Raw genomic sequence first — 57671 nt, forward strand, 5'->3', positions numbered from 1 at the left:
AAAGGAACCCGTGCCGAGGTGGTCAAAAAGCTGGAAGCGGAACTGTTCGAACTCTATAAGGACCCCAATCTGGCGGTGAAGCCGCCGCAATTGGAAAAACGGGGCGGGGCCTACTACAGTGATGCGGCCTGCAACCTGATCAACTCCATCTACAACGATAAACGCGACATCCAGCCGGTAAACGTGAGAAACAACGGAGCGATCGCCGGCATCCCGGATGATTCCGCGGTCGAGGTCAATTGCGTGATCACAAAAGAGGGTCCGGTACCGATTACAGTGGGAGAGTTACCCGTTGCGGTCAACGGTCTCGTCCAACAAATCAAATCTTTTGAACGGGTTGCTTGTGAAGCCGCTGTTACGGGAGATTATCGCACGGCGCTGGTGGCCATGACGATCAACCCGCTCGTTCCGTCTGACACGATCGCGAAGCAAATCCTGGATGAGATGTTGGAAGCGCATAAACCCTATTTGCCCCAATTTTTCCAGGAGGCTCAGGTTTCCTGATCATTCCGTCCCCGGGAATTTCCCCGGGGACTTTTATAAAGAGCGAGCAGAAAAACCCAGCCCTTTGGGGTTGGGATGAAAGCGAACGTCGAACGCGGGGGCCTCAGCTAGCAAGTCCGACATTGTTCCAATGCCCTGCTAATCAATTCGACGGTAGTATCCCGTGTCATACAAGAAAAAGACTGTAACACCCATCAGCAGAACAGAAGTGACACGATGGATGGAATCGATGAGATTTCCATGCTCATCCATGAAGAAATGCCCGTTTACGCAAACAAGGGGGGGCTCGATGTTCATACAGGAAAGTATGTCGATGTTCCCCGTTTCTTCTTTCAAAGGAAAAACAAGGGCGTAGGCATTGATTTCCTGGATGTGGAGGGACATCCCATTCAGGGTTCGGATTTTATGCGTTGTTTGGGGTTATTCCAGGTTGCGGCTCAAGTTGATCCAGTATAGATGATTGGTATCGGGATATGATAAGATGGAAATCGTTTGCGGCGGATTTCACGTGTGCACTGGCGATTTTCCGGTTGTTTACGGCTCCTGAAAAAAAGTGCTTGACTTTCTTATGGACCTGTTATAAACTAATCTTCGTCAGCGGTTGAGACAACTTCAAAATATGGGGCTGTAGCTCAGCTGGGAGAGCGCTACACTGGCAGTGTAGAGGTCGGCGGTTCGAGCCCGCTCAGCTCCACCAAAACGAATCCCCCGACATGTCGGGGGATTTTCACTTTTGCAGGAAAACCAAACTGGATAACAATCTATAGCTGAATCGAGTATTTTTTGTTTGAGCTGCTTCTCTCGTTTTCGGTTCACCAAATGAAAACCCCTCGAGTCGATCGAGGGTTTTTGATTTTGCACCATTTATTCCTGTGGTTTTTTTGCGGGCAAATCATTGGCTTCTGTACCCCAACGAATATATTCCTGATACAACCACTTTTTCAACCGTTCCAAGCATAAACCCCACCAATTTTTGACAAAAGTCATCTGAATCCCCCTTTTGTTTTGTCGGGACTATTTTTTGCTTTTTTCGTTCATATGGAGAAGTCCATATTTTTCCGTTTGCATCGTGTTTGCGGATAGGATGGCTTTCAGGGAAATGAAAAAACTGTAAATGGATTTTCCCGCGAATTGTACATACTGGTTGATGGAGATTTTGTTCACGGGAGGACGGAGAAGTGTCTGTCGGGGTGTCTGTTGAGAACTATGAGGACAGGTTATGTACATGGGATGGGGTTCACCTTCGATATCGGACGTGGCTTCCTCATCGCCCCCGCGCTGTCGCCGTATTGGTACACGGTGCGGGTGAGCACTTGGGATTGTACGAACATTTGGGGGAAAGGTTCATTCGGGATGGATTCGGTTTGGTTTTGTATGATTTGCGGGGATTTGGCTGTTCCGAAGGAAGATGCGGTCATGTAACTCATTTTCATGAATACCTGAATGATCTGGACCAACTGATTCATGTTTTCAGAAAAAAACTGGGGAATCGACACATTTACCTGATCGGACACAGCTTGGGCGGGTTGATCGTAGCGCGGTATGTCCAACACCGGTCAGATCATGTCGACGGCATTGTTTTATCCGCTCCTGCTTTGGGGTTACGGATTCACGTCCCGATTTTTGCGAAGCGGTTGATCTCCATCATCAGCCGGGTAGCACCTTCATTCAGCGTCAATCCATATGGTTTGATGAAAAAAGCGCAACGCATCCCAAGGCTGAAGTCGATTGTGGGAGAGTATGTTCAAACCAAGTTGGTGGACCCGCTGATTCCACTCAAGTATTCTTTCCGCTGGATTCAGCAGCTGCTTGTCCAAACTGAAGAAGCGTTGCAAAACGTGGCCAGCATCTCCGTACCCACCCTGTGCATCTGTGGGCAAAATGATAACTTGATCCCTGCGGATATGGTTCGCCTGTTTTTTGACTCATTGACTGTAAAGGAAAAAGAATGGCTCCTTCTCCCCAATTTCGGGCACCGCATCCTTCACTCCGAACAATCCGCTTCGGCCGTTGACGCTTTGATCGACTGGCTGCAACGTCAGGAACAAGCAGCTTTTCAGGGTTGAACAGGTCCTGATGGTACACAAATGGGAAGATAAAACCTCAGTACGGTTGTGGTCACCGGGAAAAACGGATTTTTTTGTCACAAGTGAAAGGCCGAATGTTTAAACACCACAAAATGGTGTTTGAGGGTATTGACAAACTCCGCGGTGCGCCGCTCCGTAGCGGCAGCCAGAGTCGCTCAACGAGAAATTCGGACCCGATCCGATACCGAAAAAGAGGTGGCCGTTTTCCCACGAGCGACCTTTTAGCTGGCGAAACAGGAGGGAGATGTAAACGGTACACCCGGAATAGGGGTGGTTTAACACTTTGTCAGCAGTCTCGAACACCACAAAAGTGGTGTTTTTATTGTGGGTAATTGGTGTACCGATCGCAAAGTGATCTCTGATACGATCCACCAGTGAACGTCTTCTTCGAATGGATGACGCGAAACCTACGATGCGAGCAAAACTCATGAAACGAAAATCACTTGTGGATGGAGGTTTGCCACACCGGATGAAGCGAGAAGCCCGCGGCGTTGCTTCAGCCGTTTGGGGCAAATCACCATTTCCTCTGACAATATGTTAGGCGGGGACCAACAACGGGATTGCCCCGTCTTTTTATCTTATACCTACTTTAATGAAAAGCGCACTGGAAAAGTATACACCGACGCTATTGCCTCTCGTAAAACGGGGGCTGAATTTTATGGCGATGTTATCATTATTGCTCGATTTATCAGGCAAGAAGTAAAATTCCGTTTCAAATTTTTCTCTCGGGGAATAAAGGTGATGAGGCTGTGGCCATGGAGTCCCGCTTCATCGAGAGAGGATACGGGTCGAAAGGTGAGTGACGGAGGCGACAAAAACAAAGGAGGAAAAGCTTGGTGTCAAAGAAACACTTTTTTATTGTTGGCGTATTGCTGGTATTCATCATGTCAGCGACGGCATGTGGGCTTCATTTTGGCTTGCATGGTGGGGACACGCTCAAGCGCGCCAAAGAAGAGGGGGTTGTCACGATCGGTTTTGCCAATGAGAAACCTTATGCTTATAAGGATGAAACGGGAAAAGTGACGGGAGAAGCCGTCGAGGTGGCACGTTCTGTTTTTAAAAAGATGGGGATTCACAAAATCGAGCCGGTTTTGGTGGACTTTGGGTCATTGATTCCCGGATTGAAATCGGGTCGTTTTGATGTCATTACCGCGGGGATGTACATCACCCCGACTCGTTGCAAAGAAGTGGTGTTTGCCGATCCTGAATACAAAATCGGGGAAGCAATCGCAGTGAAAAAAGGAAACCCGAAGAAACTTCACAGTTATGAGGACATCGCCGCCCATCCGCAAGTGAAGGTCGCGGTGATGAAGGGGGCGGTTGAGGTCAGCTATTTGAAGAAATCGGGTGTGAAGGAGAATCAGATGATCATTGTTCCTGATCAGCCTTCCGCGATCTCCGCATTGGAATCCGGGCGGGTGGATGCGATCACGATGACAGGTCCTTCTTTACGGGCGATGATGGAATCCACCGGTGCCCGAGATATCGAGGAGGTAAAGGACTTTCAACAGCCGATCGTGGACGGAAAAAGTGTCCTCGGATATGGAGCGGCTGCCTTCCGAAAAGAAGATAAACAATTTCGGGATGCATTCAGTCGAGAATTGGCGGAAATGAAAAAGTCGGGTGCATTATTGAATGTTCTCAAACTGTTCGGATTCACCGAAGAGAACTTGCCTGACAAAAAGGCGGATGAACTGTGCAAACCGTAAGAGTCCCACTGTATTTAGATCCCGTCCATGGGCAGGGATGAGCTGAGACCCCTGATTTATCACGAGGCACACGATTGTTTGAATCGCAACGGGAAAGGATGTGATTCCGATCGGGGTCTGCGAAAAAATATTGCCTTCTTTGCTGCAAGGGCTTGGAATCACGGTTCAGCTGACGATCTATTCGGCGATATTGGCCTTTTTCGTCTCCTTTTTGGCAGGGTTTGGACGTCTGTCGCGGTTTTATCCGCTCCGAGCGGTGTGCACTGTTTTTGTTGAAGTTTTTCGCGGAACCTCTTTGCTCGTTCAATTGTTTTGGCTTTATTTTGTCCTGCCGCAGCTCGGCATCTGGTTGTCGGCGGATTTGGCGGGTTTGCTCGCTCTCGGTCTTAACGCCGGGGCGTATGGATCAGAAATCGTCCGCAGCTCGATATTGGCCGTCCCCAAGGGGCAGATCGAAGCGGCTGTTGCGCTGAACATGACACCGGGGCAGAGGATGCGGAGTGTGATCCTGCCGCAGGCTTTCCGCATCATGTTGCCATCTTTCGGTAATCTTTTCATCGAATTGTTGAAAGGAACCTCTTTGGTTTCCTTGATTACGATTTCTGATATGACATTTCAGGCGACAACCTTGCGGACCAATATGAATCAGCATACCCCTGAAATATTCGGTCTGTTGCTCATCTTGTATTTTCTCGTCGCCTATCCGCTGACGTTGGGCGTGCGTTGGTTGGAGCGCAGACTTTCAACGGGGAGGTCTTAACGTGGGATGGTCTTGGACGTTTACTTTGCAAATTTTACCGCAACTGCTCGATGCCGTGAAGATTACGATTGGTGCGACGATCGTCTCCTATTTGATTGCACTTGTCGGCGGTCTGTTGATCGCCTTTGCACGACGGTCTGAGGTCAAGCTTTTGTCATGGGTGACCGGCGGTTTTATCGAATTTGTGCGCAGCACACCGCCATTGGTTCAGTTGTTCTTCATTTTTTATGTGGCACCTCATTTTGGATTGAGGTTGTCTCCTTTCACGGCTGGTGTACTGGGATTGGGCATTCACTATAGCACCTATCTGTCGGAGGTATACAGGGCAGGTATTGACGCGGTCCCGCGCGGGCAATGGGAAGCTGCCGTCGCCCTCAACTTTTCAAAAACGCAAACGTGGATGCGGATTATTCTCCCGCAGGCCGTCCGGCCGATTGTTCCCGTATTGGGCAACTATTTGATCGTGATGTTTAAAGAAACGCCGCTTTTATCGGCAATCACGCTGATCGAGTTGCTGGGTCAAGCGCAAATTATCGGCTCCAATTCATTCCGCTATTTGGAACCCATTACGCTTGTCGGGGTGTTTTTCCTCATATTGAGTTACCTTTCCTCACTCCTGGTACGCCGCTTGGAATCTTGGCTCCAACTCAATCAAAAAGGATTGATAAACTGAAGGGGTTTTGAGGTGATGCATGTGAAATCGGATCGCATAAACCCAATTGTTCGTTACCGCAAGGTCAGCAAGTTCTATGGCAAAACTCAAGTGTTGCACGAAATCGATTTTGATTTGGCTCCTGCAGAAAAAGTAGCGGTAATCGGGCCGAGCGGGTCCGGCAAGACGACGTTTGCCCGTGTTTTGATGACGTTGGAAAGGCCGACGTCGGGTACGATTGAAGTTGACGGTGAGTTGCTCTGGCACAAAAAAAAGGGCGGGAAGCTTGTTCCGGCTGATGAAAAACATTTGCATCAAGTGCGCGGCAAAATCGGAATGGTGTTTCAGCAGTTTAATCTGTTTCCGCACATGAACATTTTGCGAAATGTGACGGAGGCACCGATCAAGGTATTGGGATTGTCCAAGGAAGAAGCGATCGAGCAGGCCAAAACCATGTTGGATAAAGTAGGGTTGCTGGATAAGATCGACGCATATCCGTCACAATTATCCGGCGGTCAGCAGCAGCGGGTGGCGATTGCGCGTGCGTTGGTCATGCAACCCAAGATCATGTTGTTTGATGAGGTGACGTCTGCGTTGGACCCTGAGCTTGTCGGGGAGGTTCTCGGGGTTATCAAGGAGATTGCAGCGGAGGGCAAGATGGCGATGTTGATCATTACACATGAAATGGGTTTTGCCCGGGAAGTGGCGGATCGGGTTGTTTTCTTTGATGAAGGACGAATTATGGAAGAAGGACCGCCGGAAAAGATTTTTGGTGACAGTCCGAAGAGTCCACGTTTACGTAAGTTTTTGGGCAGTTTTTGTCAGCAGACGATAGAGTCGATGTCCAATTGGAGATGAATGGCAGTGGAACGAAGCGAGAAAGGGAGAATAGATCAATTCATCCGATCTGAACATAGGAGAAAGAGTATACGAGGGGATCAACGGAATTTATAGAGGATGAATCATTATGGTAAATATGGTATTATAAGACAAAGTAAAAATATTAACAATTGATTGTAGGAAACAGTTTATATTGACAATTAAAGACGCCTTATTTCATTTCGATGGAAACGGGGGAACCAAGCGATTGGGGTGAATTCCGGATTGACACCGGAATAGATGTGAAGCATTTCTCATCCATCTTGCCCGCCAGCCTTGTCGGCTGAAGCAGTGAGATCCAAGGGATTTGCCAATTTTGCGCCGGACTGACTTTTCCTGTGCACGAGAAGGCGGATCTGAGTCTTTGACCGCGTACGGATTGCACAAGCACGGACCGGTACAGACTTTTTCCTTGGAATGATGGTTCCTGGGAGAAAGTTTGCACCGGTCTTGTACTTTTTTAATCGGCGATGACGCGCTGTGCGGGACATTTTGGCATGGCGTTGAGCCGTCGGTACCGGGGAGGAGGTGATGAATCTGGAAACCGGGTTGATGAACAAAGTGGCGCTTCGCCAACCACAGGTAGCGGATGGAATCGGGATCTGGAGCCTGGTTCGGGACACCGGAGTGTTGGACGTCAATTCCCCTTACAGTTACCTGATGCTGTGCAAGTTCTTTTCGGATACTTGTGTGGTTGCCGAACAGGAGGGACAAATCGTCGGTTTTTTGTCCGCTTTTCGACCACCGGCAGACCAGCAAACCCTGTTTGTGTGGCAGGTGGCCGTGGCCGAGTCTCAACGGGGCAACGGGTTGGGAAAGGCGCTTCTGAAAGCGTTGATCCGTCGGGACGCTTGCAAAAATGTCCGTTATCTTGAAGCAACCGTTTCTCCGTCGAATCTTGCATCCCAGGCTTTATTCCGGGGATTGGCACGGGATTTTGCAACGTGCTGTGAAGTTTCGGAGTGTTTTCCCGCCCATCTGTTCCCGGGGGGAACTCATGAATCGGAAATGACGTTTCGGATCGGACCGTTTCGGTATCAAACTTAACTGGGGGGATTTGGTGAAAGTTGCGGAGGAATTACATTCACCGTTGAAGGTTTTTGAAGCTTTGGAATCGGAGGTCCGCAGTTACTGCCGGAGTTTTCCGACTGTCTTTGCAAAAGCGAGCGGCTATCAGCTGTGGGATCGGGACGGCCGGGAATATGTCGACTTTTTTGCCGGTGCCGGCGCGTTAAACTACGGCCACAACAATCAACGAATCAAGGCCAAGCTGATCGACTATTTGATGGAAGATGGCATTACGCACAGCCTTGATATGGCGACAGAAGCAAAAGAAAAGCTGCTGGAACGGTTCCATGAGGTCATTTTAAAGCCGCGAAATCTTCACTATAAAGTGATGTTTCCGGGACCGACAGGCACCAATTCGGTGGAAAGTGCGCTGAAGCTGGCCCGCAAAGTAACCGGGCGGGACACAATCATGAGTTTCACCAACGCGTTTCACGGCATGACAATCGGTTCGCTGTCGATTACCGGGAACGAATCCAAGCGAAAAGGCGCGGGCATTCCATTGACGAATTCGATCTCCATGCCGTTTGACGGCTATTTTGGCAGTGAGGCCGACACGGTCAGCTATATTGAGCGTTTTCTCGAAGATAATGGCAGCGGCATTTCTCTCCCTGCAGCCATTATCCTTGAGACCGTTCAGGGTGAAGGCGGCATCAATGTGGCCAGTTTTGAGTGGCTCCGCAACATGGAAGAACTGTGCCGGCGCTGGAACATTCTGTTGATTGTCGATGATGTGCAGGTGGGATGTGGACGGACGGGGCCATTTTTCAGCTTTGAACCGGCCGGGATCTATCCCGACATCGTCTGTCTGTCCAAATCAATCGGGGGATATGGCATCCCGTTGGCGATGACCTTGATCAAACCTGAGTATGATCTGTGGGAACCGGGCGAGCATAACGGTACTTTTCGCGGCCATAACCTGGGGTTTGTCGCTGCGACCGAAGCACTCAGTTACTGGGAAGACGACCAGTTCAGCCGAGAAATCCTGGAGAAGGGAGAGAAAGTCAGACTCTTCCTGGAAATGCTTGCACAACAGTATCCCGAGATGGCAGGGGAAGTGCGGGGAAGAGGGCTTATCCAGGGAATTGAAATCGGAGTGGACGGGTTGGCCGAAAAGATTTGCGCGGCCGCGTTTGAACGGGGTTTGATTATGGAAACATCCGGTCCCAACAGTGAAGTCGTCAAAATCATGCCTCCTTTGACCATTGATGAACAGGGGCTTGAAAAGGGACTGACCGTTCTGGAGGAAAGCTTTGAGCGGTGCAAACAGATGATGTGAAAAAGGAGACAGGTAATCATGATCGTCAAACATCTGAATGACATCATCGGAACGAAAGATGACGTGGACACTGAGACGTGGAACAGCCGCCGTCTGCTTTTGAAAAAGGACGGGATGGGCTTTTCGTTGCACGACACGATTATCAAGGCGGGAACAGAAACCACGATTTGGTACAAGCACCATGTGGAAGCGGTGTACTGCATCGAGGGAGAAGGAGAAATTGAGGTCGTGAAAGACGGCACCGTTTACCCGATTCAGCCCGGAACTTTGTATGCGCTGGACGGTCATGAAAAGCACTATTTGCGTGCAAAGTCCGATATGCGGATGGTTTGTGTGTTTCATCCGCCGTTGACAGGGCGAGAGGTACATGATGAAGAAGGGGTGTATCCCATCATTGAAGAGGAGTCACGGGAGAATCGCCCGAATCCACACCCTGACGAAAGGGCACAAAGGGTGGAACCACAAACCGTTCGGGGGGAATTGGGGAAATGAGCAACTTACAGGGCGGGGTGATGGATCTCTATCCTTCGCGAGTGGATGACAAACCGGTGATTTTGGAACGGAAAGATCCAGTCATTTATACCAAAGATCCCGCAGCAGGTCCGCTTGATGCCGAACAGCTGGAATTTTATCAGAAAAACGGATACCTGTTCTTCGAACGTTTCTTTTCTGAGGAAGAAGTGCGGGAATTGCGCAATGAGCTGAGACGGCTCTGGGATGCGAACCGGGATTCGGATGCGGAGGAAGTGATTCGTGAGCCGGAAAGCCGGGAAATTCGATCGATCTTTGCTGTTCACCGCAACAGCGATACTTTTAAACGGTTATCGCAAAATCAGCGGCTGACAGACATCGTCAAACAAATTCTCGGCAGTGATGTCTACATCCATCAGTCCCGAATCAATTACAAAAAGGGTTTTGCGGGAAAAGAGTTTTACTGGCACTCTGACTTCGAGACCTGGCATGTGGAGGATGGCATGCCGCGTATGCGGGCGTTGAGCTGTTCCATCTCGTTGGAAGACAATTATCACTTTAACGGGCCGTTGATGGTGATTCCGGGCTCCCATCAATATTTTCTCTCTTGTGTGGGCCGTACGCCGGAAAATCATTATCGGCAGTCGCTTCGGAGACAGGAGTACGGCGTTCCGGACCAGGACAGTTTGACCTGGTTGGTGAATCAGCACGGGATTGACGCATTGACAGGCCCGGCCGGTTCGGTCGTGCTGTTCGACTGTAACATCATGCACGGGTCCAACGGCAATATCACCCCTTTGCCGCGGAGCAATGTGTTCTTTGTTTACAACAGTGTGGAAAACCGGTTGGTGGAACCGTTCTCCGGGCAATCACCCCGGCCGGAGTTTATAGCAAGCAGAGAGCGGTAACCGGGAAATGCCTGTGTTAAACGCTTGATTGAGTGACTCCCCTATTACCCCAATTGCTACCTTGGCAGACATCGAGGTCTTGTTTTTGAAGAGGTGTGCCCGCAGTATATTTAAAAGCCGCCGTTCGAACGGCGGCTTTTTTAGGTGATGGATCACATCATTACCAATTCTTCTTCTCCATGTACCGGTAAATCGGGAGCTTTTTCCCCGCTTCTGAACGGATGAACCCAAAGGTGACGTAGCTGTCAGTGGACTCCGGTTCCATTGCCAGGGCAGCCAGGTTGGCCGCTGGCTGGTCCATCGGGATTACCCAGCTCCCTGCGGGGAAGTGGACTGTTTCTATGGTTGTGTCTGTTGTCACATGATACTGCGGGTGACCTTCGTATGATTTGTTGGAAGTCTCCTTCGACCGAACCGTGTAGCTTTCCACGGACAAGACGATCTCTTTCTTCAGCCGTATCATTTTGACTCCGGCATTCCGCAGTCGTTCCACGGCTTCTTCCTGATCCGGGAACAAAAGATAGGCGGTGGGGCGCTCCCGGGTGAGGCCGGGCTTTCCTTTGGTGTGGCTGAACCAGCGAACAGCGATCTCCTTCACCTTGCCCTCGGCGATGTCCACCACCGGCAGGGTGCTGTTGGGGATTTCTGTCGCCTGGCTTACCACCACGATCTCATCGTCATCCCCGACGGTGCGTCCCTTGTCGACGATCTCTTTCCGGGCTTTATCCACGAGACGTTTAATTTCGTCAGCCCGTTGAGCGGTGGTTTCCAGCAGGCTTTCATGGGTGGTCACTTGGGCGGCCACCCGTCGGGGGAAGTTTTCCCGTCCGATTCCAATGCCCCGGGTTTCCACCAAGAAGGAGAGGGAGGGTTTCAGGGCGAAACTGTTGCGGCCGATGCGGGGTTCCGGTCCACCCTCGGTCAGCTCCAATTTTCCGTTCTTTTTTGCTGCCGTGTAGTAATCGCCACTGGAGAATCCCTTTTCCGCCAAGGCTTTCTTGGCCTTCTCGGACATATTATCGGCGAAGGTTCGGATCGGTTTCGGGATATTCAGGTTCTTGCCCGAGAGGATGAGAAGGTCGTGATACTTGAGGGAGCCTTCTTTGCCAATGTCCTTCAGCAGATCGGGTTCGGGGTTGTATTCGTGGGCGTCGATCGCCACTTCAGGTTGCACCCGGTTGAAAAGGGAGTGAATCGCCCGCACTTCCAGCGTGTCGAACTTCAGGTGATCCCGGTTGCCATCAAGGTCGTTCGTCATCTGTCGTTTAAAGGCGTAGGAACCGTCGGGATTGACCCTGGGTACGATGACCACATTGATCTTATCCAGCAGCTTCTTGCCGTAGGGACCAGCCAGCTTCTCGGCCATCACCAACACCGCTTCCCCGGCGGCCGGTTCATTGCCGTGGATCTGTCCCTGCAGCCAGACAGTGGGCTTCTTTTTGACGCCTCCCTTCCGGAAAAAGAGGGCAGGTATCTCCCTTCCCTCCTGGGAGTGTCCGATCACCTCCATTTTCACCCATGGGCTTTTCGATTCCAAACCACGGAGGAAAGCCATCATCTCTTCTTGACTGGTAAACCGTTCCTTCCCTGAGGTGAAAGCGGGGGTGTCAAACCGTTCTTCCGGATCGGGATACAGTTTCAGGACCTTGTCGGGTTGGGAATAACTCTTCCCGTAATATGGCGTCGACGTCTCCGCCTGAGCCACGGCCAGGGACGATAAGGCCAGTACAGCCGCAACGGCCAGGGACAACCACTTCTGAAGCGTCATCAACAAACCCCTCCCAGCTTCTTGCTACTAAAAAAGTCTATTTTTACAATAATTCATTTTTTTGTATGCATTATCCTGTCGTTATACTAAAGATTTTCACGGATGCAAAACCTTTATGTGTGGGAATCAGCCAGATTTTCCCCGGCAGTTTCGACCGGCGGACGTCATATAAAACCGAGAAGAGTCTTTGATCGTATATAAAAAATGAGGAGCACACAGATGTACTCCTCTCCGGGCAATCTGCCCGGTGATAATATGCACCCACCTGTACATGAAACATCCGATGTAAAAACATCTATTCCAGCAGGAAGGTATTTCGTCGATTGGTTTTTGGAATGGTTTATCCCCAGTATTAATTTAATTGTCCCATGTTTCGATGAAGTGTATTGGGGATAAAGAATATGAATGACTCAATTACCAGATGTGCAACCGGCAAAATCCTGCGTAATAGCAAGAAGACGTGATCAGGAAGGATTTACCGTTATCACGTGGAAGTTATTGTTTTAGAGGAGGAGTCCAGGTGCGGGTCGCGTTCCTTTCCTTCGTCATTTGGCGAGGAAAGGAGGTGATGCGTATGACGGAAACGATCGCTTTGCTATCACTATTGTTTCAGGTGATCGGTACGATCAACTTAGTGGTGCAAGTTATCGTTCACGTCGTCACATCACGAAAAAAGTGACCCGTGGGCTGCCGAACCTAGGGGTCACTTTTTCGTGAAACTCAGTGTGTAGAACGCGGCCCATATCGAGGGCTCCTTCTCGCTTACTCATATTATACACACTTTTTACCAAAAAAATCAAACTGAATTTGGATTGCAACGTTGAAGCTCTCAATTCGATTGTGACTTCCCCCCACGGCTTCAGCCGTGGATGCCCGAGCACTCATTTGTCGTCGATCAGGAATGGCGCAAAAACCCCTGGGGATCGACGACAATGTTTCTTTTGTTTGTGCATGAATTTATGATTATTGAGCATTATCACGATCAATAAAGTTGGGGATTTTGCTATAATGAAGAGGCAATGATCGTGTATCGGAGGAGTTTATGAACTACCTATGAGGAATTGAAACATGTACAAAGCGCGTCCTGTTCAAGTTTATGAACCATCTATCAAGGAATTGAAACAGGTATTCGCCGTATGGCATGTTGGTTTCATAGGTGGTTTACGAACTACCTACGAGGAATTGAAACTCATCACCCACACCTCATTTGACGTCGAACCGGAACGGTGTTGGGGAGAGGGGAAATCCTCTTTTTTTGTGTCTTGTTTTGACTCAACTTCAGTATAAAGTTAAGTCTTGCAGGTATTCATCCATTCGTGAGGGTGAAATTAGAGAACTGCTAACAAGAGGTAGGGTGAGCGGATATACAGGACATCATATCATCAGTTTTGAGTAAGTGGAGCAATGTAATGACCAAGAGTGGTTTTACAGTCGGTCCAACAGATGAACATGTAATCAATGAGATAAAAAGATCACTGCATCTTAGTGAGAAACTCTTAAGTTGGTATAGAAAATGTGCACCGAGAATAGAGGAGTTGGATTTTGGAGGTAATCCCATTCATTTGTATGAACCGGAAGAGCTGGTTGATTTACAAATAAATTTTAGCCACGATTTGTATTGTATGAAGAAGAATCCTGACTGGAAAGAGGATTGGATTGTAATCGCTGATAAAGGTTTGGACCCTTTCATTTTTGATCAGAAAACAGAGAAGATTTATCATGCATTGCATGGGCAGGGACATATCCGTTTAAGAGAAATTGCACCTTGTTTGGAGGATTTTATTGAGACTTTGAGTATACTTACCGAGATTTGTTATCTCAAGTATCATGGTCAGTTTCTGAATGATGGCTGGGAATTCGACAAAAAGATCTTGCAGGAAATTGAGGGAAAGTTGAGTACTTTCCTGCCCAAGGAATGTGTGAAAAATTGGGTAATGATTTTGGAGTGAAGTATGAACTGAATAGGGGACCCAATCGCAATCCTAATATTAACTGAGAGATGGCGTTTCCAATGTCAGTAACACCACACCTTTCCGGGGCAACTTTTTTCCAAAAAACATTGTAATCGGCATTCCAATAAGCGCAGGATCAAAAAACGCAGAGAAGATACGCTTTGTTGCGAAATTCGGGAAGCGTCGGCCAAAAGTAGATGAAATGGTTTCGATTGTTTATCCAAACTCGTTGCAAATTTGGCCTGCTTCTATCCAGCTCCTCAATAATGGATTCGTTTACGGCGGTTAGCCGCTTTTCCCGGATGGAGCGCTCGGTTGAGCAATGGATCATCTTCATTGGTAAGAATCTACCGCTCCTATTTTTCTCCGTTTATGGTACGTCGGATTAAAGTAAAAGGGTAGGCATCCTATTGATGTCCTACCCTTAGGTGTTTTGATATCAGTGGGAATAGAGTTAATTCAATTGGCTATCTGGCTTTCAAATAGTGATGGGCACATGGATGATGCGATTCTGAACACTGTTGGTGGTTGATTGGTTATGGGGCTTTTTGGCAGTTCAAACACTTCACACAGGGTCATAAAACCAAATCGAAACAAGATCAACCACATATCTTTTCTTGATGACAGGCCGCCTTTAGGCGGCTTTCTTTTATGAAACGACATTCTAATAGAGTTGGAAGATTTCGATACTTCATATCATAGGTAGTTCATAAAGTTGTAGACGACGCGTTTCGGTGTCACGTCGGAATCTTTGGGTTTCAATACCTCTAGGTATCTTAGAAACTCGTAGGGTGGTCAAACATCGCTGGAACAGTTGGTTAGTTTCAATACTTCATAGGGATCTCAGAAACGTTTTGGCCGCGTATACATTTGGTTCATCATGTGGTGTTTCAATACCTTATAGGGTAGCTCAGAAACGATATGCCGATGAGTAGGACGTGCGAAAATCATATGGGCTTCAATTCCTCATAGGTAGTTTATAAACCCCTCAGATGCACGTTAATTGCCTCTTCATTATAGCAGAATTTCCATCTTTATTGATCGATAACACCCGATAACCATAAATTCATGCACAAACAAAAGAATGATTGTCGTCGATCCCCAGGGGTTTTTGCACCACTCCTGATCGACGACAAAAGAAACTCTACACACAAGAGGAACGGTTGTTATGTTTATCAGGAGTACTGTTATGAAAGGCGGGATTGCTTTCAGAGATCAATAGCATTTTGAAGGATGAAGCTGCTCTGCGTTAGGCTTGGTATATTCTTTTTGATTCGTTGGATATCATGAAATGCACATAAACATCCGATGCAAATCTACATGTTTACTTCTACTCAAGCCGGATAATGGCATCAATCGGTTTTTTTCCAGCTATTGATTTATTTGTCCCATGTTTCGATGAAGTGTGTTGAGGATAAGGAATATGAATTACTTCAATTACCAGATGTGCAACCGGCAAAATCCTGTGTAAGACAAGAAGACATGATAAAGCCATTTGTGTATATTTATCAGACGATCCGCGAAATCCACTTCCAATGGGAGCATTAGCAACGCCCCCGTGCTGATCATCACAATGAGTTGTCCGATGGAACCTGTTCAGATACGACTTGTCTTCACCGGAAAACAAATGAAGCCGATCGTTTATATCTTTTGATATAATAACATGTCGGGAGGAGGATAGAACGTGGGAAAAATAATGAATTATCTAACTGAGATAATGAATATGAAACAAAAAGCATTGGATGTCATTGATCGAAGCGGGCTTCCCGCAGATGTTTGCTCTGTTTTGAAAAAAGATCTTAGGTATTCCATTCAAATCAAAACCGAACGTGTGAAAAACGGTGAAAGTCTTCCGATTGGCCAAACGAAATTTGGAGGGGTTCCGCATTTACCTGATCATATCGAGTGGCCGATGTATCATGATCAATACATTCCGTTCTTCTGTCAGCTTAATTTAGCAGAAATTGCGCCTTGGGATTTTGAAAATCGGTTGCCCAAAAAGGGCTTGTTATATTTCTTTGATACCCAAGAACCCGGTGAAGGGTATAACGTCATTTACTATGATGGGGATATCCAAAACCTGAAACCCCGTTATCTGAAAGATGAATCTATGATATTTGAATGGGGCGAACCTTACCATGAGTGTAAAGTTTCTTTCGCTCCGGCATGGATGTTAGCAACATATCCTTCCGCCGAATTTGATCTCGCATTGGAAAGACATGGTATTGATGACTCGCTTGATGTATATTGGAAAGCAACGGATGAACTGGATCATTTAACCCCGGATTTTGAACATCGAATTTTTGGCTATCCGTACATGGGTTATTCCGGTACTGATGACAGAGAAACACTGCTGCTGGAAGTAAGTTCGAATGATGAGATGGATTTGACCATTTGGGATGCTGGATTGGCTCAATATTTTATGCCTGTTACGGACCAAAAACCTTTCTGTGAGTTTGATAAGGTAGAACGAGGTATTTACTCCTCATAAGAGGTTAAATAAGGGACCAGGGTACATGCCCATCAGGCTTAGAAAAAAGTGATCCCAAAACGAAAAGGGGCAATGTTACAGATCCGTAATCACTTTGATTGGTTGATTAGAGGAAGGAGCCCGCCGTTGAAAATCGGAGTACTCAAAAATATGCTGGAAAAACGTGGGGTTTTGCAAAAACTTTCTCCCTTAACCGGTCAAGAGATTGAGGGGATTCGTAGAAATTTTCCTGGTATTCCGGAGGACTATCTGTCTTTTTTGGCAGAGTGTGGATATGGAGAGTTGGGAGTGTTTCTCTATAGTGGCCCGATAAAAGCAAACGAGATGTATGATTATGAAGAGTTGAAAGAAGAAGATCCCATCGAGTATGAAAAGTGGGAGCAAACATGGTTGATTGGAGACTATGGAATGGGGGATGCTTTCGGATACTGCATTCAAAATGGAAAGTATCATCTCGTAGATGTAGATCATGTCTCCTTGGAGATACAGGAACGATCGACCGATTTCTGTACGTTTCTGACTTCTTTCGTATCCTCAGACAATGCAGACGCAAAATGATCGGGAATGAAACAAAATAACGCTGATCGAAGTAAGAAGACTTTCCCACAAGATGGAGTTAGCTACCAGATAAAAATGATGATTACGTCGGAACACACGAACAGGCCGACAAAGTATGTATCCTCCGTCGCTTCATTCTTGGGAAATTCTCTTGATGAAGAAACGGAAAACCGGATTCTTCGGTTCGACAGACACGATTGATTTGATGATATATTTTTCTGGTGATCATAGAGAACGGGTTAAGATTACGCTGGCATCTCATTTGGATATGGATGAGCTCACATTGTACGAGCGCGAGATAAGAGTGGATAAATATATATCAGAAAATATGAAGAGGGCGCGTATGTGATGGAGGAAGTACTCCTTCAGCCACCCATTTTCAATGGTGGATCAGGTGATGCGGTTTTTCCGCAAGATTGTCTGTCGTCGATCAGGAATGGTGCAAAAACCCCTGGGGATCGACAACAATCATTCTTCTGTTTGGGCATGAATTTATGGTTATTGGGCATTATCGATCGATAAAGATGGGAATTCTGCTATAATTAAAAGGCAATGATCGTGTATCGGAGGGGTTTTTGAACTACCTATAAGGAATTGAAACTCCAAGAACCGAACGTCGTCGGCCACAACCTCCGTGACGTTTATGAACTACCTATAAGGAATTGTAGAACCGGAAAAATGTTGAGGGAGAGGGGTACCCTCTCTTTTTTGTGTGGATGTTTTGACTCGAGTCAGTATAACTCTGGATCAGGTTGATAGGCGGGGAGAAAAAATAGATGCCTAAAAAGGTAAATTTCTGGAGCTGAGAGGGTGATAGAAACAGAAAAAGCCCAGCAATACACTGGGCAAGTAAAATTCACACGTGGTGTTTATTTCCTTTTGCTATCTTAAACATTGTAACATGCAGTGTCTGTATCCTACTGAAGCGGTGTCTCCGGGGAGGTTTACCGTTTTTCCAGCGTCATATGTTTGGATAGGAGCTTTGTCTCAAATAAGAGAAAATTGCCATCCGCTTGGTCTGACTTGTCACCGCTCACCGTTCACCGAGAAAACATTCCAGCCTCACGGTTTTACTTGCCCCTAGGAACGGGCTTCTCTTGCAATCTCTTCCCAGGTGATACCTTTTTTTCGCTGAAGATTGCTGATCACTTCCTCATCAAAGTTCAGGAGACAAACAGTGAAATCCTCTATCCGGAGAAGTGGTTTCTCGTTTTTCAAAAGCTCAAAGCTCCATAGTAACGGTCGATACCCTTCGGATGGATCATCCAAATACTTGTAGAACAAATTTCTGTTTTTTTGGTTGATGGGTCCGTCCACCTGAATACTGTTCTCCATCCCTTCCCACGGTCGAATGGTGACTTCAGACAGGCTTGCAAACTCATTTTTTCCCGTCATCAGGGGATTGTTCGGATCATATTCATTTTGAGCGCCCGGAAAAAAAACACGGAACCTCGTACACTCCTCCAAGTAGAAGTCAAAGATTTGAATCCAGTTTTCATAACTTGGGATATGGGAAATGACCAAACGATCGCTCATTCAGTTTCACCCGGCTTTTCAATGGAGTTAGTTAACAGTCGGGAGATCTTGAATCTTGTTCAAGTCTAATTGAAAATGCTTTTTCAGATATTTTTCAAATTTATCTTTCTTTTTACAATCTTTATGATTGGCGTGGCTCTCGTCGAAAGGTATGACTGGAACAGAATCGCCTGGCACGATGAGATCAGCAACGATGATCGCAATAACCCCCCCTACGTTCACGAGGAGTTTTCAACTCTCAAGTTCAACTATACTTGCGACCGTCCGTTAGGAGTAGAAGGAGCGAAAACCGATTTTGGTGGGGATGGAGTTAATTCAAGTGGCAGTTAGCTATCAATGGAACATTAAGGAGTATCGACGTGGATGATGTGACCCTGAATACTGTAGGTACATTGATTGGTTATGGATCTTTTCGGCTGTTCAAACACTTTACACAGGATCAAAATACGAAACTGAAACAAGATCAACCACATAGGACAGGCCGCCTTAGGCGGCTTTCTTTTATACCTCGTACCTTATAGGTAGCTTAGAAACGTGGGAACAACAGGGAGAAAGTAGCGTACATTAACAAATTTTAATGCCTAATATAGGTAGCTCAGAAACTCGACAATTTCCGAAAACAGTGGAGGAAGAAGAGTCTGTTTCAATACCTTATAGGTAGCTCAGAAACCCCTCCGATGCACTATAATTGCCTCTTCATTATAACAGATTCCCCATCTTTATTGATCAACGATGCTCGAAAAACATAAAATCATGCACAAATAAAAGAATCGTTGTTGTCGATCCCCGAGGGTTTTTGCACCACTCCTGATCGACGACAAAAGAGACTCCCAAAACAAAAGGAACGGTTGCTATGTTCATCAGGGATTCCGTTATTATAATTTTATGAAATGAGGGAGATGAAATTGCTGTAAGCAATCGATGGCACCCGGAAGGGATGAAATGCTCCGTGTTAAAAAATTGTATATAAAAAATAACGGGACGCTCAAGCTCCCGTTAATTCAAAAAATCTTATCCGCTTCTTGGGTCTCCCATGGTTGGAGAAACATCAGCAATAGTTGATGGGTTTTTGGGGATGGAAGAGAATGTTAGCCCTAAACTTAGTAGTAGGGCTATGGTGAGGATTATTTTACAAAATCTCATGGTAACCTTCCTCCTCACTACGCTCTTCTAGAGTGGCTGCTACTTCATACATATTTTGCAAGTAGTTGACGAATTCCTCTTTGTTTTGGTCTTTTTTCAAACTCGTGAGGCGGAAGAGAGCTTTGTACTCAAGAACTTTATTACGATGGTTTCTGGTCAGCTTCAAAGCCTGACTATAAAATTTATTTGCTCCTTCCATTCTTTCCTGTTTTTTTAGATAATCTCCCATTACTAATAATGCGAAAAATCGAGGGATAACAGTAGCCTTTTCACTTAAATTTACCGCCTTATTGAGTATTTCTTCAGCTTTTTGTGACGCTTGTTTGTTGATATAGACCAAGCCCAGCATTGTATATGCAGGGACCAGCACGTTGATGGAGGAATAGTTTTCTAAGTTTAATGCGGTTAGGAGACAAGTCTCGGCTTTGTCCCAGTCTTTTTGATACAAATAGATGCTGCCCAATATTGCCCAAAAATTAAATAGGACATCTACTTTTCCATTGAGTCTGGCCTTCTCAATTCCCTCTTTTGCAAATTTGATTGCTTGATCATACACTTTCATCCGCTTTAATAAATTTGACTGAAGTTCATAAAGATGAAGAGCGGGGGAGGTGTCCATTCGATCAATATGCTCCCACATATTTTGCACAATTTGCATTGCTTCCCCCAGACGTCCCATCTTCTCGAGGTAGGTGGCTTGGTTTAAGGCGATGGTAAATTTGAGCTGAGGACGCTCACCCTTTTCTTCATAGGCATCTGCGGCTGACTCAGTGTAATGGAGGGCTTGGTTTAGATCACCTTGATGATAGTAACAAATTCCCAGTTCGTTAAAACTGAGTGCTTCAAAGTTTTTCTTTTTGTTTAGTCCTCTGCTGGAAAGTCGGATGGCGTTAAACAGAGAACGTTCCGCTTTTGAAAACTGGGATTGTTGAATCAGACATCTTCCCCTTATGTAGTGTACATAGGGAGCGTACGGGTGGTCATCCTCTACTTCAATCGTATTCAGCACTTGCATAATCTTGTGTGTGTCGACATATCCGATTTGGGACTCCAGTGAAAGTAATCGGAGATATAAATGCTCTGCTTTCTCATCTTCCCCCGCCAACAACTCCGGAATTTGGTCCAATGACAGCCCCAGCTTCTTCAACAGATACATCACTTTCTCTGCATTCACATGCGGGACCCCACGCTCGATGTTACTGACGGTTGCCGGAGAGATGTTTTCGTCAGCGAGATCTTCCAAACGCAACCCCTTTCCTTTTCTTACTTTTCGGATAATAGAACCGATTTGAATGAGATCAAGTTCTGGCATCATTTTCTCCTCCTGTCATTTTCCTCTATATCCTGACGTGTTTATCATACTATGAATGGACATTGATTGGAATATGTAATTTAGACTAATTTATTTAATTTCAGTGTGATCGGATGTAAAATCATAAAAAATGAGCCGAATTACGATTGGTCCGTCGTAATGATTCAATCGGGCAGGCACAATTTTAGTTGGGAAAGTGTGGAGTGAACGGGACAAGACAAATCCGTTAATTCATTCATGTGGAGAGAACCATTTTGTGATCAATCAATCTTGGACCTGTGGGAAACCTGTATAATTGTCAAAGATGCAACTCCGCCAGGACGATCCTACAAAAGGATCATGATACACACAATGACCTCTTTTTTTGTCCCTAACGGATCATGGGCACAAAACACACGCGGTTGATTCCACTTTTTCAAAGGTATACACTCAGGGTGATCGCGATCGAGTCTTTCGGGCCATGTGTTGTCCGAGCTGGATTGCCTTTTTTGATACCCGTATCACTGGGATCATTCTACCGGGGTGTGTCTGGTCATTTGATCATGTTCCCGGGTGAGCGATTGCCCCGGTTTGGCCGAGCGAAGGCCCGGAAAGAACGCAGGGATGGTTTCGCGGGCAATCCCACCAGGCGTGTCAGGTCATTCCGTAAGGGAGCAATGTTTTCCCAGGCGAGCGACTGACCAAGCCCTGACTGAGCGAAGACACGGGAAGCGCAGGATGGAAATCGCGGGCCATTTCCGCAAAGCGAAGCGTACTTTGCCCGCGACCTGCGCTGACCGGGTCGGAGCGGTCATCATCTGCATCCCTGCAGGGCGCAGGTGGAGTGAGCCGGGAAAGCAATGTGGACAACACCAGACACACTCTAGGCAAAGCGTACTTTGCCTGCCCGTGTCCCGCGCTCGGGATCGGAGTGATCATGATCTTCTTCCTTGCAAGGTGCAGATGAAACGAACCGGGAAAACAATGTGGACTGTATTCACCAGACACGCCCTGATACATCTGGGAGGTGGAGCATTTGTCGATCCAATCGCTTTCTGATGCGGCAATCCTGTACAACGGGGTGAAGATGCCGTGGTTGGGACTGGGCGTCTGGCGGGCGCAAGAAGGCGGGGAAGTGGAGAACGCGGTGAAGACGGCGATTCGGATTGGTTACCGCAGTATTGACACGGCGGCGATGTACGGCAATGAGGCGGGCGTGGGCCGAGCCGTCCGGGAGTCGGGTGTGCGGCGCGAGGAGTTGTTTATCACCACCAAGGTGTGGAACACCGATCAAGGGTATGATTCGACATTGGCCGCGTTTGAGGCCAGCCTCCAGCGGCTGGGGATAGACTACGTCGATCTCTACCTGATTCACTGGCCGGTGGCGGGCAAGTACAAGGAGACGTGGAAAGCGCTGGAGAAGATTTACCGTGATGGGCGCGCACGGGCGATTGGGGTGAGCAACTTCCAAGTTCACCATTTGGAGGATTTGATGGCGGATGCCGAGATCAAGCCAATGGTCAATCAGGTGGAGTTTCATCCGTATCTGACCCAGGTGGAACTGCGCGAATACTGTTCTCAACACGGCATTCAGGTGGAAGCATGGCGTCCGCTGATGAAGGGCGAAGTGGCCAATGTGCCGGAAATCCGCGAGTTGGCCGTCAAATACGGCAAGACACCTGCGCAGATCGTACTTCGTTGGAACCTGCAACACGGGGTGGTCACGATTCCTAAGTCGGTAAGTGAGTCCCGCATCCGTGAAAACGCGAATCTGTTTGATTTTGAACTGTCCCAGGAGGACATGGCCAAGCTGGATGGACTGAACCGGAATCAACGCTTCGGTCCCGACCCGGACAATTTTGATTTCTAGAGCGTGTGAGGTAAATCCGTGAGAGATAAAGCTTTCCCGGGTGAGCGATTGCCCCGGTTTGGCCGAGAAAGGCCCGGAAAGAACGCATGGATGGTTTCGCGGGCAATCCCACTAGGCGTGTCTGGTCATTCCGTAAGGGAGTAATGTTTTCCCAGACGAGCGACTGACCAAGCCCTGACTGAGCGAAGACTCGGAAGCGCAGGATGGAAATCGCGGGCCATTTCCTCAAAGCGAAGCGTACTTTGCCCGCAACCTGCGCTGACCGGGTCGGAGCGGTCATCATCTGCATCCCTGCAGGGCGCAGGTGGAACGAACCGGGAAAGCACCGTGAACAACACCAGACACACTCTAGGCAAAGCGTACTTTTCCTGCCCGCATCCTGCGCTCCGGATCGGCCATGATCGACTTTCTGAGAGGGTGCAGGTGGAGCGAACCGGGAAAGCGATAGGGGAAATGTTGATCAGCCCATGCATGCACTGGGTTATCCCAGACGGGGTTGGTTGGGCGAGCCGTTGGCCTGATCTGGAGCCAACGGCGTTTTATTTTTGATTGAAAATTGATATTTCCCTGTGTTGTGTAATGCAAATATCAAAATGTAAAAATCATACCGACCAGGCGCGGTTTTGATAGCGTTTACAATCATTGCAACCCATCAGGTGTAAAGGTTTTTGTATGATTCGTTTATGTTTTATTAAAGGGGTTGATTGTCGTCTGGGGATGATTTACAAACAGAATGTGGATGGAATGGTCTTCCATCTCAGACGGAAAGAAACAATCGAATCGTGGAGGAGAGAACCGTGGGAGAAAATCGGTTTGGTGTTTCCATCGGGGTGGTGGGTGGCGGTGCCGCCTGCGTTTCATTGGTTCATTACCTGGTGGACAAAGGGGTTCCCGGTTCATTTGATGTGACCGTTTTTGAAGCAAACCGACCTGTCGGCCCCGGACTGGCGTACCAGCAGGATACCGATATATTGCGGATGAACCGGATGGCTCGGACCATGTCCGTTTTGGCGGAAGATCCGGAGCATTTCTGGAAGTGGTTGTCTTCCCACCCGTATTATGCCCCGTTGTATGAGGGAACAGACGATTACCTGCCGCGCAGTTTATTCGGCGCCTATTTGCAAGACGTATTTGAACAAACCCGTCGGGTGGGGCTGAAAAAGTCCATATCTGTGGAAGTGGTCAAAAAGGAAGTCATTCACCTGTACAAACGGGATCGGTACCGCTTGATGACCCGTGACGGGGAAACCCATGAGTTTGACATTGTTATCCTCTGCATCGGCCATCCCTCGTCCATTGATCATTTCAATCTTCGCGGAAACGATCGTTATGTGCATCACCCCTATCCGTTGTCCCCTGCAATCTCCGTAATCTTCCGAAATGACCGTGTAGCCGTTCTGGGTTCCAGCTTGACGGCCGTGGACGTTGCCATCGCTTTGCAAAAACAGGGTCATGCCGGCGAAATCCATCTGCTGTCGCGAACGGGCGAGCTGCCTTCCGTCAGAAGTGAATTTGCGCCTTGTCAGTTGAGATATCTGACACGGGAAGCCATGGTCGGTATCCTTCAAAAACGGGGTGTTATCCGATTGCGGGATATCATCCGTCTCTTTCGCAGGGAGCTTCGTCCATACGGGGAAGATTGGCGCGATGTACTTTTTCCGCACTCCCGGAAACGCTCCCCGGTAGAATGGTTGAAACGGGAATTGGATGCCGCCCGGAACAAGCGGAGATGGCAATCGGTATTGGCGGCAGCCAATGAGATCATCGAGGAGTTTTGGCTGTATCTGGATGAGGCGGACAAAAACCGGTTCATGCGGGATTATCACCGGTTGTTCATGGCGCGCAGGAACCCCATGCCTGTTCGGAATGCGGTAAAAATCCACCAAATGATGCAACAGCGTCAGCTGACCGTCAAAGGCGGGTTGAAACACATGGACGCATTGAGTGACGGCACTTTTTTCGCCCAGTTCGACGGGGGAGAGATCAAGCGGTACGACTGGGTGATCAATGCGACCGGTTCAAGCCGAAATCTGGAGCTGGCCAGTTGTTCCGGTTTGTTGTTGTCCTTGCTGCACAACGGCTATGCCCGCCGGCATGCTCACGGCGGGATCGACGTCGATTTCCAAACGGGGGCCGTCGTGGATCAGCAAGGGCGGGCGGATCTTCGACTGCGGGCCGTGGGACACATCACATGCGGCACTTACTACTATACCGGTTCGCTTGAGCTGATCGCCAAACGGGCGGAGCAGATGGCGGCGGAAATTGTCGATCTGTTGGCGCGCTCGGGAAAAATCGCAGAACTCGTGTAGGAAAGGGAAAACATCATGAACCGAACGAAAACTCGTCCCCAACCGCTGATGTTGATGTTGTTGATCGCGCTGGTTTGTCTGCCCCAGGCGTCAATCGGTTTGTATACGCCGTCGTTGCCCAAGATGACGGCTTTCTTTCATACGACCCAGTCTCAGGTTCAGCTGACGATCAGCCTGTACGCCGTGGGTTACGCCGTTTCGGTGCTGGTCTGCGGCATCTTGTCGGACCGATTCGGGAGAAAGCCGATTCTGATCGTCGGCATGACGATGTATACGGTGGCCACGGGCGTGGCGCTGTTTGCCCAATCGATCGTGACCTTGATCGTCTGCCGATTTTTCCAGGCGCTCGGTGGCTGTTGCGGTACGGTGATCGCTCGCCTGATCACCAAGGATGTGTACCAAGATCATGACCAGATCCGCGTGCTGACCTGCCTGTCGACGGCAATTGCCGTGACACCCGCGGTTGCCCCGGTGGTGGGGGGAGCGTTGGAAACTTTGTACGGTTGGCATCTCTCCTTCGCTGTGTTGTTGGTTCTCTCCGTCTGTATGTTGGTCGTGATGTGCTTCGGTTTTTCGGAGACACATTTGAATCGTAACCATCAGATCAACCTGCGAACCGTTTTTCGATCCTACGGTTATCTCCTGACCAACCGTTACTTTTTGGCATACTGTTTGGCCCTCAGTCTGGCTTGGTGCGCCTATTTTTCTTTTATCAGCTATTCCCCGCATGTTTTGCAGCATTTGTTGGGGGTAAGCCCTGTTTTTTACGGTGTGTGCTTTGCTTTGGTGGTTGTCGGCTATATCACCGGTACCACGTTGACCCGAAAATTGTCGGGAAAATGGGGACTGGACAGGATGATTCTGTATGGCAGCATTTTGAGCGTGGTTGCTTCCCTGTTTCTGTTCGTGGTCAACACCTTTGTCGGATTGTCTGTCGCCGGCATTGTGCTGCCCATGATGGTGGTGATGATCGGGGTGGGGGCGATTTTTCCGGCTTGCCATGCAGCCGTCATGCGACCGTTTCCTGCGATTGTCGGTACGGCATCCGGTTTGTTTTTTTTCATACAGATGATCTCCGGTGCTTTGTGCAGTTTCATCGTGGATCAATTTGAAGGTCGAACCCAGTTGCCCATGGTATCGGCGATTTTGCTCTCCAGCTGTTTGTTGTTTGTCAGTTTTTATTGGTTGGGTTGGAGAAAACAGGATTCGGAGGTTCGTACGGCCGCATGAAAACGCTCCACGGCATCGCAGTGGAAGTTTGATGTGGAAAAAAGGCCCGGTTCCCTGTCTGGGAGCCGGGGTATTTTTGTACGGTATTTTGGAGGGACAGAAGGAGCAACGATCGACCAAGCTGACAAGCTGATTTTTTCTTTGGAGAGGAAAATCGTTTTTGACATTCCGCTTGCGTCCCTGGAAAGCGGACGTACGGGAGGGACCGGTTCGTCCCAGCCCGATTTGACTTCAGCGTTCGTCACGGTAAAAAAGATCAGCTCCAGATCTCCCCATCGCTCGAATTCATTTTGTCGGGATAACGCTTGAATCACCATTTTATACTGTCCGGGTTCCAGTTCGCTGAAGTTGTGTTGAAACCGCTTCGTTTCTCCTTTGGTCAGCTTCCCTTTGAATAATGGTGTTTTCTCCCATTCTTCCATCGTTGCATCAACCGGATTACGCAGTCGGTTCAATTGATAAGTGAGCGTTACATCCTTGTCTGTTTGTTTGGTTAGCAAGAGGTTGACCGTCACGGTACCGGCGGCTTTCTTGTTATGTACTTTGACATTTTCCAATTTTGCCGTTATGCGGATGTTCTCCGGAGGATGGGGGTGAATTTCCCGTGGAGATCCTGCGAGAAATGCAAGTCCGTATATCAACGGAATCATGATGGAAAAAAGAATGATCATCAACTTTTTCATATGATTCCTCCTGTAAATGTCAAATCCGCTCTTTTCCGTCATGATAAAGTGGTTCAAATCCATTGTAAATCATCAGCTCATTTTCACCGGCTCTTTCCTCGAAAAACAGGAAGTGGGAACCTGTGGGTGGAAATATATTGAAAGAAGAGGATCAAGGTGAAAGGGAGCGGAGATGTGCCGATGAACAAGCGCGATTGGTTGGCCGTTTTCTGCGGATCGGCGATGTTCATGCTGATCATTGCAGGGATATTTCTTTTGGTGATCGGGTTGGTTCCTGCGTTGGTCCTGCATGAGCAGACGGTGGCAGGCGGTATGAAGGAAGCATCCGAGGATATGGTGCAGTTGTTGTGGAATTCACCGGGAAGCGTCGTCTGGCAGATCGGCACTTTGCACGTGGTAATCGGGGTCGTGGGTTTATGGTGGGTTCGCCGGGTCCTGGGTGTTGATCGGCAGCAGGACAGGGACCAGAAGATGTGAACGGAAGTACATGCGATGGGTTCGATCACCACATGGGGAACCAAGATCGGAAAGCCACGGGTTATGTTGGGCGGTCGGTCAGGCTGAAAAGGAAGAAAGGAAATCCCCCGAACATGATGTCCGGGGGACGAGACATCAAACCCGCGGAATTTGTCAAAACGACTTGAGGACGTTTTCCGGTTTTCCCTGTCAGCTCTGCGTGCCATGGGGAGTCACTTTTCGCTCCAGCAAACGGAACATCAGATCGAATGCCATGGCCAACAATGCGGCGGGAATGGCGCCGGCCAAGATGAGATTGTTGTCATTCATGCTCATGCCACGGACGATCAGATCACCCAATCCACCGCCGCCGATAAAGGCGGCCAGTGCTGCCAAGCCGACGGTGAATACGGATGCGGTGCGGATTCCGGCCATGATAATCGGGAGCGAAAGCGGTAATTCCACCATCCACAGGATCTGCCGGGAGGTCATGCCCATCCCTTTGCCCGCATCGATGACGGAGCGATCGACTCCGAGGATGCCGGTGTAGGTGTTCCGGATGATGGGCAGGAGCGCGTACAGGGTCAAGGCGACGATGGCCGGAGTTTTTCCGATCCCGAACAACGGAAGCATGAAGGCCAGCAGCGCAAGACCCGGAACCGTCTGAATCAGTGCGGCCAACCCGATAATCGGTTCCGCGATCCACCGGTAGCGGGTAAGGATGATACCCAGCGGTACCGCAACCAGGATGGCGATCAGCATCGCCACACCGGACAGGTAAAGATGATCAATGAAGGCCACCCAGATGTCCGTTTTCCGACTGATGATCGTTTCCCACAGGCTCATGTTGTCACGCTCCCTTCCGATTGATGATGTGTCCAGTCGGCCAGTCCGCGCATCATACTGCTGCGGGTGACGACGCCGATCAGCCGTTTCCCCTCCACTACGGGTATGGCGTTTTGTTTACCGTCCCGGAACACTTCGGCCACCTCGTTCACCGGGGTGTCGATCGTGAGGATGGGAATCTCCGTTTCCATGATGTCTGCTACCGTGCAATCTTCCTGTTCGTAGTGCTGATCCACCCGTTCCAGGGTGACGCTGCCCAGCAGTTGTCGTTGGTTGTCAATGACGAACAAGCTGTCCACTTTTTTCTCTTTCATGATGCGGAACGCTTCGGCCAATCCCCGTTTGGGCGAAACGGTAACCGGAGACTGATGCATCAGGTCCCGTGCCGTCGGAACGACCGACCCTCCGTTCAACCGTTCCTCACCGATAAATCCGCGTACGAAGTCGTTGGCCGGTCGACGCAGGATGCGGTCGGGGCTGTCCACTTGCACCAGCTTGCCGTTATTCATGATGGCGATCCGACTGGCGATCCGGATCGCTTCGTCCATGTCGTGGGTGACGAACACGATGGTTTTGCGGATCGACTCCTGCAGGTTCACCAATTCCTCCTGCAATTGTTCCCGACTGATCGGGTCGAGCGCGCTGAACGGCTCATCCATCAGGATAATGTCCGGCTCACCCGCCAGTGCCCGGATGACGCCGACGCGTTGTTGTTGCCCCCCGCTCAGCTCCGACGGGTACCGGTCCTTGTATGTTTCAGGGTCCAGACCGACCAAGTCCAGCAATTCGTTTACCCGTTTTTCGTAACGATCGGGATGCCATTTTTTCAGCTTGGGCACCAAGGCGATATTTTCTTCGATGGTCATGTGGGGAAACAGGCCGATCTCTTGGATCACGTACCCGATATTGCGTCTGAGTTCAACCGGGTCGATCCGGGAGATGTCCTCCCCGTCGATCGTGATCGTACCGCTCGTCGGTTCGATCAGCCGGTTGATCATGCGCATGGTCGTCGTTTTCCCGCATCCGCTGGGGCCAATCAGGACGAGTAATTCCCCTTTTTGGATTTCCAGATTCAGATTGTCGATGGCAACCGTTCCATCCTTGTATCGTTTGCTTACATGTTCAAAACGAATCATGTTTTCCTCTCCTTTCCAATTCCCTCTCCTTTCCAGGCGATTCGCACCGTCATCCCCATTTCAGCGGATGCCTGTACGATCAACGGGGAATCAGTCCCTTGGATTTCAGAAAATCCCGTGCCGCCTCCTGCGGCGTTTTTCGTTTGCTGTTCACTTCGTCGTTCATTTTCATCATGTCGGGAATGGTGATTTTGCCGGCCAAGCCGTTCAATGTTTTTTCCAGGCCCGGGTTGGCGCGCAACACTGCTTGACGCACTACCGGCGCCGCGTCGTAAGGAGGAAAATATTTCATGTCGTCCTCGAGAATCTTCAAGTTCATCTGCTTGATCCGCGGATCGGTGGTGAAAGCGGTGATCACGTCGACATTCCCGTTGGCAACCGCTTTGTACATCAGATCCTCATTCAGCGTCACCTTTTTGCCGAAGGACAGACCGTACATTTTGGTCATACCGTCATACCCGTCTTTGCGCTCGAAAAAAGTGGCCGGTGCACCGAAGGAGAGTTGGGGGGCCAACCGTTTCAGGTCGCTTACTTTGGTGATGTGCAGTTGTTTTGCTTTGTCCGCCCGCAGCGCCAAGGCATACGTGTTGTAAAAGCCCAACGGTTTCAGCCAGATGCTGCCGAATTGGGTTTCGTAACCTGATTTGGTTTGCCGGTAGATATACTGGGGAGTCATTCCCGGCTTGTAAGGCTTTTTGAGGATCGCCTGGTAGCCAGTGCCGGTATACTCTACAATCGCGTCGATTTCCCCTTGCTTGAGGGCTTGGACCAGGATCGCTTCCGTGCCCAAACCTTCGCGTACTTGTACGTTCATATCGGTGTGGGCTTTCAAATATTCGCCCAAGATGTGGGCCAAGATCCATTGCTCCGTCCAGTTTTTCCCCGAGATGACGATTTCGCCGGGTTCGGCGGTCTTCCCGTCCTTGCAGGCGGTGAGACTGATCAACAGAATGAGACAAATGGATAACAGCCAACTTCTTTTGAACATCCAATCCCCTCCATAGATACTACCTTTCAAAACGTTCCCTTTATCCGACGGGGATAAACGGCTTTTTTTCAACTATGCTTGTAAATTTTTTCCGAACAAGCGAAAAGATGCTTTTCATAAGTCCTCATTTTTCTTGTTTTATGCGATAATAGAAAGCAAATCCGACTGGAACGGATCACATGGGAAGGAGAACTTTGATGGGGAAAAAGAACCGAACGAAGAAAAAGCAGACCGTGTCATATCAGGCAAAAAGGAAGAAAAAGGACATGCGGATGTTGACGATGGTAACGGTGGGACTGGTTGTGCTGATATTGGCCATCTTCGGCATTGCGCAACTGGCCGCTGACGGTCAAAAAGAGGAGATCAACCGGTTGGCGCAGGGTCAACCCGTCCTGGGCGATCCGAAAGCACCGGTGACACTGATCGAGTTCGGGGATTTCAAGTGCCCGGTGTGCAAACGGTTTGAGGAGACCGTCTTTCCTTTGCTGAAAAAGGAATATATCGACACCGGCAAGGTAAAAATGGCCTTTCTCAACATGCAGTTCATCGGGCCGGATTCCGTGACGGCCGGCATTGCGGGTGAGTCGATTTACCGTCAAAATCCACAGGCGTTCTGGCAGTTCTATGACGCGATCTACCGGAATCAACAGGACGAATATGTCATCTGGGCCACGCCGGAGTTTCTGGTGCAATTGGCCAAGCAGCACGTTTCCGGTATTGACGTGAAACGTCTGGAACAGGACATCCGCACCCGGAAATACGAGGCCGATGTACAGCGGGATATGGACAGCGGAAAGAAACTGGGCATCAATTCGGTTCCGACGATCTACGTCAACGGGAAAAAAGTGGACAATCCGCTGGACTACAATCAATTGAAACAAGCGTTGGATCAAGCGCTTCAGGAATCGGGCAAGAAAGGATAATCCGGTATGATGGGGTGGATTCGGCAATACGGAATGTATTTCGCATGGGTGGTGTCATTGGTTGCGACGGGGGGCAGTTTGTATTTCAGCGAGATCGCGATGTTTGAACCGTGCAAGTTGTGCTGGTTCCAGCGGATTTTTATGTATCCGTTGACGGTGTTGCTGGGAATCGCCAGTTATCGGGATGACCGGGGGATCATTTCCTACACGCTTCCGCTCAGTGTGATCGGCGGTTCCATTTCGCTTTATCATTATCTGCTGCAAAAGGTACCGGCGATGAAGTCGTTCACTCCCTGCACGCGCGGGGTGCCGTGCACGGGCGAATACATCAACTGGTTCGGATTTGTCACCATTCCCTTTTTGGCACTGACGGCGTTTGTATTGATCACTTGGTTCCTGATGGCGGCCCGGAAGGGAGCAACGGACGAGGCTGTTGAAACGGTGACGGAACGGGATGCATAACGGTTGCGATCGGTTGACCGTTGCTCAGGCGGTGGCAACGATCTGCCGGCGGCAGAACGGGACGAAGGAGCGTGTGGGCACCTGAGAAGTAAAAACGGGCGGCCCGGTCGGACAAACACGGAGAAAAGTTTCTTTCAAAGCGCATATAGTATGGTGAAAGAGAGGATGGAGGAGGGTGTGTCTGGTTAGTCAGGGAGGCATCCTTTCCGGGTTGACGGCAGAACGAAGCGTCGGAGGAACCCCATTGCGAGCATCCCTGAGCGAAGCGCACTTGGCTTGGTTCTTTCGCCCAACGGTTCGAAGCGGACATGATCCGTTTTTCGGGAGGTTCTGGGGAGAAAGCCGGGAAAACAATGCGGACCATATGGACCAGACACGCTCGAGTCGGAGCGGGAGGAAAAAGGTTCACCCGAATCAAAGATCTGAAATCAATTGACAGGTGCCCCGTTCTTTTTGTATATTTATCTCCAAATCCTTTTCGTTCGTCTGTTCCGAAAAAATCACATAATCCGATTAGCGGAACTCTTATCCAGAGTGGCGGAGGGACTGGCCCGATGAAGCCCGGCAACCTATTTGAGAGGGATTGCCTTTCAAATGTGGTGCCAATTCCTGCAGAGGGTATCTCTGGGAGATGAGAGTTTGCGCGTTTACGACGCCAACCTTTCATCCGATCAGAGATGAAAGGTTTTTTATTTGATGGAAGGAAAGAGGATGATGGCCATGGGTATTCAACCGTTGGCAGAACGGATGAGAGAAAAAATCCTGATTCTGGACGGCGCGATGGGAACGATGCTGCAAAATGCCCGTTTGACGGCGGAGGATTTTGGTGGTGAAGAGTATGAGGGATGTAACGAAATACTCAACCTGACACGCCCCGACCTGATCCAATCCATTCATGAAGCGTATCTGGAAGCGGGAGCAGACATTGTGGAGACCAACACGTTCGGTGCCACGTCGGTGGTGCTGGCCGAGTACGGACTGGAAAACCGTGTGGAAGAGATCAACCGCGCAGCGGTGGCCTGCGCCCGCAAAGCCGTTGACAAATGGAAGCGGGACGGTTCTCCCCGGTATGTGGCCGGGGCGATGGGACCGACAACCAAGACGCTCTCGGTGACGGGCGGTGTCACGTTCGACCAACTGGTGGATGCGTATTACGAACAGGCGCGTGCACTGTTGTTGGGCGGCGTGGATGCGTTGCTGCTGGAGACATCCCAGGACACGCTGAATGTGAAAGCGGGCGGAATCGGAATCCGGCGGGCATTTGCGGAGTTGGGAACCGAAGTGCCGATTCTGATTTCCGGCACGATCGAACCGATGGGCACGATGTTGGCCGGGCAAAATGTGGAGGCCTTTTACGTGTCCATCTCCCATCTCCGCCCCTTGTCCGTGGGGTTGAACTGTGCGACCGGCCCGGAATTTATGCGTGACCACTTGCGGACGCTGGCTTCGATGGCCGGTTGTGGGGTAAGCTGTTATCCCAACGCCGGTCTTCCGGACGAAGAGGGAAGGTATCATGAAACGCCGGAGGGACTGGCCGCCAAGTTGGCTGCCTTTGCCGAAGCCGGGTGGCTCAATATGGCGGGCGGATGTTGCGGTACGACACCGGATCACATCCGTGCGCTGGCGGAGGCGCTGAAGGACAAACGCCCCCGTCCCGTACCGGAACGGCGCATCCCGGCGGTATCCGGCATCGAACCCGTTTATGTGGAAGCGGACAATCGACCGATTCTCGTCGGTGAGCGGACCAACGTGATCGGGTCGCGCAAATTCCGAAACCTGATCCAGGAAGGGGAATATGAAGCCGCTGCGGAAATCGCCCGAAAACAGGTGAAAAACGGCGCTCAGGTGATTGACGTGTGCCTGGCTGATCCCGACAGGGACGAACTGGAGGATATGCGGCGGTTTTTGACCTATGCCGTCAAGGTGATCAAAGCGCCGCTGATGATCGACTCCACATCGCCCGAGGTAATGGAGGAGGCGTTGAAGTTTTCGCAGGGCAAAGCCATTCTCAATTCGATCAACCTGGAAGACGGGGAAGAGCGCTTTGAAAGGGTGGTGCCCCTGATTCACCGCTACGGCGCGGCGGTCGTCGTGGGCACGATCGACGAACGGGGCATGGCCGTCGACCGCGAACGGAAGTGGGAGGTGGCTGAACGCTCCTACCGCTTGTTGACGGAAAAGTACGGCATTCCGGAAGAGGACATCATTTTCGACCCGCTGGTTTTCCCCGTCGGGACGGGTGATGAAGCGTACATCGGATCGGCCAAGGAAACCGTGGAGGGCATTCGTCTCATCAAGGAACGTTTGCCGCGTTGCCAGACGATCCTGGGCATCTCCAACGTGTCGTTCGGATTGCCGCCGGCGGGACGGGAAGTGTTAAACGCCGTCTTTTTGTATCACTGTACCAAGACGGGATTGGACTACGCCATCGTCAATACCGAAAAACTGGAGCGTTATGCGTCCATCCCGCAGGAAGAAGTCCGTTTGGCGGAGCGGTTGCTGTTTGAGACCAACCATGAAAACTATGAGGCAGTGTTGGCCGAGTTTGTCCAGTTTTACCGCGCCAAAAAAACGGAGACGAAGTCATCGGGAGAAACGTTGCCGTTGGAAGAGCGGCTGGCGCAATATATCGTGGAGGGAACCAAGGACGGATTGATCGATGATCTCAAGCTGGCGCTGGAGAAGTACAGCCCGCTGGAGATCATCAACGGTCCGCTGATGGCCGGGATGGACGAAGTGGGACGGTTGTTCAACGACAATCAACTGATCGTGGCCGAAGTGCTGCAAAGTGCCGAAGTGATGAAGGCGGCTGTCGCGTTTCTGGAGCCGTTTATGGAGAAAACAGAGTCGAACATCAAAGGCAAGATTCTGTTGGCCACGGTCAAGGGAGATGTGCACGACATCGGCAAAAACCTGGTGGAAATCATCCTGTCCAACAACGGATTTGAAGTGGTCAACCTGGGGATCAAGGTGCCGCCGGAGCAACTGATTGCCGCCTGCCGCAAGGAACAGCCGGACGCCATCGGTTTGTCCGGGCTGTTGGTCAAATCGGCACAACAGATGGTCATTACCGCACAGGATTTGAAAACGGCAGGAATCAACGTTCCCTTGTTGGTGGGAGGGGCTGCTTTGACCCGAAAGTTCACGGAAACCCGTATCCGCCCCGAATACGACGGGCTGGTTCTGTACGCCAAAGATGCGATGGACGGATTGGAATTGGCCAACCGGCTGACTGACCCCGACAAACGGAAACAGTTGGAGCGTCAGTGGCAGGAGCAGCTCACGGCGGCGACCGCTGTGGAGGTTCGACCGAGCGAAGAAACGGTGTCAGAGGCACCGCGACGGTCTGATGTTTCCCGCGAAGCACCGGTATTTATCCCGCCGGATTTCGAACGGCACGTTTTGCGGAACTATCCGCTGTCCCACCTGCGTCCGTACATCAACGAACAGATGCTCTTGGGCAAACATCTGGGACTCAAAGGCAATGTGGAGCAGCTGTTGGCAAGCGGCGACGAAAAAGCGTTGCGGTTGAGGGAAGAGGTGGACCGTCTGCTGGCGGAGGCGCGGGAAAACGGGATTTTGCAGGCGCACGGGATGTATCGGTTTTTCCCCGCACAGGCGGATGGAGATGCCGTGCTCGTGTTTGACCCGAATGACACGAACCGTGTGTTGCAACGGTTTGATTTCCCCCGCCAGAAGAAGCCGCCCTACCTGTGTCTGGCCGATTTCCTGCGGCCGAAAGAGTCCGGCGTGATGGATGTGGTCGGGTTTCTGGTCGTGACGGCGGGCGCGGGTGTCCGGGAGCTGGCCGAGGAGTGGAAGCAACGGGGCGATTATTTCCGTTCCCACCTCCTGCAGGCGACGGCGTTGGAATTGGCGGAGGCGTTTGCGGAGCGGCTGCATCAGGTGATGCGCGACGTGTGGGGATTCCCCGATCCGCCGGAAATGACGATGAAGGAACGCTTCGGCGCCCGTTATCAGGGGATTCGCGTCTCGTTCGGTTATCCCGCGTGTCCCCGTCTGGAAGATCAGGAAAAGTTGTTTGCTTTGATGGAACCGGAGGACATCGGTGTTCACCTGACGGACGGGTGGATGATGGAACCGGAGGCATCAGTGTCCGCGATGGTGTTCGCCCATCCGGAAGCACGATATTTCAATGCGGAATAAGGGGGGAGAAAGGTGTCCGGACGAGATTTGCGCCAGTGTTTGCAAAACGGTTTGCTCGTCGGCGACGGGGCGATGGCCACGTACCTGTACCAACAGGGCATACCGGTGGGAATTTGTTATGAGGAGCTGTCACTGACGCAGCCGGATGTGATCCGTTCGGTCCATCGCGCCTATTATGAAGCAGGTGCGCGCCTGATCGAAACCAATACGTACGGTGCCAACCGGGAGCGATTGGAGCGCTACGGACTGGAGGGGAAAGTGACGCGGATCAACCGTGAGGCGGTGTCGGTGGCCCGTTCGTCCGTCGGTGACGATGCGTTTGTCGTCGGATCGATCGGATCGATTTTGGCCGGGAGAGTGCCGCATTACGACACGGAAGAGTACCGCGACATGTATGAGGAACAGGCCACGGCGCTGTTGCACGCCGGGGTGGACGGGATCGTGTTGGAGACGTTTCTCGATTTGGAAGAGCTTCTTTTGGCCGTGGAGGTGATCCGTCCGCTGACGGACCGGCCGGTCATCGCCCAGTTGGCTTTGATGGAAGTGGCGCGGACACGGGATGCCTATACGTTGGATGAGGCATTCGCCCATTTGGCCAAAAGCGGGGTGGACGGTGTCGGATTCAACTGCCGATTGGGGCCGACCGAATTGTTGCGCGCGTTGGAACAGACCGTGATTCCCTCTCACGTGTGGATTTCGGTTTTCCCCAACGCGGGACGGTTGGGATTGGTTGACGGAAATTATGAATATCAGACATCGCCTGCCTATTTCGGTGAGTCCGCATTGCGGTTGCGTGAGCAGGGGGTGCGCATCATCGGCGGTTGTTGCGGCACTACGCCGGCGCACATTCGGGCAATGGCCGAATCGCTTCGGGATTTGTCCCCTCTGCCGCGGGTGAACCCGAAAAACAAGACAGAAACGTCCGCCCGCCGCGTGCCGATCCATTTGCGCCAACGAACCAAACCGACGATCGTCGAGCGGGTGCAGCGGGAATACACCGTCATCGTGGAGCTGGACCCGCCCAAGGATCTGGAAATTTCCTCGTTCCTGGAAGGAGCCGCACGCCTCCATGCGGCGGGAGCGGCAGCGATCACCATGGCGGACAATTCATTGGCCACCACGCGGATGAGCAACATGGCGCTGGGGGCGATCGTCAAATCGCAATTGGGCATTGACCCGTTGGTTCACATCACTTGCCGGGACCGCAACCTGATTGGGCAACAATCCCACGTGATGGGGCTGCATGCGCTGGGGATCGACCAAGTGCTGGTCATCACGGGGGACCCGACGCGGATCGGTGATTTGCCCGGGGCCAGTTCCATCTACGACGTCACGTCGTTTGAGTTGATCCGTATGCTCAAACAGCTCAACGAAGGTATTTCCTTCTCCGGCAAACCGCTGAAGCAACGGGCACAATTCGTGGTCGGTGCCGCGTTCAACCCGCACGTGCGCCATTTGGATGCGGCCGTTCGCCGACTGGAGAAAAAAGTGGAGGCCGGAGCCGATTTCATCATGACCCAGCCCGTATACGACGCCGATGGAATCCGCCAGATCGCCCAGGCAACCGCCCATTTGGACATCCCGGTGTTTATCGGTATCATGCCGTTGACCGGTTACCGCAATGCGCTCTTTTTACACAATGAGGTACCCGGGATTAAAATTCCGGCGGACGTGTTGGAGCGGATGAAAGACCTGAAAGGGGAAGAGGGAAGAAAAATGGGCGTGGCGATCGCCCGGGAGCTGTTGGATGTGGCGATGGCCCATTTCCGCGGTATTTATCTGATCACGCCGTTCGCTTATTGGCAAATGACGGAGGAGCTGACCCACTACGTACTCCGGTCGAAGCAGAACGCATGGGTTCAGAGTGTCGGCGGGCAGGGATGATGTCCTTAAGGTTTGCGATCCCTCTTTTGGGGAGTACCTTAAATGTACACCAAGGTGTTTGATTGTCAAAAGAATCCCGGCAACCTGTACGCTTAGGAAGCCGGGATTTGTTTTTTCAATTTTTGAATGAAGGATTGCCGGTACCTTTATCATAACTCAACCATGGGCGCGGCCTTTAAACTTGGTGAAAGAGGAGAGAGAGAAACAGCTTACCCGAAATCGCCTTTTCAATCTCTCCTTTCTGTAAGGTCCGGTTTTATGTATTTCAATGAGGAATTCATTTGTTCACGGTTCTTTTCCTTGCCGGATTGATCGGCTTAGGCTATATTGAAACGTGTTTCGACAATTCCCATATTATCCGTAAGGAGTGGGTCCATGTTCAATCACCGTACCGTGAAGTTGACGGTTGGGCGGTCATGGATGATCTGGAGTTTGTGTCTGTGTTTGCTCCTCACCGGCTGTCTGTCGCAAAAGGCGGTCTCTGCTTCGCAATCGCCGGTGACGGTGTATCACGAGATGGGGGAGACAACGTTGAAATCACCGCCCAAACGGGTGGTGCTGACGGATCCCTATCTGTTGGAAATCACGTCGGCCATGGGGATTCATCCGATCGGCGTGGCCAGGGAGAATGAAAAACAAACAAACATTCCAAGCTATTTGAAAGGACGTGTACAGCCCGACTTCAAGTGGGTCGGTACCAAACAGCAACCGGATTTGAACGCCATTCTCAAATTGAAACCCGATCTGATCATCGCCGATGTCAATCAAAAGCAATGGTATCCTCAATTGTCATCCATGGCGCCGACCCTGGTGGTTCGGGGATCAGGAGCGGATCATTGGCAGAAGGTGGCCAATCTCCTGGGCGTGGTGTTCCAAAAAACGGGACAAGCTCAGGCATTGCTGAAGCGGAATCAGCAGACGGCCGATCGTGTCCGCGCATTGTCATCCCGGTATCAGGGAATGAAAGTATTACCGGTGGAATTGATGGGTTCCCACCGCGTGCGGGTGTACACGAAAATGTCGGATTTGGCCGTTTTGTTGGACGATGTGGGATTGAGCGTTTCCTTTTCCAGGAAAAAACAACCGTACGTGGATCTGGACGGTGCCAAATTAGCGGGCCTTCCCGCAGATACGTTGATCGTCGTGCGCCAGGCATCGGATTCACCGGGGCAAATCAAAAAGGACCCGGTTCTGCGGAAACTTCCGGCAGTCAAAGCCGGGCGGGTGGTGGAAGTGACGGCGGAATGGGCGTTGCAGCGGAATGGACCACTTTCCGACGAAAAACTGATGAACGAACTGTACGGACAATTGTCCAAAGGTCTGAGCTGGAAAAATCCAGAACCCACTCATCATATGCAACCGGCCAAGCCCGCACCGTCGAAAGTGGAATAAACGGCATGCAGATCAGGTGAAGGAGCTTGGGGATGAAGTACGATGTGATCGTGATTGGCGGTGGCCCGGCCGGATTGATGGCAAGTGCGTCAGCCGGTATGCACGGTGCCAAAGTGCTGCTGCTGGAGAAGGGTGAAAAACTGGGGAGAAAGCTGGCCATATCCGGTGGCGGCCGGTGTAATGTCACCAACATCAAGGAAATCGATGAACTGATCCGGAACATCCCGGGAAACGGCCGCTTTCTCTACAGCGTGTTTTCCATTTTCAACAACCGGGATTTGGTTCGTTTTTTTGAACAAGCGGGTGTCCCGTTGAAGGAAGAGGACAATGGGCGCATGTTTCCCGTATCCGACAGCGCGCAATCGGTGGTGCGCGCGTTGGTGAAAAGGGTGAAATCGGTGGGAACCGATATTCGCCTTAACATGCCGGTTCAGCGTGTTTTGTATGAAAACGGGAAAGTCAAGGGTGTCTTATGCCGAAACGGCGACGTGTGGGAGGCACCGGCCGTCGTCGTGGCGGTGGGAGGAAAAGCGGTTCCCCAGACCGGTTCCACCGGGGACGGTTATGCTTGGGCGGAAGAAGCGGGACATACCATCACCGAACTGTTCCCGACAGAGGTGCCGCTGACGTCGTCCGATCCCTTGATTCAAAACAGAGTGTTGCAAGGCCTTTCCTTGCGCGATGTTGTTGTTACCGTCTACAGTCCCAAGGGAAAAAAGCTGGTCCAACATCGCGGGGACATGATTTTTACCCATTTCGGTCTTTCAGGTCCGGCGGCATTGAGATGCAGTCAGTTTGTCGTCAAAGCACTGAAAAAATCAGGTGCATCTTCGACACCGCTGGCCATTGACCTCTTTCCCGATGATTCACAGGGGCAACTGGAACAACGATGGTGGGAAGTAAGGCAACAACATCCCAAAAAAGCGGTGCGCAACGCATTGCGAGCATTTCTGCCTGAACGGCTGATCCCGGTTTTGATGGAACGGGCTCATCTTCCCGAAGATCTGACCGTATCCCATCTCTCCCGCGAGTGGCTTCATCGCCTTTGTCGGGAGTCCAAACACTTGACAGTCATGATTGACGGGACATTGCCGCTGGAAAAAGCGTTTGTGACCGGTGGCGGTGTTCATGTGAAGGAGATCGACCCCAAAACCATGCAGTCCAAAATCATGCGCGGATTGTATTTTTGTGGCGAAATCCTGGACATTCACGGCTATACGGGCGGTTACAACATTACCGCTGCCTCTTGCACCGGTTTTGTGGCCGGCAAGAGTGCGGCTGAACTGGCCCTCGCACAACCTTTGCGGGAACGAAACGCGCTTTGAGTAAGAAGCGGCTTTTTTCCTGCACTGTAACGGAATCCGTCAAAGATACGCCAATCTTTCACAAAATAGGGATGTCCAAAACAACGCACGGACGGTAAAATAAAGGCGAATCAGTCTGTGGAATCAACGCAACTTCATGATTCGCGGGAACGACCGACCGGGCGGTCGGAGGCGTTGAGGAGGGATTCCAGTGTTGAAGCAAGAAGTTGCGACGACGGTCATTATCACATTTTTGATTATCATTATTTTGGTGTTGACGGCTCTGTATATACGCGAACGTGGTAAGAACAGCAAATGAAGATCAGATGGATAAGCTCCATATCCAAAGCCGGATCTTGGCCTTGCACCCTGACCGAAAGGTCGTGGGAGTCGGGGCGGATGCGGCTTTCTTTTCGCAAAATAAAAAGCCTCCCAACATCGGGGAGGAAAGGAGATGGCTGTTGTGTTGTGAGGTTTGATCCATCAAGGTGAAATCTCAGGTGGCGCCGCCCCATGTGCGGGAAGAACTGTCCCATCTTCGGGAAGAACTGTCCCATCTTCGGGAGGAACTGTCCCATTTGCGGGAAGAACTGTCCCAGCGATGATGACCCCAGTAATGTCTCATCCAGTGCCTCATCATCCTCTTTTCCATCTTGTGGCACATTCTCATGTGGCGATACCAATAGCGCATCATCGCCGGGTCTACATAGTGGTGGTGCATATGATGGTAGGGATCGTACGGCATATGATGCGGATGACAAGGCCATTTGTGATGGGGCCATCTGGGTTTGTGAGGTTTGTGGGGTTTGGGGTATTTGTGGGAATCTTTCGGCGGCGGCGCCGGCGGCATCGGATATGTCGGTTTTTCACCCATATGATTTCACTCCTTGCGTCTTTTTTTGTGCACATCACAATGTATCGTATGAATGTCCAGCCGCGGATGTACCGGGTGTAAATGCCCAACTTTGCGGTCAAACACGTCCAGTGCATCGGAGGATGGGTCGCTTGGTTCCACCACCGAAAAAGGATATAATAGAGGCGGCCCTGACTGGATAAACAGGGCAGGAGGGAATGGGTTTATGGAAGTGAGAAAAATCACCCCGCGAGGGTATTGTTACGGTGTGGTTGATGCCATGGTTTTGGCACGGCAGGCGGCAAAAAACCTGGATTTGCCGCGGCCGATTTACATCTTGGGCATGATCGTGCACAACCGTCATGTGGTGAAGGCGTTTGAAGAGGAAGGCATCATCACATTGGACGGGGCCAATCGGTTGGAACTTTTGGAGAAAGTGGACAAAGGAACCGTCATTTTCACCGCTCACGGTGTATCTCCGGAAGTGCGGCGACGGGCACGAGAAAAAGGTCTCACGATTGTGGACGCCACTTGTCCGGATGTGACCCGCACGCATGAATTGATCAAGGAAAAAGTGGCGGAAGGCTATGAAGTGGTTTATATCGGCAAAAGCGGCCATCCTGAGCCGGAGGGAGCGATGGGGGTGGCCAAGGGTCACGTGCATCTGGTGGAAACGGAAGAGGACGTGGAAAAGTTGGATCTCAAAACGGACAAGGTGCTGGTGACCAACCAAACCACCATGAGCCAGTGGGACACAGCGCATCTGATGAACAAAGTGCGGGAGAAATATCCGACTGCCGAGATCCACAACGAGATCTGCCTGGCCACCCAAGAGCGGCAGGAAGCGGTAGCCGAGCAAGCCAAGGGAACGGATCTGGTCATTGTGGTCGGAGATCCCCGCAGTAACAATTCCAACCGTTTGGCGCAGGTGGCGAAGGAAATCGCCGGTGTTGACGCGGTTCGCGTCAGTGATGTGACGGAAATTCAGCCGGAGTGGTTGTTTGGCAAAAAGTTGGTCGGAGTGACGGCGGGGGCTTCGACACCCACGCCGATTACGCGCGAAGTGATTCAGTATCTGGAGCAGTTCGACGAAAACGATCCGTCTACTTGGAAACCGAAACGGACGGTCAACATGAAAAAGCTGTTGCCCCCCGTACGGGAGAAAAAAGTGCGGTGAAACGGTCAACCGGGGTAATCCCCGGTTGACTTTTCGTGCGGAACTTTCTGATAATTCAACCCGAGACACCCATATGTTTGCGAGCGGTTACATACGCGTGTCGGAATACCGGGTCAGGATGTAATCGTAGCATTCGTTCATGCTTCCGCGAAATTCCACCCGATGATCTTTTTTCATTGGATTGTACCATTGGAAATAATCATCTTCCTTCAGGATGGAAGGCGGATATTTTTCAGAATCCCGGATGACGTAATACATGGCTGACACCTCCTGATTCCTATTATGTTCAAAAAACTTACAACATAATCATTTTGGGTAGCGACAGGCATCAGGTGTCAAAACCGCGAAGACCCTTCACGTCAGAGTCGAGAACCGTTATCATGGAAAGGAAATCATTTTTCTCAGACATCGATTGTATGACAGACTGCCCCTCCGCTCCGGGGGGACATCGGTTGACCCTGTAGTGAAGGAGCTGAAAGGATGCGATGCAGCAGTTGCGAACACGCTGTAGCGGTCAGCGGCAAAGTGCTTGTCTGGGTGATCGGTTTGGAGGTTGGAGGCCTGTTGGAAATCGGGCTTCTTAACTTTCCCTTGCTGCCGACCGGCCTGAGGGAAGGTGTTGCCGCGGGGATCGGATTGGTTGTGGGTGGAATTCTGTTTCTTAAATTGATCAATCAACCTTGTGTTTCTTGTCCGGTCAATGGTAGATAAGGTATGCCGAATCATCTGTTTGTTCTCGATCAGCGGTCATCTTCTTCGGGAATGCGGATGAGACTGATTGGAATCGCGACGGTTTCCCATCTGCCTTCCCATTTGCCCCATGCCATGACGCCATTGATTTTTTCGACGTGGAAACGGTTGGGATGATCCTCCACCTCGTACACGTCACCGGTCCGGATGCGCTTAGCGTCCGTCAAATAGGAGCGGGCCAATGCCCGGCGTTGACGCAGAACTTCGGCTTCACTCGTCATGCCGAAACGGCGGGCGCGTGCTTCTTCCAATTGCAGGCGCTCGATTTCCAAACGAAGCTCTTCTTCGCTCATTTGACTGAACAGTTTCATATCGTTCAATCTCCTTGTCGAATCTGGTCCGGTTGATGAAATGATGATAACAGATTTCCTTTTCCCTGTCACTGCCGGGTGACCGGATCAATTGCCGTCACGTTCCGCTTGTCTCTGTGATACAATAAAAATCGAATATTGGATGGAGTGAGCAAGGTTGGCGGTGATTCTGTTATTTATCGACGGAGTCGGTTTGGGGGAGGAGTCCGATCACAATCCATGGTATGTTCGGCCGACTCCGCATATCGACCGGTTGCTGGGCGGTCGTTCATTGGTCAGGGGAGCTGTCGGACAGATCGGTTCGGACATGGTGTTGCTGGAAACGGACGCTACTTTGGGTGTGCCCGGGTTACCGCAGAGTGCGACGGGTCAGGCCACGATCTTCACCGGACGGAATGCGCCGAAAGCGATGGGGGCCCATCAGAGCGGCCTTCCTTTTCAACGTCTGCGAAAATGGGTGCAGGCAGACAATATTTATCTGCAGATGGAGCGGCGGGGATGGCGTGCGACCTTTCTCAATTGTTACACGCCGGAGTACTTTCAACGTCCGGCCACCCGCAGGGGATGGGTGTCCGTCTCCACTGCCGCCCTGTTGAGTTCCCGCGAGCCCGTTCGTATGTTATCCGAATTGCTGGCCGGGAAAGGAGTATATCATGATTTGACCCGGTGGACGTTGGCCCGAAAAATTCCCGATGTACCCGTGATTGAACCGGAAACAGCCGTCGATCATCTGCTGGATGTGGCACGGCAATACGATCTGGTCATTCATGAGTATTTTTTGTCCGATCTGGCTGGTCACAAACAGGACGAGGAGTTGATGCGAACCGTCATTGACCATTATGACCGATGGCTCGGTGCATTGGTCGACCGCAAACAAACGGATGATGTGATTGTACTGGTAAGCGATCATGGTAACAGTGAGGATATTCGTGTGAGCACCCATACGGACAACCCGGTTCCCACATGGATCATTGGCGATGCTCATACGTGGCGGGAGATACCGCATCAGAAATGGGACTTGACATGCATTGTACCTCTTTTGTTGCGTTTGGTGGAAAAAAGACATATCACCACATCATGAGGGGGAATCGGAATGACGCGGCGATACATACCGCAAGTGCGCTCGGCCGTCTTGCCGGACGATGGGGCATGGACCGAGTTGAATGGTGAGGATGTACTGATTTTGTCCGTTCCGGAATGGCAGGGTCAATTGGAAGCATCGAGCCGAGGATACGAATATGTTTGGTTGTATGATCGTCAATCCAAAGCGTATATTTTCTGCATCCGGATGTCCAACGGCGAAGAGCGGGCGATCGCGTTTCCTCGTGAGCATGCGGGAACCTTGCTTCAGGACGGACGGGCATATGAGCCGTTTACGATTTTGGTGACCGATCAGCCGTTGGATGAAATCGGGGAACAGTCGAAATTTCTGCTGTTCCGGGATGTCAAACTGAAGCGGCATCCGGATGCAGGCTGGTAAAGCATATGAGGCTTCAATCCATCGAATGGACTTTGGGCGAAAGCAAAACGGGCGTGCGAGGGGATAAAGCTTCACCCTGCAAAAGCTGTATGGATGGGACATGCTCTGGAGCCGTATCCGGGGCGTGTTTGCTAAATTCCGCAAGAGGGAAATGTTTTCCCTGATAAGCGACGAGACCCAAGCCCTGACGAGCGGAGAACCGGATCAGCGCAAGGATCGAATCAGGGCGATTTCCTCTGAAAGAAGCAACTTTGCCCGCGTCCTTCGCTCCCCGGTTCGGAGCTGCTGTTTCCTTGCAGGTCGCCGGTGGAGCGAGCCGGGAAAGCAATGCAGACAATATTGGACAATATTGATCAAATCGCTTTGAATATGGAGGCGGATTCACGGTCGTATGCCGTTGTCACCGTCCTTCATTTTTTTTGCCGTGCCGATACCGAAGTATGTATCGGTGCATCACCCATTCCACCGCGCCCATTATCAGACCGATGATGACGGCAGAGGACAAAGAGATCCACCAATAGGGCAACTCAATCGATCCGACGATGATGACGGTCATCATAAAAATGGTTCCTGCCACGGTGGAAGGACCGTTCCCCAACCGGGGCAAAATCCATCGGTCGGCAAAATGGCCGACGACCGCAAAAAATAAAGCCAGAATGAACGGAACAGCGGCATGTTGGTAGTGTACACCGGGCAGCAAATAAAGGGCCGATTCCAGAATGGCGGCGTAAATGATGAATTTGATGAATCCGTTCATCTGTTTCCTCCAATTGGCGACGGTTGAATCCTCCATTCGGGGTTAATCGATGCAACCGGGGGAATCCTATCAATGGAAGGGAATGAAGGAGGGAGCCGCCGTGTATTTGACTGACAAGGAGCGCCCCATCATTATCCGGGCGTTGGAAAAAGTGCTGGAAACGGAACCTGCTTATGCACGCGCTGATGAATACAAAAAGTTGCTGGATCGCCTCAAAGCGGAGGATCTGGCTCATTATGAGGCATCTCTGGGTGAAATTCACAGTCATGACTATTATGTGGATGAAGTGTGAGGAATATGAATGACCGGCCGCGCGAACGGGTGCGGCCGGTTTTTTATGCGGATCTAATCAATTTTGGCGCCAACCACTTTCCAGTTTCCATCCGTCTCCGCCTGCACCGTCCCGTGTTCGCGGATGTAGTTGGTGATCAATTCGGAGACCTCCACATTGACCTCCCGTACCACCGGTTTCCCGGCAAACATGTCATATCCGCCGCCTCCACCGGCACGGTAATTGTTCAGCACGATCTCATATTCCTTGTTCATGTCCAAAGGTTGCCCGTTCAGATCGGTCAGCTCGGTGATCCGCTGCCCTTCCGGCTTGGAGACGTCGATGGTGTAACGAATGCCTTCCCACATGTCGTAATTGTAATGTTGCGGTTTCGGATATTCGAAAGCTGGATTGACCGCAATCGGGTCCGAACCGTTGTTTTGCTGAAAGTAGGTGGCCGATCGTTCCAATGCGTCTTTGATGTCCTTGCCGGTCACTTTGATTACTTTCAGTGTGTTGGGATAAATGTAGGTTCCCAAAATATCGCGCATGGTCACATCGGACGGCAGTCCGCGAATATCGTTGCTGAACAGCGCCGTGGAGGAGATCGGAGCACCGCTTGCCTCCATCTGCACCTTGTTGATGAACTGGATCAACGCTGTGTCGTGAGTACGTGTATACATCGGGTCCTTTACCGTCATGTCACCTTGGATCTTACCGACGGGTTTGTCCAGAAACTCCTGCGTTTGTTTCTCGTAGGATTCGATCAGTTTGAGCACTTCGGGGTCGGGTTGGACTCGGGACGCTTCGAGCAGTTGCGCTTTTTTCTCCTGTACGATCCATTTGCCGTGAGATTGGATCAGTTTCATATCGACCACTGACAGGTGGGAGCCCCATTTGTTGGGTTCGGTGATCAGGACACCGTTCACGCGGACATCGGCGATGGGAACATGCATGTGACCGGCCAAAATGACGTCAATCCCCGGCACTTGCGTGGCCAATTGATACACCTGATTCTCCCCGTCGCTTTCCGGTACGGGGATGATCTCGCCGTTCGGTCCGGTTTTGTGTTCCAACCCGCCGTGGTAGGAGACGAAGATCACGTCCGCTTTCTCTTTTTTCTTCATGATCGGCACCCATTTTTTCGCTGCCTGCACCACATCCACGAACTCCAAATGCTGAATGTTTTTGGGATCTTCCCAGCGCGGCACAAACTGCGTGGTCAGGCCGAGGACGCCGACGCGCAGACCGTTGGGCATTTTGATGATTTTGTACGGTTTGGTGTAAACCCGATCGGTCCCTCTCATCAGGGTGTTGGCTGACAACCAGGGGAATTTCGCTTCACCCCGTGCTTTTTCAAACACCTGCGGACCGTAGTTGTACTCATGGTTCCCGATGGCCATGGCATCGTATCGCAGACGGTTCATCACCAGCATCATCGGATCAATCGGACGGTTGTCCACCCGTGCGTGGTAGTAGGCCATCGGCGAACCCTGGATCGTGTCACCGCTGTCCAGAAGCAGGGCATGCGGATTGCGCTGACGAACTTGTTTGACCAGTGTGGCAATCTTGGCCAGACCGTGGTCTTTCGGTGCATTGTTGGTGTAATCCAGCGGCATGATGTATCCGTGGAGGTCGCTGGTGGACATGATGGTTAACAGCATGCGTCGGGGCGGAGTATCCCGGGTGGCATGGGCGACGGGATAGGATGCGAGGATGTGGGCAAAACAAAAGATGAGAATGATGGTTGCCACCCAGCGCGGGTGTTGCAGATTCACGCGATTCTCCTCCTCTGGACGGAAAAGTTTCTGACGATTCATTTCCAGTCTACCCATTTTGGGACAAAAAGGAAAGATCTCTTTGCGACTGCTGATCAAGTTTCCACAGATCGTCGACAGAGAGTGTCTGACACCACCTGCGCCCTTCGAACCGGGAGTCAGGATGCGGGCAAGGTGCACTTTGCTTAAGAGGAAATTGCCCGAGGTTCCATCCTCACGCTTTTCCGGTTCTCGTTCACGAACATTGACAGGCACTCTGTTTTTCGTTACGCTGTTAGTTGGAATTAGGAGCAGGTACTAAACGCAGAGTGTGAGACCGCATCGAAGGCATAGATCCTTATGGAAGGGGAATGAAAGATGGCTAAATTGATGGAAGGCAAGCGTGTGCTGATTATGGGTGTGGCCAACAAGCGGAGCATCGCTTGGGCGATCGCCAAATCCCTGCACAATCACGGAGCAGAACTGGCGTTTACATACCAAGGTGAACGGTTGGAACGCAAAGTGCGCGAACTGGTGGATGCCGAAATGCCGGGATCGATGTTGATTGAATGCGACGTCACATCGGATGAACAAATTCAGTCCGCTTTTCATAAGATTGAAGAAGAATGGGGAAGCTTGGACGGATTGGTGCACAGTATCGCGTTTGCCAAGAGCGAAGACCTGGACGCCCCGTTCTACCAAACTTCGCGCGACGGATACGCCCTGGCGCAGGATATCAGTGCATACTCTCTGGTCGCCTGTGCCAAAGCGGCCAAACCGCTGATGAAAAACGGCGGCAGCATCATCACCATGACGTATCTGGGATCGGAGCGTGTCCTCCCCAACTACAACGTGATGGGCGTGGCCAAAGCTGCGTTGGAGGCAAGCGTCCGCTATCTGGCTTCTGAACTGGGACCGGAAGGAATCCGGGTGAACGCCATTTCGGCCGGACCGATCCGCACGTTGGCGGCCAAAGGGGTAAAGGACTTCAACTCCATTCTGCATGTCGTGGAAGAACGCGCGCCGTTGCGTCGGACGACAGACCCCGCGGAAGTGGGGGATACGGCCCTGTTCTTGTGCAGTGACTTGTCCCGCGGCATCACTGGTGAAGTTATCTTTGTGGACGGCGGATTCAACATTATGGGAATGTAAGGGATTTGTCAAAATCTCTCGTTTGGGGTATTGAACTCCCTGTCAAAATGTGATACGTTTGTACTCGTGAAATTGAGCTAGTAGGATCCAGGATTCACTTAAAGGGTTGGGACCTCACAGGACTAACCTTCCCCCGTGGTGAACGAGCAGATCCTAGCGGAATATTGGCTCAAGACCAAATATTTCCTAGGAAGGGGGCCGAAAGGTATGGAATACTCCACTTTCGGAAGACATGTGGCCATGGATGCGTGGGGCGTTGATTTTGATCTGCTCAACGACGCCTCCTGGTTGGAACGCCAAATGGTGGATGCGGCCAAGAAGTGTGGAGCGACGGTATTATCCGTTCAATCCAAACAATTCGAGCCTCAGGGCGCTACGGTTTTGGTATTGCTTTCAGAAAGTCACATTTCTATCCATACCTATCCTGAAAAAGGGTTTGCAGCGTTGGACTGCTATACCTGTGGCCACACGGTTGATCCGATGCTGGCGATCCAGCACATGCTGGAAGTCCTGAAGCCGACGCAAGCGTTCCCGAAAATGCTGAAGCGCGGCGAAGGTCCGATCGAGGTCGTTCAACCTATTTTAACTGAGAAAAAAGAAGTTACGGTTTAAAACGGTGTCGGATGAAAATACACGCCCCTTGACGATCATCATCATGGGGCGTCTTTCAACGCAATCATATCTCCGTTGATACCAAGGAATAGCAGTCCACAGTTGTCAAGCCTGAGTTGATTGGGAAAATAACAAACCCACCCGTTAACGGGTGGGTTTTTTCATCATTCCTGTGCGATGCGGCGTACCGCGTCGGGATCGGATTGAGCGAGAGCCCGTTCGGACTTGGCTTCGGCTGCGCCGGTTTGTACGCTTCTGATCCGTTCTTTCACTTCCGGAATGGCACCGGCGCTCATGGACAGCTCATCCAGACCCAGTCCGACGAGGATTTCCGTCATGTTCGCATCACCGGCCAGTTCGCCGCACATACCCACGGGGATACCCGCTTTTTTTCCGGCAAGGCAGGTTTGACGAACCAAACGGAGTACCGCGGGATGGGCCGCGTCGTAGAGATGAGCCACTTGTTCGTTGCCACGGTCGGCAGCCAAGGTGTATTGGGTCAGGTCGTTGGTGCCGATACTCATAAAGTCGACTTCCGGTGCCAGCAAATCGGCTGTTACCGCTGCGGCCGGCACTTCGATCATGATGCCGACGGGAATCTCTTCGGCGACTTGAACGCCTTCCTTCGCCAGCTCTGCCCGGCATTCCGCCAGCAGTTCCTTGGCTTGGCGGATTTCCGAGACATTCTCGATCATCGGGAACATGATCCACAATGTTCCGTGGACGCTGGCACGGAGCAGGGCGCGCAGCTGGGTTTTGAAGATCTCCGGATGGGAGAAACAGAAACGGATGGCGCGATGGCCGAGGAACGGGTTTTCTTCCTTGGGCAGGTCCGCGTACGGAAGATCCTTGTCTCCCCCGATATCCAGGGTACGAATGATGACCGGATTCGGATTGAACGCTTCCAGGACCCGGCGATATGCTTCGTATTGCTCTTCTTCCGTCGGCCAATGATCGTTCTCCAGATAGAGAAACTCGGTTCGGAACAATCCAACCCCTTCTGCACCGCTTTGCAGGGCCAGTTCGATATCATTCAGGCTGCCGATGTTGGCAAACACCTGAACCCGTTTGCCGTCGGCCGTGCGGGCATCCTCTTTGGCCGCCGCCAGGGCTTGTTCACGCCGTTCCCGTTGCCGGCGCATTTCTTCCCGTGCCGCTTGTTCGGCCTGCGGAGCAGGATTGCGGGTTACGTCACCCGTCGTTCCGTCCAGAATCAATGTGTCGCCGTCCTGGATCTGATCAATTGCTTGTCCGAGTCCCAAGACGGCCGGAATCCCCAGTGTGCGGGCCATGATGGCGGCGTGTGCCGTCTTGCTCCCACGGGCGGTGATCATGCCGGCGATACCTTGCGGGAATTGCGCGGTATCCGACGGGGTCAGCTCTTCTGCGACGACGACGGAACCGGGTTCCAACAATGATGGGTCAAACGGCTGACGCCCTGTGAGAATCAACAGCAAACGGTCACCTACGTCACGGATGTCATCTGCCCGAGCCTGCATGTATTCGTCAGGCAAAGCGGCCAACATGTCGCTCATTTCCTGTGTAACGGCGGCACAAATCGCTTCGGCGTTTTTCGCTTCATCGCGGATGCGCCGTTCCATCTCCCCGGTGTAGGCAGGGTCGCTCAGAAATGCCAAGTGAGCGTCAAAAACGGCCGCTTCGCTTTCGCCCATCCGTTTGGCTGCGGTTTCCCGCAAACGGCTGATTTGCTCTTGAGCCTGCTCGATCGCTTGCTTCAGACGTGTCACTTCACGTTCCGGATCTTCGACCGTATGAACGGTAAACTCAGGCCGCTCCTTACGCCACCACACGGCACGGCCGATGGCCAAACCGGGGGCCGCGCCGATGCCTTTCAACAGTTGGTCGGTTTGCATGCCAATCCCTCTTTTCGTCGACAATCCCGTTTTTGCGTATAGCTGTCCGTATTTTGCTCAGTTGAAGGCGGTTTCGCTTCCTTCATCCTGTTTGTCAGTAAGCCGGAAGTTTAGGACGTGTCAGGTAAATGGATCAGATCAAAGCGGCGATCCGGAAACCCTTTCCCCGACTGGTTCCTCTCATGGTGGAGTCACTTTCGGGGAACGGGTTCCCTTTATCTGACCACTTGACAGACACGCCCACGAACCTGGAGGTGATCCCCCTCCATCGGCTTGTTACTCTCCCAGGTTTTCCAGGCGATCCACCAGCGCGGACACAGCTTGTTCGGCATCCGCTCCTTCGGCGCGAATCGTGATTTCGTCTCCTTGTTTCACGGCCAAGGACATTACGCCGAGCAAGCTTTTGGCATCAACTTCTTTTTCGGCTTTCACCAGGGTGATTTTGCTTTCGAATTTGCTCGCTTCTTGCACCAGCAACGAAGCCGGACGCGCGTGCAAACCACTGGGATGTTGAATGGTCAGTGTTTTTTCCGTCATGTGCCATCACTCCGCTTGTTCCAATTTTTCTACTCGCGTTTTGAGATCCGCGATCACTCGATAGTTGTTCACCAATCGCTTGATCAGGTTCAATTCCGCCATGGCGGTCATCAAGTGGTCCTGTGCATGGATGACGAGAAACGGGGTGGCGGTGTCAAGGGTGTTATCGGAGTCGGTTTGCACCAATTCCGTTTGATACCGGTGACCGGCGGCCAACTCTTCTTCCGCATTTTTCAGGTGGTGTTCTGCAGTGTCGAAATCGAAGTTTTCAGCTGCATCCAGTGCTTCGTAGGCTTCTTCGCGAGCATTGCCGCCGTGAAGGACGATTTGAAAGATGATTTCCTCCAGAGTCAACGCTTTCACTCCTTCGGTGGCGGGATCCGCCATTTGCGACCCAGTCCGAACGGCGGAGGGACATGGTCAGGTATCGCGCGGGATTCGGGGAAGTTTAATCCTTTTGAATCAAGCGCAACACCTGTTCCAATACCCGGTCACCGTCCATGGTGGCGAAAGCGACCGGATCGACCAGATCCCAAGGGATGCCGCGTTCATTTGCCGCTTTGGACACCTCTTTTTTCAAGTGGCGCACCTGCGGCTCCAGCAGGGCGACATCACACGGCTTTTTCCCTTGTTTAAAAGCGCTGATGCCGTCTGCATCCGCTATCAAAGATATCCCGCGGCGGTCGGCGGCTTCCTGCACCTGCTTGGCCAATCGGCTGGATGTCGCACCCCAACTGCACAAGATCAGCAATCGGATCGGTTCTTTCATGAAAATCCCTCCGCGTGTTGAATGGGTTGTGTGAGACAACTGCGCGACAACCGGAACCAGCACCGGATCACTTGATGTGAAGGAATGAACCCGTCTGCGGTATTGGGAACAACAAAGTCATAATCTCCCCTTATTTTAACGCAAATTTCATGCCAATTATCAATAGAAGCTCGCCAATTTGCAAACAACAAATAGTGTGCAATCTTTCATTGCACACTAGGGTGTGTCTGGTTATGCCGTAAGGAGGAAATGTTTCAAAGCGAAGACCGAAGCGCAGTCATCAAATCGCGGGCAATTTCCTCGAAGCGAAGCATACTCTGCGAAGTGTCCTGCGCTCCGGGTCTGACGTGGTCATATCTGCTTCATTGCAGGGCGCGGGCGGAGCGAGCCGGGAAAGCAATGGAGCGGTATTCACCAGACACACCCTGGTACCAAGCCCCATTTGGGAATAACTTCCGTTCCATTACATCAAAGCCATGACCATTATTCGGTTCGGTTGTGTGCGGTTTGGTCAAAAACGTGATGTTGTCGGACGGCATGACAATCTGCACAGGTGTACGGCCATATGTTCCGGAATGTCCACGGAGAAAGTTTGGGACAATGCTTCCAATACCCGCTGCCACGCACGGATGTTGGAGGAGGACACCGCAGGCGGGCAATCGTCCGATTCCGGCGGACATTCCGGAATTTGTCCGTCCAGTTGGGCACCAATCCACTGGTCAATCCAGGTGCCGACGTGCATCCACAACCCCAATTCCCTGTCCGCCGACAGGTCAAACTGCTCTCGCACCGCGTCCATCTCTTTCTGCATGATTCGGCAGAACAGTCTCGGATTGAGATGGCGGGCCGTTTCCGACAAACCTTGTTCCACCAAGGACGGAATCCGGTCATAAGTCAAACGGTCGGACCGGGAAGGGGAGACGGGAGAAGTACGCGTGGCTGAAAGCAATTGTTTCAGCCGACCCACACCTTCCGGCCGCAACAGTTCCCATGCGGGAAGATAAGGCACACCCGGCAGTTCCGGTGCAACGGTGCCGACGACTGCGATCAGTCGGTTCGTACGGGCGAGGTGTTCCAACAGAGGGGAACGTCGACTTTCCGGATCGATCCGTACGGAACGAACGGTTACGTCGTGATCCGTATCCGGCAGATGTTCCCTCAACCAGTTTTCCAATGTGACGGCAGCCCCTTCACCGGTATAACAAACCGTGGCGATAATGCGGTTTGGAGGCCGATTCGACAGGGTGGGCAATTGCGCCGCCCGGCGAACGGCATCTGCGATTTCCTCCAGTCGGTTTTCCGTATACAATGCCTTTCGTCCGGCTTCGATCACCATTGGCAGGCTGACGTGAGGAACGGTTTCCACCGCAATCCCCAAATCACGGCTGATCGCTTCCCCCATGGTGGTCAAGGAGCCGATATCCACCAACAACAACACACCGGCCCCTTGATCAATCTGTCGCACGGTTTGCGTGATCCGTTCAAATGCGACCGATGAAGGTTGATCAAGCGGCATATCAACGGCATGAATGACAGGACATCCCAGCAGACTGTTGGTCACATCGGCCATCGAACGCGCGGCGGATTCTCCGTGCATGGCCACCAGGACGGCCACCCGTCGTTCCGGGGATTGTTCCTGATCCCGGGGCGAGAGGATCAGTGCGATCAATCTGATTTCCCTTGCAGGTAAATCCAATCCCCAGCGCGTCTTGACACGGGTGGCGATACATTCTGCAGCACGGGTATACGGAGCGGGGGCCGATGGAATCTCCGGCAGGGAGGACAGTTTTTTACTCCGCTCGGGGTCGTTCAGCCAAGCTTGCATGTGCAATCCCACAGCGGCCAACTGATGGGCACTTACCGGAGAAGGCAAGAACGCCTCCGCTTCGGAAACGGCTTCGTGAAGAAGCTTGTACAATTCGGGTTCAATCAGACGTGCGCTCCCCGACAGATCGGCCAAATCCTGACGGGAAGTTTGCATCAATACCCGGACATATTGATCCACCACTTCCTCCAGAGATTGCGTCATCCGGGCATGGTCCGCTCCACTTTCCTGCAATGACTGTTTGCGGTGAACCAGTTGTTCATAAATATTGGGGATCTGATCGATCTTCCCTTGTTTGCGGGGAAGCGGTTTTCCGACGGTTGTGGCCGCCGTTTTCTCCGGAGCTTCACGCAATACCGTTTGCGGCAAATCTTCGATCGTGACGGTGACATGTTGCCCGGGCTGTTGAAGGTGGCGAAGAAAAGCGCGGGCACAGGCGATTTGTATGTCGGATTGCAATTGACCGATATTCCCTTTGCAGGGATAAGTCAACAGCATCTGTCGGCATTCGTCGCTCATGATAAGCGGAACGCCCATCTTCTCTTCTTCTCGCTCCAAAAACCGGCGCAACAAAATTTCCCGTTCTTCACGTGTGCGTTCGCGCAACGGCGGCAGGGCCACTTTGACGGAAAAGCGCCGGTAGAGCGTTGGCAACAGCACGGTTTCCGGCGTTTCGGTGGTGGCACCGATCAACAGGACGCGGGCGTGGCGTTCCATGGATGTTTCTCCCAAACGGCGAAATACGCCCTGATCGATGAGATAAAACAGCATTTCCTGGCCCGCGGGAGGAAGACGGTGGATTTCGTCCAGGAACAGGACGCCCCCGTCAGCACGTTCCACCAGACCCGGCCGATCATGGGCGGCACCTGTGAAAGCCCCCTTCTTGATACCGAACAATTGTCCCATGAGCAATTCGGGATTTTGGGCGTACTCGGCACAGTTAAAAGCGACAAACGGGGCGTTGTACCGCAATCTGCCCCTGTCCGCGGCGATCCGATACAGGGTGTGGGCCAAATGGCTCTTCCCGGTTCCGGTCTCGCCGGTTATCAACATGGGCAATCCGTGCGGAGGGTACATCACGGCAGCGAGTGCTTCCTCCAAAACTGAGCGCAGACTGTGTTTGGCCCCAACAATATCGGCAAACAGTTCACCGACCAACGCTTGACGGGAAGAGGGAGGCATGGAATTGGCCGCCTCTTTGCCGGGGTTTTCCTCTGTTTTCGCGGGAGGATGAGGGAGATATCTCACCGGTCGTCCAGGAATCTTGCGTGCTTTTCCCTCTCTGACCAATTCATTGAGATAACGGCTGGCTGTGGATCGATCCAGATACAACTCCCGCCCCATCTGTTCCGCGCTGATCCCTCGGGGGTATTGTTCACTTAATGATCGCAACGCGTTTTCGACCAGATCCGTTTTTTTCATGGATCATTCCTCCCGTTCCTTCTTATCATACACACTTTGCACACTATAAGCCAAGCCTGATCATATGGAAATGATTGGGATGTGTCGGAGAGGGGGACCGGGGAGCCGCTGTGATCCATTGATGATCCCGTTGCGCCCTGGGCAAAACGGGAACGAGAAAGGCCTTTTGAGGGAAGGGATGAGACGGTTTCAACGTAGTTTTCCGATTTTTTATGTCATTGTTTGTTGATGACCATCATGACCAAAGATAGAATCAGGGGAGGACAACAAAAGAAAAGGGTGAAGGGCATGCGATTGTTGGAAGCGGTGTTGCAACACAACGCGTCGTTCGTGGAAGGCAAAGGGTATGAGCCGTATCGGACAAGTAAATACCCGGACAAAAAAATGGCGGTTCTCTCTTGTATGGATACGCGTTTGACGGAATTGTTGCCCAAAGCGATGAATCTCAAAAACGGCGATGCGAAGATCGTCAAAAATGCGGGAGCGGTCATCACCGATCCGTTTGACAGTGTCGTGCGCAGTCTGTTGGTCGCCGTCTTTGAACTGGGAGCGGAAGAAGTATTTATCGTTGCCCACCACGGTTGTGGTATGGCTGCCATTCAGCCGGAAAAAACACTGGAGAAAATGGTGAACCGCGGAGTATCCGCCGACGCGGTCCTGACACTGCAAGGAGCGGGAGTGGATTTGCATCAATGGCTGGAAGGGTTTGAATCAGTGGAGGAAAGCGTGAAAAAAAGTGTGCAAATGTTGCGGCAACATCCGTTGTTCCCGCCGGATGTGCCTGTTCACGGTCTGATCATCGATCCGGAGACGGGCAAGCTGGATCTGGTGGTGGATGGATACAAAGAATGACCGTCAAAGGACCTGATCAAAAAGCGTGTACCGCTTTTCCACGGGCGACCTTTGGGCTGAAAACAACAGGAGCGAGAGAACATGAGCACCCGGCATCATGTGTGGATGGCTGTTGCCAAACAAATGCCCAGCGGTTTGTGCCGCTGGGCATTTTATCATGTTTATGGCGTGGTGGGCGGGGAGGTGTTGTTACCGGTTGAACCGGTGTCGCCGCCCGGTTGCCCGGTATCACCGCCCGGCTGCCCGGTGTCGCCCGGTTGCCCGGTATCGCCGCCCGGTTGTCCGGTATCGCCACCCGTTTGCCCGGTGTCGCCCGGTTGCCCGGTATCTCCCGGCTGCCCGGTATCGCCACCCGTTTGCCCGGTGTCGCCCGGTTGCCCGGTGTCACCCGGTTGATCCTTGCCGGGTTGGTCAGTATTCCCTGGTTGTTCTGTCGGCGGCTCTTGATGCCGGTCATCCGTATTCTGATCTTGATTTTGGTCCTCATCCGGCTCGTCGTCCGTCACCGGAGGCGTCCAAGATGATCCGCCGCCTCCGCCCAAGGCGTCATATTTGAAGTGGGAAGCTTT

The 57671-nt window shown here is 51.4% G+C and carries 52 protein-coding genes, 1 tRNA gene, 1 pseudogene and 2 riboswitches (2 of these 56 cut by a window edge); of the genes and pseudogenes, 35 read left to right on the plus strand and 19 right to left on the minus strand.

Annotated elements, in window-relative coordinates; genetic code table 11:
• The 3 genes from JQC72_RS12450 to JQC72_RS12460 form a co-directional block, all read left to right on the plus strand.
• A protein-coding gene (locus JQC72_RS12450; RefSeq protein ID WP_205496136.1) for a 6-phospho-beta-glucosidase crosses the window boundary here: on the plus strand, nucleotides 1-504 show its end. 828 nt of this gene lie to the left of the window's left edge; the window shows 504 of its 1332 coding nt (coding positions 829-1332); its start codon lies beyond the left edge, outside the window; its stop codon occupies nucleotides 502-504.
• Between the two features lie 216 nt (nucleotides 505-720).
• Nucleotides 721-960, plus strand: a complete 240-nt coding sequence (locus JQC72_RS12455) for a hypothetical protein (protein ID WP_205496137.1) — start codon at nucleotides 721-723, stop codon at nucleotides 958-960.
• Between the two features lie 165 nt (nucleotides 961-1125).
• Nucleotides 1126-1201, plus strand: a tRNA-Ala gene (locus JQC72_RS12460).
• A 167-nt stretch (nucleotides 1202-1368) separates the two neighbouring features.
• On the opposite strand, the gene JQC72_RS16610 is transcribed toward JQC72_RS12460, so the two are convergent.
• Nucleotides 1369-1491 carry a hypothetical protein gene (locus JQC72_RS16610; RefSeq protein WP_302104829.1) on the minus strand — a complete coding sequence of 41 codons (123 nt, stop codon included), beginning with the start codon at nucleotides 1489-1491 and terminating at the stop codon, nucleotides 1369-1371.
• Between the two features lie 191 nt (nucleotides 1492-1682).
• On the opposite strand from JQC72_RS16610, the gene JQC72_RS12465 reads away from it, so the two are divergent.
• The 9 genes and pseudogenes from JQC72_RS12465 to thpD all read left to right on the plus strand — a co-directional run bounded on the left by JQC72_RS12465 (nucleotide 1683) and on the right by thpD (nucleotide 10314).
• Nucleotides 1683-2570 (plus strand): alpha/beta hydrolase, encoded by an 888-nt coding sequence (locus JQC72_RS12465; protein ID WP_205496138.1) that lies wholly within the window; start codon nucleotides 1683-1685, stop codon nucleotides 2568-2570.
• 857 nt (nucleotides 2571-3427) lie between these two features.
• Entirely contained in the window at nucleotides 3428-4300 is an 873-nt protein-coding gene (gene ehuB / locus JQC72_RS12470) for an ectoine/hydroxyectoine ABC transporter substrate-binding protein EhuB (protein WP_335342457.1), read from the plus strand.
• A gap of 100 nt (nucleotides 4301-4400) precedes the next feature.
• On the plus strand, nucleotides 4401-5060 hold the full coding sequence (gene ehuC, locus JQC72_RS12475) for an ectoine/hydroxyectoine ABC transporter permease subunit EhuC (protein ID WP_419179868.1): 660 nt from the start codon (nucleotides 4401-4403) through the stop codon (nucleotides 5058-5060).
• A gap of 1 nt (nucleotide 5061) precedes the next feature.
• Nucleotides 5062-5733: an ectoine/hydroxyectoine ABC transporter permease subunit EhuD gene (gene ehuD / locus JQC72_RS12480; protein ID WP_205496139.1), complete on the plus strand. Its 672-nt coding sequence runs from the start codon at nucleotides 5062-5064 to the stop codon at nucleotides 5731-5733.
• A gap of 15 nt (nucleotides 5734-5748) precedes the next feature.
• Complete coding sequence (gene ehuA, locus JQC72_RS12485) at nucleotides 5749-6570, plus strand: ectoine/hydroxyectoine ABC transporter ATP-binding protein EhuA (protein WP_302104846.1); 822 nt, start codon at nucleotides 5749-5751, stop codon at nucleotides 6568-6570.
• A 179-nt stretch (nucleotides 6571-6749) separates the two neighbouring features.
• Nucleotides 6750-6892: riboswitch (cyclic di-AMP (ydaO/yuaA leader) on the plus strand.
• A 230-nt stretch (nucleotides 6893-7122) separates the two neighbouring features.
• The gene (gene ectA / locus JQC72_RS12490) at nucleotides 7123-7638 is read left to right on the plus strand and encodes a diaminobutyrate acetyltransferase (RefSeq protein ID WP_205496140.1); all 516 of its coding nucleotides are present in this window, start codon (nucleotides 7123-7125) and stop codon (nucleotides 7636-7638) included.
• A 13-nt stretch (nucleotides 7639-7651) separates the two neighbouring features.
• A complete protein-coding gene (ectB, locus tag JQC72_RS12495; RefSeq protein WP_335342458.1) occupies nucleotides 7652-8935 on the plus strand; it encodes a diaminobutyrate--2-oxoglutarate transaminase in 1284 nt (427 codons plus the stop codon).
• Nucleotides 8936-8953: 18 nt separating this feature from the next.
• Nucleotides 8954-9340, plus strand: a pseudogene (locus tag JQC72_RS12500) (ectoine synthase); the annotation flags it as partial.
• An 83-nt stretch (nucleotides 9341-9423) separates the two neighbouring features.
• Entirely contained in the window at nucleotides 9424-10314 is an 891-nt protein-coding gene (gene thpD, locus JQC72_RS12505) for an ectoine hydroxylase (RefSeq protein WP_302104830.1), read from the plus strand.
• A gap of 160 nt (nucleotides 10315-10474) precedes the next feature.
• Here thpD and JQC72_RS12510 read toward each other — a convergent pair whose 3' ends face one another.
• Entirely contained in the window at nucleotides 10475-12082 is a 1608-nt protein-coding gene (locus JQC72_RS12510) for a M14 family metallopeptidase (protein ID WP_205496144.1), read from the minus strand.
• Between the two features lie 520 nt (nucleotides 12083-12602).
• Here JQC72_RS12510 and JQC72_RS12515 point away from each other — a divergent pair.
• The 5 genes from JQC72_RS12515 to JQC72_RS12535 all read left to right on the plus strand — a co-directional run bounded on the left by JQC72_RS12515 (nucleotide 12603) and on the right by JQC72_RS12535 (nucleotide 17432).
• Nucleotides 12603-12761 (plus strand): hypothetical protein, encoded by a 159-nt coding sequence (locus JQC72_RS12515; RefSeq protein ID WP_205496146.1) that lies wholly within the window; start codon nucleotides 12603-12605, stop codon nucleotides 12759-12761.
• 730 nt (nucleotides 12762-13491) lie between these two features.
• Nucleotides 13492-14031 carry an SMI1/KNR4 family protein gene (locus JQC72_RS12520; RefSeq protein ID WP_205496148.1) on the plus strand — a complete coding sequence of 180 codons (540 nt, stop codon included), beginning with the start codon at nucleotides 13492-13494 and terminating at the stop codon, nucleotides 14029-14031.
• Between the two features lie 1687 nt (nucleotides 14032-15718).
• On the plus strand, nucleotides 15719-16525 hold the full coding sequence (locus JQC72_RS12525; RefSeq protein ID WP_205496149.1) for a DUF1963 domain-containing protein: 807 nt from the start codon (nucleotides 15719-15721) through the stop codon (nucleotides 16523-16525).
• 126 nt (nucleotides 16526-16651) lie between these two features.
• Nucleotides 16652-17083 (plus strand): SMI1/KNR4 family protein, encoded by a 432-nt coding sequence (locus tag JQC72_RS12530; protein ID WP_205496151.1) that lies wholly within the window; start codon nucleotides 16652-16654, stop codon nucleotides 17081-17083.
• A gap of 154 nt (nucleotides 17084-17237) precedes the next feature.
• Complete coding sequence (locus tag JQC72_RS12535; protein ID WP_205496153.1) at nucleotides 17238-17432, plus strand: hypothetical protein; 195 nt, start codon at nucleotides 17238-17240, stop codon at nucleotides 17430-17432.
• A gap of 731 nt (nucleotides 17433-18163) precedes the next feature.
• Here JQC72_RS12535 and JQC72_RS12540 read toward each other — a convergent pair.
• The 3 genes from JQC72_RS12540 to JQC72_RS12550 form a co-directional block, all read right to left on the minus strand.
• Complete coding sequence (locus JQC72_RS12540) at nucleotides 18164-18619, minus strand: hypothetical protein (protein ID WP_205496155.1); 456 nt, start codon at nucleotides 18617-18619, stop codon at nucleotides 18164-18166.
• A gap of 1129 nt (nucleotides 18620-19748) precedes the next feature.
• The gene (locus JQC72_RS12545) at nucleotides 19749-21074 is read right to left on the minus strand and encodes a helix-turn-helix domain-containing protein (protein ID WP_205496157.1); all 1326 of its coding nucleotides are present in this window, start codon (nucleotides 21072-21074) and stop codon (nucleotides 19749-19751) included.
• Nucleotides 21075-21707: 633 nt separating this feature from the next.
• A complete protein-coding gene (locus JQC72_RS12550) occupies nucleotides 21708-21992 on the minus strand; it encodes a hypothetical protein (protein WP_205496158.1) in 285 nt (94 codons plus the stop codon).
• Between the two features lie 148 nt (nucleotides 21993-22140).
• Here JQC72_RS12550 and JQC72_RS12555 point away from each other — a divergent pair, with 148 nt between their 5' ends.
• From JQC72_RS12555 to JQC72_RS12565, 3 genes are all read left to right on the plus strand, one after another.
• Nucleotides 22141-22923, plus strand: coding sequence for an aldo/keto reductase (locus JQC72_RS12555; RefSeq protein WP_205496485.1), 783 nt, complete (start codon nucleotides 22141-22143; stop codon nucleotides 22921-22923).
• 797 nt (nucleotides 22924-23720) lie between these two features.
• The gene (locus JQC72_RS12560; protein ID WP_205496159.1) at nucleotides 23721-25232 is read left to right on the plus strand and encodes an FAD/NAD(P)-binding protein; all 1512 of its coding nucleotides are present in this window, start codon (nucleotides 23721-23723) and stop codon (nucleotides 25230-25232) included.
• Nucleotides 25233-25247: 15 nt separating this feature from the next.
• Nucleotides 25248-26462 carry a multidrug effflux MFS transporter gene (locus tag JQC72_RS12565; protein WP_205496160.1) on the plus strand — a complete coding sequence of 405 codons (1215 nt, stop codon included), beginning with the start codon at nucleotides 25248-25250 and terminating at the stop codon, nucleotides 26460-26462.
• Here the strand turns inward: JQC72_RS12565 and JQC72_RS12570 are convergent.
• Nucleotides 26411-27145 (minus strand): hypothetical protein, encoded by a 735-nt coding sequence (locus JQC72_RS12570; protein WP_205496161.1) that lies wholly within the window; start codon nucleotides 27143-27145, stop codon nucleotides 26411-26413. The two genes, JQC72_RS12565 and JQC72_RS12570, sit on opposite strands and share 52 nt — an antisense overlap.
• A gap of 156 nt (nucleotides 27146-27301) precedes the next feature.
• Here JQC72_RS12570 and JQC72_RS12575 point away from each other — a divergent pair, with 156 nt between their 5' ends.
• Nucleotides 27302-27622 carry a hypothetical protein gene (locus tag JQC72_RS12575; RefSeq protein ID WP_205496162.1) on the plus strand — a complete coding sequence of 107 codons (321 nt, stop codon included), beginning with the start codon at nucleotides 27302-27304 and terminating at the stop codon, nucleotides 27620-27622.
• Nucleotides 27623-27811: 189 nt separating this feature from the next.
• On the opposite strand, the gene JQC72_RS12580 is transcribed toward JQC72_RS12575, so the two are convergent.
• From JQC72_RS12580 to JQC72_RS12590, 3 genes are all read right to left on the minus strand, one after another.
• Nucleotides 27812-28447 carry an ABC transporter permease gene (locus tag JQC72_RS12580; protein ID WP_205496163.1) on the minus strand — a complete coding sequence of 212 codons (636 nt, stop codon included), beginning with the start codon at nucleotides 28445-28447 and terminating at the stop codon, nucleotides 27812-27814.
• Nucleotides 28444-29583 (minus strand): betaine/proline/choline family ABC transporter ATP-binding protein, encoded by a 1140-nt coding sequence (locus JQC72_RS12585; protein WP_205496164.1) that lies wholly within the window; start codon nucleotides 29581-29583, stop codon nucleotides 28444-28446. The genes JQC72_RS12580 and JQC72_RS12585 overlap by 4 nt, the downstream gene beginning before the upstream one ends.
• Nucleotides 29584-29662: 79 nt before the next feature.
• Nucleotides 29663-30571: a glycine betaine ABC transporter substrate-binding protein gene (locus JQC72_RS12590; RefSeq protein ID WP_205496166.1), complete on the minus strand. Its 909-nt coding sequence runs from the start codon at nucleotides 30569-30571 to the stop codon at nucleotides 29663-29665.
• Between the two features lie 197 nt (nucleotides 30572-30768).
• Here JQC72_RS12590 and JQC72_RS12595 point away from each other — a divergent pair, with 197 nt between their 5' ends.
• The 7 genes from JQC72_RS12595 to JQC72_RS12625 all read left to right on the plus strand — a co-directional run bounded on the left by JQC72_RS12595 (nucleotide 30769) and on the right by JQC72_RS12625 (nucleotide 42733).
• Nucleotides 30769-31494 carry a DsbA family protein gene (locus JQC72_RS12595; RefSeq protein WP_205496168.1) on the plus strand — a complete coding sequence of 242 codons (726 nt, stop codon included), beginning with the start codon at nucleotides 30769-30771 and terminating at the stop codon, nucleotides 31492-31494.
• Between the two features lie 9 nt (nucleotides 31495-31503).
• Complete coding sequence (locus tag JQC72_RS12600) at nucleotides 31504-31956, plus strand: disulfide oxidoreductase (protein ID WP_205496487.1); 453 nt, start codon at nucleotides 31504-31506, stop codon at nucleotides 31954-31956.
• Nucleotides 31957-32478: 522 nt separating this feature from the next.
• Nucleotides 32479-32594, plus strand: a riboswitch (SAM riboswitch).
• Nucleotides 32595-32676: 82 nt separating this feature from the next.
• On the plus strand, nucleotides 32677-36123 hold the full coding sequence (metH, locus tag JQC72_RS12605; RefSeq protein WP_302104832.1) for a methionine synthase: 3447 nt from the start codon (nucleotides 32677-32679) through the stop codon (nucleotides 36121-36123).
• Nucleotides 36124-36135: 12 nt separating this feature from the next.
• Complete coding sequence (locus JQC72_RS12610; RefSeq protein WP_205496170.1) at nucleotides 36136-38007, plus strand: bifunctional homocysteine S-methyltransferase/methylenetetrahydrofolate reductase; 1872 nt, start codon at nucleotides 36136-36138, stop codon at nucleotides 38005-38007.
• Nucleotides 38008-38382: 375 nt separating this feature from the next.
• Nucleotides 38383-39399, plus strand: coding sequence for an ABC transporter substrate-binding protein (locus JQC72_RS12615; RefSeq protein ID WP_205496172.1), 1017 nt, complete (start codon nucleotides 38383-38385; stop codon nucleotides 39397-39399).
• 32 nt (nucleotides 39400-39431) lie between these two features.
• The gene (locus tag JQC72_RS12620) at nucleotides 39432-40724 is read left to right on the plus strand and encodes a BaiN/RdsA family NAD(P)/FAD-dependent oxidoreductase (protein WP_205496174.1); all 1293 of its coding nucleotides are present in this window, start codon (nucleotides 39432-39434) and stop codon (nucleotides 40722-40724) included.
• Between the two features lie 1058 nt (nucleotides 40725-41782).
• Nucleotides 41783-42733: a 4-hydroxy-3-methylbut-2-enyl diphosphate reductase gene (locus tag JQC72_RS12625; protein WP_205496176.1), complete on the plus strand. Its 951-nt coding sequence runs from the start codon at nucleotides 41783-41785 to the stop codon at nucleotides 42731-42733.
• A gap of 87 nt (nucleotides 42734-42820) precedes the next feature.
• Here the strand turns inward: JQC72_RS12625 and JQC72_RS12630 are convergent, their stop codons facing one another.
• The gene (locus tag JQC72_RS12630) at nucleotides 42821-42991 is read right to left on the minus strand and encodes a hypothetical protein (protein ID WP_205496177.1); all 171 of its coding nucleotides are present in this window, start codon (nucleotides 42989-42991) and stop codon (nucleotides 42821-42823) included.
• Nucleotides 42992-43213: 222 nt separating this feature from the next.
• Here JQC72_RS12630 and JQC72_RS12635 point away from each other — a divergent pair, with 222 nt between their 5' ends.
• Nucleotides 43214-43444, plus strand: a complete 231-nt coding sequence (locus JQC72_RS12635) for a hypothetical protein (RefSeq protein ID WP_205496180.1) — start codon at nucleotides 43214-43216, stop codon at nucleotides 43442-43444.
• A 29-nt stretch (nucleotides 43445-43473) separates the two neighbouring features.
• On the opposite strand, the gene JQC72_RS12640 is transcribed toward JQC72_RS12635, so the two are convergent.
• A complete protein-coding gene (locus JQC72_RS12640) occupies nucleotides 43474-43794 on the minus strand; it encodes a DUF1811 family protein (RefSeq protein ID WP_205496183.1) in 321 nt (106 codons plus the stop codon).
• A 163-nt stretch (nucleotides 43795-43957) separates the two neighbouring features.
• On the opposite strand from JQC72_RS12640, the gene JQC72_RS12645 reads away from it, so the two are divergent.
• Together JQC72_RS12645 and JQC72_RS12650 are read left to right on the plus strand one after the other, a co-directional pair.
• Nucleotides 43958-44875: a hypothetical protein gene (locus tag JQC72_RS12645; RefSeq protein WP_335342469.1), complete on the plus strand. Its 918-nt coding sequence runs from the start codon at nucleotides 43958-43960 to the stop codon at nucleotides 44873-44875.
• A gap of 12 nt (nucleotides 44876-44887) precedes the next feature.
• The gene (locus JQC72_RS12650) at nucleotides 44888-45274 is read left to right on the plus strand and encodes a hypothetical protein (RefSeq protein ID WP_205496187.1); all 387 of its coding nucleotides are present in this window, start codon (nucleotides 44888-44890) and stop codon (nucleotides 45272-45274) included.
• Between the two features lie 400 nt (nucleotides 45275-45674).
• On the opposite strand, the gene JQC72_RS12655 is transcribed toward JQC72_RS12650, so the two are convergent.
• The gene (locus tag JQC72_RS12655) at nucleotides 45675-46031 is read right to left on the minus strand and encodes a DUF2512 family protein (protein WP_205496189.1); all 357 of its coding nucleotides are present in this window, start codon (nucleotides 46029-46031) and stop codon (nucleotides 45675-45677) included.
• Nucleotides 46032-46080: 49 nt separating this feature from the next.
• On the opposite strand from JQC72_RS12655, the gene JQC72_RS12660 reads away from it, so the two are divergent.
• Nucleotides 46081-46323, plus strand: a complete 243-nt coding sequence (locus JQC72_RS12660; RefSeq protein ID WP_205496191.1) for a hypothetical protein — start codon at nucleotides 46081-46083, stop codon at nucleotides 46321-46323.
• 53 nt (nucleotides 46324-46376) lie between these two features.
• Here the strand turns inward: JQC72_RS12660 and JQC72_RS12665 are convergent, their stop codons facing one another.
• Complete coding sequence (locus JQC72_RS12665; protein ID WP_335342459.1) at nucleotides 46377-48080, minus strand: bifunctional metallophosphatase/5'-nucleotidase; 1704 nt, start codon at nucleotides 48078-48080, stop codon at nucleotides 46377-46379.
• A gap of 357 nt (nucleotides 48081-48437) precedes the next feature.
• On the opposite strand from JQC72_RS12665, the gene fabI reads away from it, so the two are divergent.
• Together fabI and speD are read left to right on the plus strand one after the other, a co-directional pair.
• Nucleotides 48438-49211 (plus strand): enoyl-ACP reductase FabI, encoded by a 774-nt coding sequence (gene fabI, locus JQC72_RS12670; protein ID WP_205496193.1) that lies wholly within the window; start codon nucleotides 48438-48440, stop codon nucleotides 49209-49211.
• 207 nt (nucleotides 49212-49418) lie between these two features.
• Complete coding sequence (speD, locus tag JQC72_RS12675) at nucleotides 49419-49823, plus strand: adenosylmethionine decarboxylase (protein ID WP_205496195.1); 405 nt, start codon at nucleotides 49419-49421, stop codon at nucleotides 49821-49823.
• 164 nt (nucleotides 49824-49987) lie between these two features.
• Here speD and ptsP read toward each other — a convergent pair whose 3' ends face one another.
• The 5 genes from ptsP to JQC72_RS12700 all read right to left on the minus strand — a co-directional run bounded on the left by ptsP (nucleotide 49988) and on the right by JQC72_RS12700 (nucleotide 56250).
• Nucleotides 49988-51697 (minus strand): phosphoenolpyruvate--protein phosphotransferase, encoded by a 1710-nt coding sequence (gene ptsP, locus JQC72_RS12680; protein ID WP_205496196.1) that lies wholly within the window; start codon nucleotides 51695-51697, stop codon nucleotides 49988-49990.
• Nucleotides 51698-51973: 276 nt separating this feature from the next.
• A complete protein-coding gene (locus JQC72_RS12685) occupies nucleotides 51974-52234 on the minus strand; it encodes an HPr family phosphocarrier protein (RefSeq protein ID WP_205496197.1) in 261 nt (86 codons plus the stop codon).
• Nucleotides 52235-52240: 6 nt separating this feature from the next.
• Complete coding sequence (locus tag JQC72_RS12690; protein WP_302104833.1) at nucleotides 52241-52588, minus strand: PTS lactose/cellobiose transporter subunit IIA; 348 nt, start codon at nucleotides 52586-52588, stop codon at nucleotides 52241-52243.
• A gap of 94 nt (nucleotides 52589-52682) precedes the next feature.
• A complete protein-coding gene (locus JQC72_RS12695; protein ID WP_205496199.1) occupies nucleotides 52683-53003 on the minus strand; it encodes a PTS sugar transporter subunit IIB in 321 nt (106 codons plus the stop codon).
• Nucleotides 53004-53514: 511 nt separating this feature from the next.
• Nucleotides 53515-56250 carry a sigma 54-interacting transcriptional regulator gene (locus JQC72_RS12700; RefSeq protein WP_205496207.1) on the minus strand — a complete coding sequence of 912 codons (2736 nt, stop codon included), beginning with the start codon at nucleotides 56248-56250 and terminating at the stop codon, nucleotides 53515-53517.
• 288 nt (nucleotides 56251-56538) lie between these two features.
• Here JQC72_RS12700 and JQC72_RS12705 point away from each other — a divergent pair, with 288 nt between their 5' ends.
• On the plus strand, nucleotides 56539-57102 hold the full coding sequence (locus JQC72_RS12705; protein ID WP_205496209.1) for a beta-class carbonic anhydrase: 564 nt from the start codon (nucleotides 56539-56541) through the stop codon (nucleotides 57100-57102).
• Nucleotides 57103-57263: 161 nt separating this feature from the next.
• On the opposite strand, the gene JQC72_RS12710 is transcribed toward JQC72_RS12705, so the two are convergent.
• Nucleotides 57264-57671 carry the end of a PBP1A family penicillin-binding protein gene (locus JQC72_RS12710; RefSeq protein ID WP_205496211.1) on the minus strand. Its footprint extends 1857 nt past the window's final position, so the window shows 408 of its 2265 coding nt (coding positions 1858-2265); its start codon lies off the right edge, out of view — the gene reads right to left on this strand; its stop codon occupies nucleotides 57264-57266.

The sequence above is a fragment of the Polycladomyces zharkentensis genome, from assembly GCF_016938855.1.
In the GTDB taxonomy this organism is placed as follows: Bacteria; Bacillota; Bacilli; order Thermoactinomycetales; family JIR-001; genus Polycladomyces; species Polycladomyces zharkentensis.

Excerpts from the sequence above, each read along its gene's own strand:
- JQC72_RS12455 (WP_205496137.1), top strand. The coding sequence starts at position 721 with ATGGATGGAATCGATGAGATTTCCATGCTCATCCATGAAGAAATGCCC.
- JQC72_RS16610 (WP_302104829.1), bottom strand. The coding sequence starts at position 1,491 with ATGACTTTTGTCAAAAATTGGTGGGGTTTATGCTTGGAACGGTTGAAA.
- ehuA (WP_302104846.1), top strand. The coding sequence starts at position 5,749 with ATGCATGTGAAATCGGATCGCATAAACCCAATTGTTCGTTACCGCAAG.
- ectA (WP_205496140.1), top strand. The coding sequence starts at position 7,123 with ATGAATCTGGAAACCGGGTTGATGAACAAAGTGGCGCTTCGCCAACCA.
- thpD (WP_302104830.1), top strand. The coding sequence starts at position 9,424 with ATGAGCAACTTACAGGGCGGGGTGATGGATCTCTATCCTTCGCGAGTG.
- JQC72_RS12510 (WP_205496144.1), bottom strand. The coding sequence starts at position 12,082 with ATGACGCTTCAGAAGTGGTTGTCCCTGGCCGTTGCGGCTGTACTGGCC.
- JQC72_RS12520 (WP_205496148.1), top strand. The coding sequence starts at position 13,492 with ATGACCAAGAGTGGTTTTACAGTCGGTCCAACAGATGAACATGTAATC.
- JQC72_RS12535 (WP_205496153.1), top strand. The coding sequence starts at position 17,238 with ATGAAGAAACGGAAAACCGGATTCTTCGGTTCGACAGACACGATTGAT.
- JQC72_RS12540 (WP_205496155.1), bottom strand. The coding sequence starts at position 18,619 with ATGAGCGATCGTTTGGTCATTTCCCATATCCCAAGTTATGAAAACTGG.
- JQC72_RS12545 (WP_205496157.1), bottom strand. The coding sequence starts at position 21,074 with ATGCCAGAACTTGATCTCATTCAAATCGGTTCTATTATCCGAAAAGTA.
- JQC72_RS12550 (WP_205496158.1), bottom strand. The coding sequence starts at position 21,992 with ATGATCACTCCGATCCCGAGCGCGGGACACGGGCAGGCAAAGTACGCT.
- JQC72_RS12555 (WP_205496485.1), top strand. The coding sequence starts at position 22,141 with ATGCCGTGGTTGGGACTGGGCGTCTGGCGGGCGCAAGAAGGCGGGGAA.
- JQC72_RS12565 (WP_205496160.1), top strand. The coding sequence starts at position 25,248 with ATGAACCGAACGAAAACTCGTCCCCAACCGCTGATGTTGATGTTGTTG.
- JQC72_RS12570 (WP_205496161.1), bottom strand. The coding sequence starts at position 27,145 with ATGAAAAAGTTGATGATCATTCTTTTTTCCATCATGATTCCGTTGATA.
- JQC72_RS12580 (WP_205496163.1), bottom strand. The coding sequence starts at position 28,447 with ATGAGCCTGTGGGAAACGATCATCAGTCGGAAAACGGACATCTGGGTG.
- JQC72_RS12585 (WP_205496164.1), bottom strand. The coding sequence starts at position 29,583 with ATGATTCGTTTTGAACATGTAAGCAAACGATACAAGGATGGAACGGTT.
- JQC72_RS12590 (WP_205496166.1), bottom strand. The coding sequence starts at position 30,571 with ATGTTCAAAAGAAGTTGGCTGTTATCCATTTGTCTCATTCTGTTGATC.
- JQC72_RS12595 (WP_205496168.1), top strand. The coding sequence starts at position 30,769 with ATGGGGAAAAAGAACCGAACGAAGAAAAAGCAGACCGTGTCATATCAG.
- JQC72_RS12600 (WP_205496487.1), top strand. The coding sequence starts at position 31,504 with ATGGGGTGGATTCGGCAATACGGAATGTATTTCGCATGGGTGGTGTCA.
- metH (WP_302104832.1), top strand. The coding sequence starts at position 32,677 with ATGGGTATTCAACCGTTGGCAGAACGGATGAGAGAAAAAATCCTGATT.
- JQC72_RS12615 (WP_205496172.1), top strand. The coding sequence starts at position 38,383 with ATGTTCAATCACCGTACCGTGAAGTTGACGGTTGGGCGGTCATGGATG.
- JQC72_RS12620 (WP_205496174.1), top strand. The coding sequence starts at position 39,432 with ATGAAGTACGATGTGATCGTGATTGGCGGTGGCCCGGCCGGATTGATG.
- JQC72_RS12625 (WP_205496176.1), top strand. The coding sequence starts at position 41,783 with ATGGAAGTGAGAAAAATCACCCCGCGAGGGTATTGTTACGGTGTGGTT.
- JQC72_RS12630 (WP_205496177.1), bottom strand. The coding sequence starts at position 42,991 with ATGTATTACGTCATCCGGGATTCTGAAAAATATCCGCCTTCCATCCTG.
- JQC72_RS12635 (WP_205496180.1), top strand. The coding sequence starts at position 43,214 with ATGCGATGCAGCAGTTGCGAACACGCTGTAGCGGTCAGCGGCAAAGTG.
- JQC72_RS12640 (WP_205496183.1), bottom strand. The coding sequence starts at position 43,794 with ATGAAACTGTTCAGTCAAATGAGCGAAGAAGAGCTTCGTTTGGAAATC.
- JQC72_RS12650 (WP_205496187.1), top strand. The coding sequence starts at position 44,888 with ATGACGCGGCGATACATACCGCAAGTGCGCTCGGCCGTCTTGCCGGAC.
- JQC72_RS12655 (WP_205496189.1), bottom strand. The coding sequence starts at position 46,031 with ATGAACGGATTCATCAAATTCATCATTTACGCCGCCATTCTGGAATCG.
- JQC72_RS12660 (WP_205496191.1), top strand. The coding sequence starts at position 46,081 with ATGCAACCGGGGGAATCCTATCAATGGAAGGGAATGAAGGAGGGAGCC.
- fabI (WP_205496193.1), top strand. The coding sequence starts at position 48,438 with ATGGCTAAATTGATGGAAGGCAAGCGTGTGCTGATTATGGGTGTGGCC.
- speD (WP_205496195.1), top strand. The coding sequence starts at position 49,419 with ATGGAATACTCCACTTTCGGAAGACATGTGGCCATGGATGCGTGGGGC.
- ptsP (WP_205496196.1), bottom strand. The coding sequence starts at position 51,697 with ATGCAAACCGACCAACTGTTGAAAGGCATCGGCGCGGCCCCCGGTTTG.
- JQC72_RS12685 (WP_205496197.1), bottom strand. The coding sequence starts at position 52,234 with ATGACGGAAAAAACACTGACCATTCAACATCCCAGTGGTTTGCACGCG.
- JQC72_RS12695 (WP_205496199.1), bottom strand. The coding sequence starts at position 53,003 with ATGAAAGAACCGATCCGATTGCTGATCTTGTGCAGTTGGGGTGCGACA.
- JQC72_RS12700 (WP_205496207.1), bottom strand. The coding sequence starts at position 56,250 with ATGAAAAAAACGGATCTGGTCGAAAACGCGTTGCGATCATTAAGTGAA.
- JQC72_RS12705 (WP_205496209.1), top strand. The coding sequence starts at position 56,539 with ATGCGATTGTTGGAAGCGGTGTTGCAACACAACGCGTCGTTCGTGGAA.